Raw genomic sequence first — 57,671 nt, forward strand, 5'->3', positions numbered from 1 at the left:
TCAACCTGCGGGCGGGCGCCAGCTACACCTGGCACGATATCGAGACGCGGCGCGCCGTGACCTCGGCCTTCCTCGGCAGCATTCCGCGTGCGAGCTACGATGCCGCGACCGCCCAGGTCTTCGGCGAGGTCGGCTATCGCATCGAGCTTGGTCGCGCCGCGTTTGAACCGTTCGCCGGGCTGGCCTATGTCAACCTGCATAGCGACGGATTCAGCGAGGCCGGCGCCGCTACCGCGCTCACCGGCCGGGGCGACGATACCGGCGTCGGCTATTCCACGCTCGGCTTGCGGGCAGCGACCAGCCTCGATCTCCAGGGCATGGCCGTGACGCTGCGCGGCGGTCTGGCCTGGCGCCATGCCTTCGGTGACGTCGATCCGAAAGCGACGCTCGCCTTCGCCGGATCATCCAGCGCGTTCACCGTTGCGGGTCTGCCGATCGCGCGCGATGCAGCCATGGTCGAAGCCGGGCTCGATCTTGCCATCGGCCGTAACGCGACCCTCGGCGTGAGCTATACCGGCCAGCTCGCTGAGGATACCCAGGATCATTCCTTCAAAGGCGTGCTCGCCGTCAGGTTCTGAAGGCAATTCACACATTGTCTCGCGTCTGCACGGCAATGGAAACACACCGCCAGTCCGTCACAACGCCCGCACGGCGTTACCACGACACCGCTTGAAACGAAAAAGGCCGGCTCCGAGCGATTGGGCCGGGCAGAACGCGAGCGATGATGCGCAGCGACGGCGTGCCTGCCGCGTGACTGAGCTGGGCTGCGTCTTCTCCGGATCAGTCCCACCTTTTGGACGCGAGCCAGGCAAGCACCGCTACAGCTATCATACCGGCTGCGATCAAGAAGGGATTCTCCATGTCGTCCATCTAGCGCAGGGATCCTGCCGCGGTGTTAATTCTGGGCCACCGGGCTCGTGGCAACACCTCTCATGATGCTCTAGCAGCTTTGAAGCGAGATGCCGGCTCTCGGCCCATAGCGACGTCATTCGGCTCTTGGCTCATCATTCGAGAAACGAGCCATCTAGCTGGGAGTATCGAATTCACGCTCAGCGAGGAGGCGGTAATGTGCCATCTGGCCTGCCGCCCAGGTCTCGAATTCCGACAAAAAGTCTGCTGAGACGGTAACGCTGCGCCCCCCGCGGTCGACGCTGAAACAGCCGCGTCGTTCCGCATTGGCAAAGATATTGCCGACGTGCTGCCTTGAGACGCGAAATCGCTCGGCCAGCCCGCCATAGGAGAGAGGCGCCGGCGCAGCGACACCGGCCAGCGCGGCATAGTGTGCGGCAAGAACGGCAGACAGAACCGGATAACCGCAATCCTGCCCGGTGAACTCGACCACATTGCAAAAGGGAGCGAAGTAGAGATCCTCCTGCAGAAACATCTCGTAGGAGGCCCCAAGCCAATCCGCCAGCCCCGCAGAATCCAATCGAAGCCTCGCAGCTATCGGCGACGCAGCCGGATCGAGGTGCTCGGAGGCGCCGAGAAAGGCCAGGGGTGATCGGCCGATTTCCTGAAGCAGCGTCATCGAGGGGCTCAACCGCAAAGCCCGACGGTCTGTCGGGAGCCGGCTCGCGACTAGGTAACCGCCCAGCTTGAGCGTGCCGACCAGCTCCGCGATCTGCCGGGCACTGGCTGGCGCGATACGCTGGAGCGCCGCCAGCGTCGGCGCGTCGCCGTCTCCCCGGCGCCAGCGCGCGTCGAGACCGATCAGAACAAAGGAGACGAGATAGCGCAGCTTCTGGCCGAAGAATTTGTCCGCCGGCCAGGACGTTGCCAGCGGCTGGGTCATTGCGGCGCAGTACAAGCGCAAAGCATCGCGAAACCCGCTGCGGCCGATCAGGCTGGCGGCATAAGGCCAGGGACCTTTGTCGATATGGAGCGCGATTGAGCGATGGAGCATGCCGGCACGAGTGGCCGGTTCCGGAACCTCATGCATCGCGAATGCATGCAGAGTTTGGACTTTGCGGGCTGATGTCGTCATGGCCTTGTTCCGTCGCATGCAGCCGTTTGATTCAAGACACCAATATCTCTTCGCTCAGGCGGTCGCCACACAGCTCGTGAGCGTCCCCGGCGCGGCGTCAAGAGAGCCCGCGATCGGATCGGTCGAACGTCGGCCTTGTGATCGATCTCGGATCGTCCGGTTCGCAGCGCTTTTAGTCGCCTTCACCTATGCCGGCGTGCAAAGCGCCCAGGCGCAATCGAATGGCGATGTCGGCGGCCTTGGCGAGGTTTCGACCAGTAATCCATATCCTTACAGTTCACTGACTTTCATTGGCACCAACGGGCATATTCGTGCGCTGGCTGATCTAGATCTTGGAAGCCAGGTGCAGACCGAAGCCAACGCGGTCGCCCGGCTTTCAGCGACAGCTGGCCACACGATGAGCGTGACGCTCGACTGGCTCCGGCAGGGGACAACGCTCTATCTCGGCTCAGCGACCGACACCGGCACGATCGACGTCCTGAAATGGACCGCCCGGTGGAACAACCCGACCAACCTCGTGATTGACGGAGGCACCGTGTACGCCTCGCCGCTAAGCTTGTACGGGCTTCAGGATTTGGTAGGCGTGATCCGCTCGGTCACCATCAACAACGACGCCCGGCTTGAATTATCGAGCAAGGCGACGCGGATTAGCCGGCTCGAGGGCAACGGGTCTATCGGCATCTTCGCGCCGCTGACCATCGATGGCGGAACATTCTCGACCAGCATAACGGGCGCGTCGCGCCTCATATTCAATGGCGACAGCACTTGGACAGGCACCGGCGGCAGTATCGGCACTCTCGAGGTTGTCCCTGGAGTGACGTTGACGACCGGCAACTCCGCGGCAGTGGAAAGCTCCACCGATCTCCAGATCGACGGTACGCACCAACTGAACTCTTCGTTGGCGGTGAACGAGCTCAGAGGCAGCGGGCTGATTGTGCTCGGTAGCGGCGCAGGTCTGACCGTGGGTTCGCAGAATGCGAGCTCCGTTTTCAGCGGTGCGATATCCGGCAGCGATGGTGGGCTCATCAAGGATGGCAGCGGCAGGCAGACGCTGACCGGCGCGAACACCTATACGGGCGGCACCACGATCAATGCCGGCACGTTGGCGCTGGGCGACGCCGGCAGTCTCGCCGCGAGTGGCAGCCTCAATCTCGCCGGTACTGGCGCAAGGTTCGACATCGGCGCCGCCATTGGGAGCCGAACCATTGGCGGGCTGTCGGGCGTCACCGGCAGCACCATCTGGCTCGGCAGCAACACGCTGACCTTCGGGGGGGCCGGGAACACGAGCTTCGCCGGATCGATCGGCGGCGCCGGCGGCATCGTCAAGCAGGGCACGGGTACGCAGACGCTGACGGGGAGCAGCACCTACACCGGCGGCACCACGGTCACTGCCGGTACGCTGGCATTGGCCGGCCCGGGCAGCCTCGCCGCGAGCGGCAGCCTCGACCTTGCCGCCGCAGGCGCTGAGTTCGACCTCGGCTTTGCCGCTTCCAACCAGACGATCGGCGGGTTATCTGGCGTCGGCGGCAGCACCGTTACACTCGGCACGAACACGCTGACCTTCGGCAATGCGGCGAACCAGGTCTTCGCCGGTTCGATCGGCGGCACGGGCGGCATCGTCAAGCAGGGCACGGGCACGCAGACGCTGAGCGGGACCAGCAGCTATGGCGGCACAACGACGGTCTCTGCCGGCGAATTGCGCGTCGACGGCGCGCTGAGCGGGCTTGGGGCGGTGACGGTCGCAGCCGGCGCGACCTTGTCCGGGACCGGCAGCATCGCCGGGGCCGTGGCCGTGGACGGGACCTTATCGGCGGGGCACAGCCCCGGCACGCTGACGGTTGGATCGCTGACGCTCAACAGCGGTTCGACCTCGGTGTTCGAGCTGAATTCGCCGGGCGTGGTCGGCGGCAGCGATCCCGTCGCCGGCAACGACCTCGTCAAGGTCACCGGCAATCTCACGCTCGGCGGCGCCCTCGATGCGCGTGCGGCGGCAGCCGGCTATTATCGGCTGTTCGACTATGGCGGCACGCTCGCGGGCAGCTTCGCCAGCCAGAGCGTGACCTCGACCCGGAGCGGTTTCGCCATCGCCAGCGCGCAGGTCGAGACGGCGACGGCAGGGCAGGTCAACCTCGCCGTCTTCGGCACCGGCCAGACGATGCAGTTCTGGGACGGCACGAACGCAATCGGCAACGGCGTCGTCAACGGCGGTGCCGGCACCTGGTCCGGCTTCGGCAGCAATTGGACCAGCAGCACTGGCAGCGCCAATGCCGGTTGGGGCGGCTCGGTCGGCATCTTCGCCGGCCCGACCGGCGGGGCGGTGAGCGTTGTCGGGCCTGTGAGCTTTGACACGCTGCAGTTCTCGACAGACGGCTATGTGCTGAACGGCGGCACGCTCTCGATCGCGCCGGCGAGCGGAGGAGCCGGCACCTTCAATGTCGACAACGGGGTCGTCGCCAGCATCGGCTCGACCATCGTCGATGGCAGAGGCACGGCCATCGTCAAGGTGGGCGGTGGCAGGCTCATCCTCTCGGCTACCAACAGCTACTCAGGCGGGACGACAATTGCCGGCGGTGTTCTCCAGGTTTCGGCCGATGCCAATCTTGGCGCGGCCGCCGGCGGCCTAAGCCTCGATGGCGGCACGCTGAGGACGACGGCGAGCTTCACCTCGGCCCGCAATGCCGTGCTCGATGCCGCAGGCGGCATTTTCCAAACCGATGCGGACCTGTCCTGGTCGGGTGGCATCGGCGGCAACGGCGCGCTGACGAAGACCGGCAGCGGCACGCTGGTGCTGACCGGAACGAACAGCTATGCCGGCGGGACCATGATCGCCGACGGCGTCCTGCAGATCGGCGATGGCGGCACCTCGGGCTCGATCACCGGCCCTGTCGTCGACAATCGGACGCTCGCCTTCAATCGCTCGGACGACTTTGCCTTCGCCGGTGCGATCTCGGGCACGGGCGACGTGCACAAGCGCGGTGCCGGCTCGCTCACCTTGACCGGCGCCAACAGCTATTCCGGCGGCACATTGATCGCGCAGGGCACGCTGATCGGCTCGGCCAGCAGCCTCGGCGTCAGCCAGATCGTGAACAATGGCGCACTCGTCGTCGACCAGCCGGTGGACGCCAGTTTCGCCAACGCGATCAATGGCTCCGGTTCCTTCGCCAAGCGCGGCGCGGGCAATCTTGACCTAACCGGCACGAGCGCGCTGGCCGGCACAACCACGATCGAAGCCGGCAAGCTCTCGGTCAACGGTTCGCTCGGCTCCTCGGCGGTGACGGTGCTGAGCGGTGCGACGCTCGCTGGCTCCGGCGCGGTCGGCGGTGTCGCCGCCGATGCCGGCGGCACGGTGGCGCCGGGCAACTCGATCGGAACGTTGACCGTCTCGGGCAATGTCTCGTTCGCCTCGGGCTCGACCTATCAGGTCGAGGTCAACGCCTCCGGCAGCAGCGACAGGATCGCGGCCTCGGGCTCGGCGACGATCTCGGGCGGCACGGTGCAGGTACTGGCGCAGACCGGCAATTACGCGGCGGCGACCAACTACACCATCCTGACCGCCTCGGGCGGGGTCGGCGGTAGCTTCAGCGGCGTCAGCTCGAACCTCGCCTTCCTCACACCGTCGCTGGCCTATGACAGCCAGAACGTCACGCTGACCATGACCCGCAACGAAACCGGCTTCGGCCCCGATGGCGGCGGCAGCACGGGCGGTGGGTCCGGCGGGCAGCGCCCTTACATCGCTCAGACGCGCAACCAGAGCTTCATCGCGACCGCGGCGGAGCGTCTGGGAGGCGGCAATCCGGTCTACGACACACTGATCTCGGCGACGGCGGCCGAGGCCCGCGCCGGCTTCGACCTCATTTCGGGCGAGGCACATGCTCAGGGCGTCTCGGTGATGATCGACGAGAGCCGGCTAGTGCGCGACACCATCCTTGGCCATCTGCGCAGCCCACTGCTGACGCAGGCGCCAGGCCAGGTCGCAGGCGCCTTCAGCGCCGACCTACTGGGCAGGAAGGGTGTGATCACGATGCCGGCCCCGGTGCCGCCGCCGCGTTATGCGCTCTGGGGGACGGCCTTCGGCAGCACCGGCGACAGCGATGGCGACGGCAATGCCGCGAGCCTCAACCACCGCAGCGGCGGGGCGCTGCTCGGGGCGGATCTCATGCTCCATGACGCGCCGGGCTCTTCGCTGAAGATCGGCGTAGCCGGCGGCTACAGCCAGTCGCGCTTCGACCTCAATGCACGTCTCTCCAGCGGCAGGCTCGAGAGCGGCCATGCCGCGCTCTATGCCGGGGCCCGCTTCGGCAGCCTGCGCTTCGATGCCGGCGCGACCTATTCGTGGAGCGAGAGCGACATCCGCCGTCAGGTCTCAATCCGCGGCTTCGGCGACCTCCTGCGCCTGCAGCGTCCGGGCCAGGTCGCGCAAGGCTTCGCCGAGCTCGGCTATGGTCTCGCCTTCAGCGGCTTCGCGCTCGAACCCTTCGCGCAGCTGGCGCTGATCCGGGTCAGCACGGATGCCGGCAGCGAGCGCGGCGGGGCAGCGGCCCTGCGCCTGCTCTCCAGCGACCAGACGCTGGGCTTCACCACGCTGGGCCTGCGCGGCGAGGCGCAGCTTGGGGCGGTGCCGCTGTTCGCCCGCGCCATGCTCGGCTGGCGCCGCGGCTTTGGCGAGCTCATCCCGCAGGCACGCACCGCCTTCGTCGCCGGCACCACCCCGGCCACGGTCTTCGCCGCCAGGATCGACCGCGAGGCGCTCGTCGCCGAGGCCGGGCTCGACTGGCGGATATCGCAGGCCACCGTGCTGGGCTTGACCTACTCCGCCGCCATCGGTGAACGCTCCCGCGATCACGCCCTCAAGGGACGCGTCGAAATGCTGTTTTGAGGGCGGCCAAGCTCGACGTCCACTCTCGCTGACCCCTCAGATTTCATGCGGACTTGAACTCACCCGCCGAGCACGATTCTCTAAAGCTCCTCTATCGCACCGGATTGCGGGTCGATGGCGTATAGCGTCGCAGAATTCAACTTCTGGCTCGCCGCGATTAGAGAGCGCCCCCGCAGGCCGATATTTAAGCCTCGCGGCTGCGTTTCGGTGGTGAAAGTATCGGCCGGCGTCAGGAGGTCGGTCCGCGCACCCGACCGGAGTACCCGGCGCGCCCGCGCGTAGGGGTGGACAGGCCGGAACGGCAGTTGAGGACGGCGCGGCCTCGCCGGACCCGGCAGGACCGCCGTCCGGGACGGGCCGCGCCAGCGCGCCATTCCAGGCCGCGCTCCCATCGCCGCGGTCTGGAAATTCGCAGAGCCGCGTGCTATTTATCTGACTAGCTGACTAGGCATGGATCGATGGGCAAACAGGCAGAGCGTGCAAGGACAGGTAAAGCATCCGGCGGCCGAGCGGCGGCCGGACGCTGGAAGCTCGAGGATGCGAAGGCCCGCTTCAGCGAGGTGGTGCGCCATGCCCGGGAAGACGGCCCGCAGCACGTGACGGTGCGGGGCCAGGACGCCGTCGTCGTCATGAGCGTCGAGGAGTTCGAGCGTCTCGCGCCAGCGAAAGCTCGCCCGCCCTTCGTCGCGTTCATGGAGAGCCTGCATCTCGGCGGCCTCGACCTGGAACGCGAGGCGGATCGCGGGCGGGATGTCGAGCTTTGAAGGGCTGGCTGCTCGATACCAATGTCGTCGCCGCTCTGATCAATCCGAAAGGCGCGCCATCCGTGAAGTCTTGGGCCGCCCGGCAGGACGAGGACACTTTCCATATTAGTGTGCTGACCCTGGCCGAGTACGATAGGGGCATCCACAACTTACCCGCGGACCATACCGAGCGGCCGCGTTACGTCGCGGCGCGCGATGCGCTCGCCGAACGGTTCGGCCGGCGTGTGCTTTCGCTTGGTGACGACGTTGTGCGGCGCTGGGGGCGAATCTCCGGTGAGGTGAAACGGGCCAGCGGACATGCGCCGCCGGTGATCGACACGCTGCTCGCCGCATGCGCCATCGAGCATGATCTCTATCTGGTCACGCGCAATGTGAAGGACGCGAAGCCCTCCGGAGCAAGCGTGTTCGACCCGTGGAACGACGACGCAACGGATTTCCCATTGAGCCCGCGCACCAGCAAGACGCGATAGCGTCAAGAGAAAAGGCTTCAAGCGCTTCACCTGATCGCTCTTCAGGCCGCTGAACCCCTTGCGCCAACCATAATAGATGAAGGCCGTCACTCCGATCGTGCGGATCGCCTCGGCAACCGGCCGACCTTGCGACGACAACACGTCCGCCTTCGCAGCTTCGCGACGATCTCTTTCCGGCTTATGCTTCTTGCGCGCTATAGCGGCATCCCCCAAGGCTCAAAAGCCTACTTCACAGAGGACCCCTTTTCAGCGGGCGGGCCAATCAGCTTAGAAGCAATATAAACTATTGTTATTGCACGATAATTTGATTCATCGTACTGGCGTAGCGGAAACGGGCGGCCAACCGAGCCAGTCGAAGTTCTAGGACCTTCACCCTGGATGCAAACCCAAGCGCTCGATATCTCTGCCCTCTATCTCTCCCAGAGATTGCGGCTGCAGCGCATCATCAGACGGCTCGTCGGAAATGGCGAGGCGGCGGAAGACCTCATGCATCAGTCGTTCGAGAAGCTGCTGGCCGCGCTCGACGCGAAGGATATCGAGAACCGTCCTGCCTATCTCACCAGCACCGCACGAAATCTAGCGCTCAATCACCTTAGGGATATCGGCCGGCGCGGTGAGGTCGAGCTGGGGGACGAGCAGTTCCACGCCGTTCCCGACAGCCGGCCTTCGCCCGAACTCGTCGTGCTGCATCGTTCGGAGTTGCGGCGCGTCATGGAGGCTATCGCGGCTCTGCCGCCACGCCGGCGCGAGGTTTTCGTTCTCCATAAGTTCGAGGGCCTGAACTACGACGAGATCGCGGACCGGAAGGGCATTTCGCGCAATACGGTGATCTCCCACATCGTCCTCGCCTTGGCGGACCTCGACCGGCATTTCGTACGGTAGGGCGGAGCATCGTTCGTTCTTTCGAGCCCTCGGGTATTATAGACGTATGGGCTCAGGCTTTCTGAATCGCCGGGGGCTCGCGAGGGAATCTTGGAAGGCGCATGAAGGGAGAGGCGACAGACCCGATCGTGATGGAAGCGCTCGAATGGTTCGTGCGCCTGCGCGACGAGAAGTCGACGACTGGCGATCGGCGGGCGTTCGAAATCTGGCACGCCCAGAGCGCCGACCATGCTGAGGCCTGGACACGGGCGGCCGAGATCTGGAGGCGGCTGGACGTGGTGCAGCCCGAATTCGATCGTGTGCGGCAGTCGCCCACGGGCCTCTCTCGCCGGAATATCGTCGCTGGCTCGCTCGTCCTGGCAAGCGGCCTCGCTGCCGTTTATATCGCCCAGAAATCTGGGCTATTGGCCGAGTTCAAGACGGGAGCAGGCGAACGCAAGAGCCTCAGGCTGTCGGATGGAAGTACGGTCGAGCTCGGCACCTATTCCGCCCTGTCGACACGCTTCACCGGCAGCGAACGCCGGGTTGACCTCCACCAGGGCGAGGCCTTCTTCGACGTCGCAACCGACGGCAGTAGGCCCTTCGTGGTCGACGCCGGGCCCGGCTCGGCAAGAGCACTCGGCACGGCCTTCGACGTGAAGTTCGTGGAGGGCCAGGCCACCGTGACAGTGGCCCGGCACGCGGTCGCAGTCCGCAGCGGCGCGCCCGATGCGTTGCGCATAGAGGAGGGCTGGCAGGTCAGCTACGATCGGGCGGGACTGCAGCAGCCGCGCAAGGCGGACCTCGCGTCGGTGGCGGCGTGGCGCCGTGACCGCATCGTCTTCGAGGACACGCCGCTGCGCCGCGTGCTCGCCGAGCTGGAGCGCTACCGGCGCGGGCGCATCATCCTGACCAGCGACAGGATCGGTTCGATCCCCGTCACCGCGGTTTTCGATACACGCCAGACCGAGGCCGCCCTCCAGACCATCACGGAGACGCTGCCGATCCGGATCTTCCATGCCACCGGCTACGTCGCCTTCGTATATCCGGCTTCCTGAAGTCGAATTTTTTCGGGCCGAGGTTCATTGATTCGCTCCGGCCGGGTGTCTCCATCATCGAGGGCGCGTCCAAGCGCGCCTTATGAAACCGTCCCGGCAGGGGCGGCCAAGAGGCAGCCCAGTTCATGCGTCGCGATTACTCCATCGATCCTTCCCGCTCCGGCAATTCGCGGTCGCTCGCCTTCGCGCTCGCCTTCGGCGCTTCGCTTGCAACGCTGTCCGTGATGACGGCATCGGCACAGCAGTCCGCTTCGGCGCGGGCGAGCTTCAACATCCGCCCGCAGCCGCTTGCACAGGCGCTGATCTCGTTCTCGAGCACGACCGGTGTGCAGCTCTTCTTCGACGCTAATCTGGTCCGCGGCAAGCAATCACCCGGTGCCGAGGGCGCGATGAGCAGCGGCCAGGCGCTGGCGCGCATCCTTAGCGGGTCGGGTCTCAACTACCGCTTCACCAACGCCAGCACCGTCACGATCACGGGCCCCGTGGCCGGCGGGACGGCCGATGTCGGCGGCGCGATCGCGCTCGACACCATCGACGTCCAGGGCGAGGTCGCCGGCGGCCCCGTCAATGGCTATGTCGCTCAGCAGAGCGCCACCGCGACTAAGACCGGCACGCCGCTCCTCGAGACGCCGCAGACCATCTCGGTCATCACGCGCGAGCAGATGACCGCACAGCAGGCGCAGAGCGTCCGCGACACCGTCCGCTACGCGCCGGGCGTCTATTTCAGCGACGATGCCGACTTCCGGTTCGAGCCGGTGAATGCCCGCGGATTTGCGCTCGATCCCTATGTCGACGGCCTGCGCCTCATGCCCGGTACCTGGTCGACGCCACGCGTCGACCCGTATTTTCTGGAGCGGGCCGAGGTTCTGGAAGGCCCGTCCTCGACACTGTACGGCCAGGCATCGCCCGGCGGCCTCCTCAACATGATCAGCAAGCGGCCGACCGCGACTCCACTTCACGAGGTCCAGATCCAGACCGGCAGCTTTAACCGCATCCAGGGGGCCTTCGACTTCAGCGGGCCGATCGACCCGGAAGGCAAGCTGCTCTACCGCCTCACCGGCATCGCCCGCGACACAGGCACGCAGGTGGACCATCTCGACCAGCAGCGTGTCGCCATTGCGCCGGCGCTGACCTGGAGGCCGACGGCGGACACGTCCTTCACGCTTCTCGCCAGCTATCTCCATGATCCCAAGGCAGGCTTCTGGAACATCCTGCCGATGCGCGGCACGCTCTATCCCAATCGATATGGCTCGATCCCGCGCTCGTTCTTCGCTGGCGAGCCCAATTTCGAGAGTTTCGACTTTAACCAGGCGGCCGTCGGCTACGAACTCGAGCATCGGTTCAACGACACTCTCAAGTTCCGCCAGAACCTGCGCTTCAGCCATATCGACCTGAACTATCGGGAGGCTCAGGTTATCGGCGTAGCCGCCGACGACCGCACACTCCAGCGCCAAGCTTACATGGCCAAGGAAAACCTCAACACGGTCACGCTCGACAACCAACTGCAGGCCGATTTCGTGACCGGCCCGCTGCAACACACGGCCATTCTCGGCCTCGATTATCAGTACAAGAAATGGGACAACTTCACCCGCTTTGGTGCGGCACCGGCGCTCGATCTGCTGAACCCTGTCTATGGCCAGCTGATCCCGCGTCCGGGCGTCTTCCAAAATGCCGACCAAGTCCAGCGCCAGCTCGGCGTCTACGTACAGGATCAGATCAAATTCGGCGGCTTCGTCCTCTCGCTCGGCGGGCGGCAGGACTGGGTCAGCAGCAGTAACAGCAATCATGTCAGCGGTGTCGCGACGCAGCAGGCCAGCCACGCCTTCACTTGGCATACCGGGCTGCTCTACAAGTTCGACAACGGCTTGGCGCCCTATGTCAGCTATGCCACCTCATTCCAGCCGACGGCGGGCACGGCTGCAACCGGCACCCCCTTCGATCCGACGAAGGGAGAGCAGTACGAGGCGGGCATCAAGTACCAGCCGGTCGGGTGGAATGCCCTACTGACGGCATCGGTGTTCAATCTTCGCCAGAAGAATGTCCTGACTGCGGATCTCGATCCGACACACCCTATCGGCAGCCAAGTGCAGACGGGCGAGGTCCGCTCGCGCGGCGTCGAGTTCTCGGCTGTGGCCACCGTCGCCGAAAATTTGAGCGTCCGCGCTTCCTATACCTATCTCGACGCCGAGGTGGAGAAAGCCAATGACGGCACCGTCGGCAAGAGGCTGGCCGGCGCCCCACGCAATTTCGCCAGCCTGTGGGGCGACTACACCTTCCGCAGCGGGCCGCTCAACGGCTTCGGCTTGACGGCGGGCGCTCGCTATGTCGACTCGTTCTTCGCCACCAATGCCAACACGATCAAGATCCCGAACGTGACCTTGTTCGATGCCGGCGTGCACTACGATCTCGGCGCCGCGAGCCCGCTACTCAAGGGGACTAAGCTCTCGGTCAGCGCGACCAATCTGTTCGACCGGAAATATATCTCCAGCTGCGCCGCTGTCGGCTGCCGCTGGGGCGTCGGGCGCACCGTCTACGCGACCCTGTCCTACCGGTGGTGAGGGCTTGAGCGAGAGATCAGCTCCGCAGGGCCTGACGCGCCGCGACAGCTTTCGGGTGGTGGCGGCGGCGGCGGCCGCTCTGACGCCGCCAGCGGTGGCGTTTGCAGCGGAGACCAGAGAGCCTGGCGCCTGGGCGGCGCCGTCGCGCCTCGTCGTGCTCGATTGGGGGCTCGTCCAGACCGTGCTTGCGCTTGGCCGGGTTCCGGTCGGCGTGCCCGCGCCGGGCTGGTACGATCGCTACGCCGTCACGCCGCGGCTGCAAGCCGGTGTGACCGATGTCGGCCTATTGTTCGCCCCCAATTTTGAACTCATCCAGGAGCTGGCCCCGGACGCGATCCTGGCAACGCCGGCGCTGGCACCGGCCCTGCCATTGCTGAGCCGCATTGCGCCTACGGAGCCTTTCGCGGTGTTCCAGCCCAGCCGCGAGCTGCTTGCCCGCTCGCAGCGCGAGACGGCCCGTCTGGCGGATTTTCTGGGCGTCCCGGCTGCCGCGGCCCAGCTATCACTTGCCCATGATGAAGCCATGCTCCGGGCACGCGCCAGGCTCGCGTCGTATGACGGCAGGCCGATCTACCTCGCGAGCCCGATCGACGACCGCTATGTGACGGTCCATACCGGGAACGGCCTGTTCGACGCGATCCTGACAGCGCTCGGGCTCGTCAACGCCTGGAAGACGGCCTCACCCATTGGGTTCGCGCCGGTTCCACTAGCGCAGCTGACCGAAGCAGGGGCTCGTGTTCTCCTGCTTCGTACACCGCTCTTGGCAGATCCCGGCGCGCGACTGGCCAGAAGCGTCTTCTGGCAAGCACTGCGTTTCGTGCGGGAGGGGCGCATCCGCGTTGTCGAACAGGTGCTAAATAACGGCGGCCTGCCGTCCGCCACCCGCTTTGCAACCCTGCTCGCCGACGCGCTGACAGCGCCGGACGGTGCTTTATGACGGCGAGCCCCGCGCGTGCCCTGCCCCGCCGCGCCATCTTGCTCGTGCTGCTGGCAGCGCCAGCCCTGTTCCTGTTCTGGTTCGATCTCACGCGGCTGGCGCCGCCGGAAGCCTGGCTGCGGATCATTCGCGCACCGGATCGGAATGCGATGGCGGAGCTGTTGTTGCGAGACGCGCTGCTTCCGCGTGCCCTCATCGCCATGCTGTGCGGCGCGGCCCTGTCGCTGGCCGGCCTCCTCTTCCAGCAGATCCTGCGCAATCCCCTGGCGGAGCCGGCAACGCTGGGCGTTTCTAGTGGAGCCTATTTGGCGATCGCAAGCGCGACCTTCTATGCCCCGACCCTGCTTGCGACGTCGCGCGAGGCCGTTGCCTTCGCCGGCGCCGCTACAGCGGGGACGCTCGTCTTCCTGCTCGGCTGGAGCCGCACGCTCTCACCAGTTCGGCTTGTTCTGGCCGGGCTCGTCGTCAACATCACCTGCGGAGCGGTGGCTACGGCGCTCGCCCTGTTCAACGATCAATCCGTGGCGGGCCTTTATCTATGGGCCAGTGGGAACCTGTCCCAGAGCGGCTGGGACGGGACGGCCTATCTGCTGCCGCGTTTCTTTGCCGCGATTCTTGCCACGGCCCTGCTGCTGAGGCCACTGACGCTGCTGGGGCTCGATGAGGGTATTACAGCTGCTCTCGGCCTCTCTCCGGGGCTGGCCCGGTTGGCCGGGCTCGTCGTCGCCATCGCACTAACGGCCTTCGTCGTCAGCGCGGTCGGCAATATCGGCTTCGTCGGTCTCGCAGCGCCAGCCGTCACCAGGCTGGCCGGCGCACGGCGCCTGCGCGACCAGTTCGTCTGGGCACCGCCTGTCGGGGCGGCGCTGCTCTGGCTGGCGGACGAGCTCGCATCCCGAATCGGGATCGGCGCGCAGCAACTCCCGGCGGGCACGGCGACGGCCCTCATCGGCGTGCCGCTGCTCCTGCTACTTTTGCCGCGGCTGAGCCACTCTGGTGAGTTGCCCCGCGACGGCGCCGGGCGAAATGCGCGAGCCTCCCGTCCTCTGGTTATTCTCGCGACGCTCCTTTGCCTGTGCCTGCTTGTCTTCTGCGTCGCAATCAGCTTCGCGCCGGGAGTTCGGGGCTGGCAGTGGGCGAGCGGTGCGCAACTCCACGCGCTCCTGCCCTGGCGGTGGCCTCGCGTGGCGGGCGCGCTCTCGGCCGGCGCGATGCTGGCCGGCGCAGGTTGTCTAATCCAGCGCCTGACCGGCAACCCACTCGCCAGCCCCGAGGTCCTCGGCATCGGTGCCGGCGGCATGCTGGCAATGATCGGCGCGCTGCTGCTCGACCTCCCGCTGGATCCGCTCTTTCAGACGGGTGCCTTGTTCGCGGGCGCAGTGGCAACCTTCCTGTTACTCCTGCTGCTTTCCAACCGGTCCCCTATGTCCGCTGCCCGGATGCTGCTGACAGGGATTGCGATCAACACCGCCTTCGCGGTCGTCGTCGCTCTCTTCGTCGGCAGCGGCGACCCGCGCGGACTCGTGCTGCTCCGGCTCATCTCGGGCTCGATGTCGTTGGTACGCGAGACGATCGCTGCCGCAATGCTCGTCGCGACACCGGTCCTCTTCGTTTCGTTGCTGGCACTGGCTCGCTGGCTTGCGCTGCTGCCGCTCGGCATGCCTACGGCCAAAGCCGTGGGTGTATCGCCGGCAAGCCGCCTGCTGGTGCTGTGCGCGGCTGCCCTGCTGACGGCCTGCGGTACGCTGATCGCGGGCCCGATGAGCTTCGTCGGGCTGATGGCACCGCATATGGCGAGCATGCTCGGGCTGACGCGCCCCGTGCAGCATTTAGCAGGTGCGATGCTGATGGGCGCAGGGCTGCTGATGGCGGCGGACTGGCTGGGGCGTGTCGCACTTTTTCCCAACGAGCTGCCGGCCGGCATCGTGGTGACGCTGCTGGGAAGCCCCTATTTTCTCTGGCTCCTGCGCCGGCAAGGCGTTTGACAGGCGTATGCCATGATGGCGGGATCTTGGAGGCAGTCACAATCAAGGGGCGGAAAATTTCCGGCTAGTAAAGGCCGTCCTCAAGTGGTGGCTTGCCGGCATCGGCTTGAGTGCGGTCCCCGGCATCGGTCCGGTTGTCGCTGCGGGCGGCCGCGCCCTATCGCCCACCCGTGATCTGACAATGTCGGAGGGGCCGCGCAGCCGAACGGATCCTGCGTTCGACGAGACTTTTGATAGGAGCCACGGCAACGCAAACCAGATCGGCTTCGCTAGAGGGGAGCAACGCCGAAAGTGGATTTTCGGACGCGGCGCACCTCCGCATTTATGATTCGTGCAGACATCAAGCTTCCTACCGGAAAGAGGACACTCGCTTCTTAAAAGGCAATCGAGCACCCAATGCACGCTGCCCTACCTATTTTGGCGCAGGGCGCGCGGCGTTTCTCCGAATGACGCCTTGAAGTCCCGCGAGAGATGGGCGCTGTCGGCAAAGCCCGTGCCCATGGCGATGTCGGTGAGCGAGCGCTTGCTGTTCAGGATCAGCCATTTCGCATAGTCGAGCCTAAGCTTGCGCTGGAAGGCCGCCGGGCTCTGCCCCAATGAGGCACCGAACAGACGTTCGAGCTGGCGAGAGCTGACGCCGACATAGCGCGCGACGGCGGCGATCGGCGGGGGATTGTCGAGCCGCTGCTCAATAAACTGCGCCGCCTGCTGCACCCTGACGTCGAGATTGGGCGCCAGCTCGGCATAGAAATGCGCCTGCGGCATCTCGGCCGGGCGCATGTCCTGCAGCATCATGTGCCGCATCGCCTGCTGGGCCTTGTCGCGGCCGCAGTGGCGGGCAACGAGATAAAGGCCGAGATCGATTGCTGCGGTCGAGCCCGCGCAGGTAATCAGGTCGCCCTCGTCGATGAAGAGTCGCTCGACCCCGGCCGAGACCTTGGGAAAACGCTCCTTGAACGCGTCGAGCACGTTCCAGTGCACGCAGACCCGGCGCGGGCCGGCGAGGCCGGCCCGGGCGATGGCGAAGGTGCCAGTGCAGATGCCGAGCAGCCGGACACCCGATGTCGCTGCGCGGCGCAGATAGCCGAGCAAGCTGTCGGGCAGGGCGTCGTTGAGATAGTCGTTGCCGCCGCAGACGGCGATGTAGTCGAAACCGGCGGGCTCGAGCAGGCCCGCGTTCGGAGTGACCGAGACGCCGCAGCTCGAGCGGCGCGGCTCCCCATCGAGGCTCATCACTGTCCAGCTGGCATGAAGTTGGCGGCTGCGTCCGCCATGGTCTGCTGCCAGCCGCAAGACATCGATGAGCCCGGAGAAGGCGGCGAGCGTGAACTGGTCGAGCAGCAGGAAGCCGATCCGCAGCCGCGAGACGGGCGTAGCCCCGGGCTGCGACCGGTCGCTGACGGGGTGATGGAGCTGGACGCTGCTCATGTCGTGATTATTCAAATTTTGGGCCGGCGCATTCTAGTGCCTTTTGCTGCCTCCGCGCCAACATGTTCCTACAAAAGCGCAAAGACGCTCGGCAGAGGAGAACGACGATGACCCGACCCATCCGGCTGGCCGCGGCTATGCTCGCCACCACCCTGCTCACCGCTCCAGCGCTGGCACAGCAGCCCTCGTCGATCACCGTCGCCTGGTATGGCGGCAATTGGGGCGACGCCTTCAAGGCTTGTGTTGCCGAACCCTTCACCAAGGCGACCGGCATCGCCGTCAATGCCGAGATCGGCACCTCGACCGTCACCCTGGCGAAATTGCAGCAGCAGAAGTCCGCCCCCACGATCGACGTCGCCTGGATGGATGGCGGCATCAGCGAACTCGCGCTCGCCGCCGCGGTGACCGATAATCTCGATCCGGCGGCGATCCCCAATCTCGCGAACACCCTGCCGGAAGCGATCTACAAGAGCGGCGTGGCCACCTATGCGGTCGGCACCGGCTATTATTCTCTTGGGCTCACCTACAACACCCAAAAGGTCAAGGCCGCGCCGACCTCCTGGAACGATCTCTGGAAACCGGAGTTCGAGGACGCCGTTACCATCCCCTCCCCGGCGAATTCATCCGGCGTGCCCTTCGTGATGTTCCTCTCGAAGATCTGGGGCAATCCGTCCGGCGATCTGTCCCCGACCTTCAAGAAGATCAAGGACCTCAAGGCTGCGCTGTTCTTCGATTCCTCGGGCGCCGCGACCAACGCCTATCAGAGCGGCGAGGCGATCATCGGCGCGCATTTCAACGTCGGCGCCTGGGATCTCGCCGACAAGGGCCTGCCGATCGGCTTCGTCGTGCCCAAGGAAGGCGCCTGGGCTACCGATGCCCGCCTGCATCTGGTCAAGGGCACGCCGAAGAAGGAGGCCGCGGCCAAATTCATCAACCAAGCCCTGACGCCCGAAGCCTCCGGCTGTCTGGCCGAGAAGCTCTATCTCGGCCCGTCGGTGAAGAACGTCGTGGTGAAGCCCGAGACCGCCCGGAAGCTGCCCTGGGGCGAGACCGGCTCGGTCAAGAACCTGCAGCTCTTCGATTGGGCCGAGATCAACGGCCTGCGCGCGCGCGTCGTCGACGAATGGAACCGTCAGATCGCCCGCAAGTGAGCTGATGGCAACGAGCATCGCGAGCCGCAGCATGAGCTCCATCCTCGCCATAGACGGCCTGTCCAAGCATTTCGGCGGACAGCCGGCGCTGACGGCGATCGAACTCGCCGTCGAGCAGGGCGAATTCATCGCCCTGCTCGGGCCTTCGGGCTGCGGCAAGACCACACTGCTGCGTTGCATCGCCGGATTCCTGGCGCCGGAAGCCGGCACGATCCGGCTGGCGGGCGAGGATGTGACGCGGCTGCCGCCCTATCGGCGCCCGCTCAACACGGTGTTCCAGAATTACGCGCTCTTCCCGCATATGAGCGTCGCTGAGAACGTGGGCTATGGCCCGCGCCGGCAGGGCGTCGCCAAGGACGAGACGGTCAAGCGCACGGTGGAAGCACTGGAGCTTGTCGGCCTCGCCGGCTTCGGTGCGCGCCTGCCGGCGCAGCTTTCCGGCGGCCAGCAGCAGCGCGTCGCTCTGGCGCGCGCCATCGTCAACCGGCCGAAATTGCTGCTGCTCGACGAGCCCTTGAGCGCACTCGACCTGAAACTGCGCAAGAAGGTCCAGGGCGAGCTCAAACAGATCCAGCACCGGCTCGGCATCGCCTTTCTGTTCGTGACGCACGACCAGGAGGAGGCGCTGACCATGGCGGACCGGATCGTGTTGATGAATCGCGGGCGGATCGAGCAGATCGGCCGGGGGCAGGACATCTATGCGCAGCCGGCGACCCGCTTCGCCGCCGACTTCATCGGCGACGCCAACCTTCTGGTGGTCGAACGACGCGGCGACGGCAGCTTCGCGCTGCTCGATGGTGCGATCACGCTTCCCGTCGCCAATGCGCCGCAGGGCGAACTCACCGGCGTGCTGCGGCCGGAGGATATCCTTGTCACGGCCGAGCCCGTTCCCGGGCGCCTCGCTCTGCCGGCCGTCGTTTCCGAGATCGTCCATGTCGGCAGCCACGCCTCGGTCGCCCTTGCCATCAGCGGCACCACGCTGGCCGCCCGGCTCGCGCCGTCGGCACTGGCCGGCCTGAGCGTGGGCCGGCCCGTCCTCGCCAATATCCGCCTCGCCGACCTCCGCCTCGTGCCGGGGGATGCGTGATGAGCCGAACACTGCGCCCGGTCCTGCTGCTCTGCGCCCTGCCGGGGGCCTTCTTCGTCGCCTTCTTCCTGGCGCCGATGGTCGTCGTCCTGATCGCGAGCCTGACGACGCCCGCGGGCCAGCCGACCTTCGCGCATTATGTCCGCATCCTCGCCGATGCCTATCACTGGGACGTGCTCTGGGTGACGTTCCGGATCGGCGCGCTGACCACGCTGGTCTGCATCCTGATCGGCTATCCGCTCGCCTGGTATCTCGTCCGCATCGTGCAATGGCGGCCGTGGCGCCGGTTCTGCGTGATCCTGCTGGTCGTGCCGCTCTTCACCAGCAACATCGTGCGGTCCTTCGGCTGGATGGTGCTGCTCGGCCGCAACGGCCTCGTCAATGACGGGCTGATCGGGCTCGGCCTGATCGAGCGGCCGATGCGCTTCCTCGGCACCGAGCTCGGCATCCTGATCGGCCTCGTCTACATCCTGCTGCCCTTCATCGTGCTCGCGGTCGGCAATGCGCTCGCCAAGGTCGATCCGGCTCTGGAACATGCCTCTGCCGATCTCGGCGCGACGCCGGCCGCCACCTTCCGCACCATTATCTTCCCGCTCAGCCTGCCCGGCCTTATGTCCGGCGCCGTCATGGTCTTCATGCTGGCGGTCAGTGCCTATGTCACGCCGGCGCTGCTCAGCGGCGGACGGATCACCGTCTTTTCGATGCTGATCTTCCAGCAATACAGCTCGGTCTTCGACTTCAACTATGGCGGTGCGCTCAGCATCACCATGCTGGTGCTGACGCTGGCGCTCGTCGCCATCGCCGGACGGCTCAGTGAACCGAGGAGGGCCTGAGATGGTGTCGGCTCTCATCCGGATCGTCTCCTTCGCCGCGCTGGTCTATCTCGCGCTGCCGCTCGTCGTCCTCGTCGGGGCGTCGCTGACCACCACCAGCTTCCTCGCCTTCCCGCCGCAGGGCGTCACGCTCGCCTGGTACGGCAAGATGCTGGGGGACCCGTCCTATGTCTCGGCCTTCCTGGTCAGCACGCTGCTCGCCGTCGCCGCGACCATCGTTGCGGTACTGCTGGCGGTTCCGGCTGCGATCGCCATCGCCCGCTATCGCTTCACGGGCCGCGGCCTCCTCGCGGAAACGCTGATGTCGCCGCTGATCCTGCCGCATGTCGTGCTCGGTGCGGCGCTGCTGCAATATGGCAGCGCGATCGGGCTGGTGCGCAGCTTCCCGGCACTGCTCGTCGGGCATGTCGTGATCATCATGCCCTTCGTGCTGCGTGCCGTGCTGCCGCAATTGACCGACGAGCAAAAAAGCCTGGAGGAAGCCTCGGCCGATCTCGGCGCCCGGCCGCTGACCACCTTCTTCCTGGTGACCCTGCCGCAGATCCGCAGCGGGCTCGTCAGCGGCGCGATCTTCGCCTTCATCGCCTCCTGGATCAATGTCGAGCTCAGCATCTTCAACACCACGGCTGAGCTGACCACGATCCCGGTCAAGCTGTTCAATTACGTCCAGTACACGATCGACCCGACCATCGCCGCGGTCTCCGGCCTGACGATCATCGTCGCCGCCCTCGTGATCGTGCTGCTCGACCTCGCCATCGGCCTCGACGTGCTCTCGGAGCGACGCCGCTAACCCCTCGACCAGCTGTTTTCCCAAGGAGCCGCACATGCGCCAGCAGAATGTCTTCGACGTCGTCTACACGCATACCGAGGGTGAGCCCCTCTGCATCATCCATAGCGGGGTTCCCTATCCGGCCGGATCGAACATCCTGGAGAAGCGCCGCTTCCTGGAGGAGAATTATGACTGGCTGCGCTGCGCCCTGATGCGCGAGCCGCGCGGGCACAAGGACATGTTCGGCGTCTTCCTGACGCCGCCGTCGGGACCTGATTACGATGCCGGCCTGATCTATATAGACGGCACCCAGTATTCCCATATGTGCGGCCATGGCACGATCGCGGTTGGCATGGCGATGGTCGCACTCGGCCTCGTCCGGCGCGGCGAGAACGGCCGCACCACCATCCGCTTCGAGACCACCGCCGGGCTGGTGACGGCCGAGGTCGCCAATGACGGCCCGGAGGTGCTCTGGACCCGCTTCGAGAACGTGCCGGCCTATGTCGCGGCGCAGGACGTACCGTTCGACCTGCCGGGCATCGGCTCGCTCAAGGCCGACATCGTCTGGGGCGGCAATTATTTCGGGATCATCGACCTGCGCGGCACCTCGCTCCGGATCTCGCCGGAGAACGGTTCCGAGCTTTCGCGCCTCGGCATCATCGCCCGCGAGCAACTCCGCCAGAAGGTTGCGATCCAGCACCCGGCCTCGGCCCATATCAACAACTTCAACTTCGTCACCTTCTGGCACGAGCCGACGATCGAGGGCGCCTTCTACAAGAACGTCCACGTCTTCTCGGCCGGCCAGCTCGACCGTTCGCCCGGCGGTACGGGCACCAGCGCGATGATGGCGATGTTCGAGGCGCGCGGCCTGATGAAGCTGCAGCAGCCGATCCGCTCAGAAGGCCTGCTCGGCTCCGGCACCTTCGAGGGTTGCCTGGTTGGCGAAGCCAGTCTGAACGGCACGCGCGCCGTGCGCCCCACTGTGAAGGGCACAGCTGGCCTACTTGGCACGGCACGCTGGACCATTAACCGCGACGATCCAGTTGATGCCGGCTTCTTAGTCGCATGAGCGATCTACAGCGCCGGGACAGCCAGCTTGGCTGGCCCGGCGCGTTCGCGAGAGTATGCTGGATATGCGCCATAAACTGAGCTTGGCGCTTTGCCCTAACCGGACATTTGGATGCTGGGCAACGGAAAGTCTGTCGCACACGGCGCTTCACGAGCAATTCCACGACCATCTTGGTGTGGTCTGGCTGGCGAAGTAAAGTGCCACAAGCTGACGGAGGACCGCCCGGCAGCAGACTCGACTTCAAGTCACCGGCGATATTTTCCGAATATGATCGATAAACGCACATAGCGAGCCCGGCACCCGCCCGCGACCGGGATAATAGAGAAACGGGCCGTGACGTGCCGCGAACACTCATTTCCAAAAGCGGTGGGGGACAACGGCAAGACCGTTAGCTGCGCGCTGAGCCCAAACACGTCAGGTTCAATTACGGTTCGGCAGCCCGTGATGACCGGGAAACGAAAATGGCCCGGCTTCCTTTCGGAGTGCCGGGCCTGATGACCGTCGTCGCGCGCAGGCGAACGGTCGCTACTGAAATCGGTGATCTACCTGCCGATCGGTCCCGTGGGTAGATTCGCGGCTCGCGTCCGGAACGACGGTATAGGAGGGAGCCAACGCTTGGACCGCCGGCTCCCTCCTAGCGCTCGCGGCCTGGGGGGTAAGCGGAGCGCGCCGGGACAACCGCGCACGTTTGTGTTGGTTCCACGCCGCCCCCTTGACATCGTTACTTCTTCTTTGCCTCACCGCGCGTCATGAAGGAGCCCTAGCGCTTTCAGGCCAAGGCATCCTGTCGAATGTGGAGCAGGATATTTTGCTTGAGGTCATCCTCGTCGAGCGCCATCGGCGCAAATCCGGCGACGAGATAAGCAATCTTCCGCCGCTGCTCATCGTGCTCCTGCTCCGGAATAGTCAGCTTCACCTCGTTCCTTACAGCTTCCAACGCAGCATAGGCCCGGGCCAGATCAGCCGGGTCCGTCAACGATGAAAAAGGCATGGCTCCTTCCCCAAAAAATGGATCTGCGATGAAAAATCTAGGTCCGGCGTCACCGCTCGCAAGTGGGTGCTAGATAAAAAATGGCCCCGCCGGCCGAAGCTAGCAGGGCCATTCATCGAAAGCCGTCGTTAGGGGTCAACGTGCTCCGGCATTGCCTTCAACTCGTCCTTGGTCCAGTTCGTCACCGCGTGCACATTTCCGTCTTCATCACGCATGAATTCGAGCTGGTTGACCGGCACGGCGACCGGCTTGGCTCCGATCCCGAGGAAGCCGCCAACATCGATAATGGCCTGCGCCATCGGGCCGGAGCCATGGAGATGCGAGACCGAGCCGATTTTCTCGTCGCCCGGCCCATAGATGGTAGCGCCATCGAGAATGTCCGGCGTCAGATCGGTCGTTGAAAGGCGGATATGCTGAGAATGATCCATTGTTTCCTCCGAGGGTTGTTACAGACCAAACGGACGGAAAGCGATCGCGTTCCTCGCAGCACCGGCTCAAAACAAATACGGCCGCCGCTGCAGAAGGAGCGACCGCCGAAGTTTTGGAAGGAACGTCCAAGGAGGGCCGCCCTTATGAGGCGTGGCGACGGCCGAGGATTAGCTCGGCGATGGCGGGACGCCCATCACGGAAAACTCGAGCCAGATTGTCCTGAGCCCCTGTGCACCCGGAAACTGATCGGGCCCCGAATGGTCACGCCATTGATCCGCAGAGCGGGATCCTGGCCGGAACAACCGGCTCTGACGAAAGCATCGCGGCCTCCTATACTATCCAAAGGGAAAAAGACCCCACCGGATGTCCGGCGGGGCTGTGGGCTCAAGCAGCCGTGCGATAGATGCCGTCGGTAGCCAGCTTCATGAGCTGCTCGTCGGTCGCCGCTTCCTCTTCGAGGTTCTGCTTGAGGAGCGATGCGCAGTCATTGCGATCGCTGCTTTGCCCAGGCGACCAATGTGCCGTAACGCATGATCTCGTAACGCTCGACCGCCAGGCGGCGCGGATTGTTCCACAGAAAACGCTCTTACTTGTTTTCGGCCCGCCGCTAACCTGACGAATCAAAAGCTCTTCTATCCCGTATATCCCGGCGCGAGGGCAGGCCGACCCAAGGCGCGATTGACCCCGCGCCGACAGCGCGGGGTCGAAGGGGCTTATTCGATGACCTGGATGATCTTGCGTGTCTTCGGCTCGACGATCACCGTTCGATCATTGACAACGGTGTAGCGATAGCCCTTGGCGCCGAACTCGGCCGGGACTTCACGATAGGTCACGCCCGTCTCCGGGAGCACCGCGCCGACACGCACGTCCTCTTGATAAGTGTATGACGGAACTTCGTGAGCCCTGACATAGGTCTTGAAGCGTGGCGTGGCGTCGCCCGCAATACCACCGACAACGGCGCCGCCGACGCCGCCCACGACCGCCCCGACAGGCCCGCCGACGATCGCGCCACCGACGGCGCCGGTCGCCGCACCAGCGGCAGCGCCACCACGCGCGCCTTCGGGGTTCTGAGCGAACGCCAGCACCGGAGTCATCGCGACCGCGGCAGCGAGAATGATCTTCTTCATCAGTCCACCTCCTCGTTACCCCCAGATGGAGGCCTCAACTTAGAAGTCTTATAAACGGTTCCCTGGAAGCGTCCGTGTGACGACCTCGTTTCTCGGCGCATTTCAGACCCGAGCAATCCAAACGTATCGCAAGGCCTGCGCGCCAACAGCCATGATGAAACCATCTCGTCAAACGGCCAGTGACGGCTGCGCGATCCTGCAAAAGTAGACGATGCGCTGTTTCGCCCCGAGTTTCGGCGGGCCTTGCGGGTGATCGTCGCGCAAGGCTGGACGGACGCGCTGCGCAACATGCGCCCCCGAGGAGCGCATCTACACGTTCTGGGATTGTTCAGGAACGCATGCAGGCGCGATGGCGGCCTGCGCCTCGACCAAGCTGATGGCGGCCGAGGTTGACCGCCCTGTCCGCGGCTGGAACGAGGCTAGCGCCCATGCACCCACCTGCATACGCCTCGCGGCAACCATGCCGAAGTAGAAGGCCCGCACTCTATCGGCGTCGCGATCTCGTTTCGGCGTCTATCCCGCCTGCCACGGACCGCTCCCAGCCAAAAACGCTTCGCCCGCTATAAGCAGGCGAACGGCTTCGTTCTTCGGCGACATATTCGCCGAGCGTCGGGCCTGTCGCGCTCCGCTCCAACCGGCGGCTCTCGCTGTCCAGCCGCGCGATCGCGGCAAGACGGTCATCCTGACCGAGCTTCGCTAGATTGACGGCCGAGCGCAGGACGGCGATCGTCTGATCATAGACTTTGATCGGCACAGCGAAAGGCTGCCGGTCCTTGCCGCCATGGGCAAGCGAAAAACGCGCCGGATCGCTGAATCGGCAGGGCGCACCGTGTAGCACTTCGGCGACCATCGCCAAGGAACGTACCGTGCGGGCGCCGATCCCGGGCACGAGCAGGAGCTCGGAAAAATCGGCCGGGCCGCGGTCGGCCGCAGCGGCCAAAGCGCCATGGAGGCGCCGCACCATCACGTCTTGGGGCCTGACATCGTGATGCGCCGGCATCACGAGATGCGGGAGGGTCAATTGCGGAGCGCTATAATCAGTGCTGGGGCGAGCCGGCTGCAACGCCGCCAATTCCCGAACGATCCCGTCGGGCCCGTGCTCGCGCAGCAGCGCGATCTGGGCCTCGCGCGCGTGATCTGCGCATGCATCGGTGAGGTTGATGATATTGCCTGCACTTCGCCCTTCGATCGCAGCGTGGGGCGCCTCGACAAAGCTGCCGAGCTCCTCGGAATGCCAGTGATAGCGCCGCGCCAGGCCGTTATCCCCGTTCATGCCCTGCTGCACGACCGTCCAGTGGCCATCATCGGTTACGAAGAAGCCGTGCAGATAAAGGTCGAAGCCATCCTGCACTGCCGCGCTGTCGACCTTGGCGACGAGCCGGCTTGCCTGCGCCAGGGCCGTTCCGTCGAAGCCGATCTTGGCGCCGATCTGTTCGAGCTCCGCAGGTGTGCGGCGGGATTGGTTGCCCCGTCCGCCGCAGACATGAAGCCCCAGCTCGCCGGCAAGAGGCGTCAGGCCGCGTTTCAACGCCCCGATGACGCTGGTCGTGATTCCGGAAGAATGCCAGTCCATACCCATGATCGCGCCGAAGGATTGGAACCAGAAAGGGTGTGCTAGGCGCCGTAGCAGCTCGTCCCTGCCATAGTGCTGGATGATCGCTTCGCAAATGACGCTGCCCAACCTAGCCATGCGTTCGCCGAGCCAGAGCGGAACCCGTCCGTAATGCAAAGGGAGATCGGCGCTGCCTGATCGACGTGTCATGAGACCCGGGAACGAAAAAGGAACAAGCGTTATAATCTCGCCCGAGATCTTGTGCCAGCCCAGGCGTCCATCGACCGACCAAACATCTCAAGTCGGGATTTGAAGCAGCATTGCAAGGCGACCTCCGGCTCTCGTGCAAATCTCCGTTGCCGACGGAACAGCAGAGCCTCTGGAGCGTCCTGATTCTGGGATCCTAGAGGTCTGACAGCATTCCAACCGGAGACGTCGAGCATGGCCAATGGCAATCGTGATGGACTCAACGACCAGATCGCTCTCCTGCGCCGGCAAGTCTCGGATCTGACCGAGTTGGCGGCAGCCGCCTCAGGCTCGGCTCAGGAAGAAAATTTGCAGGAGCAGATCAACGCGAAACAGGAACGCTTGAACGAACTTCTGAAGGAGCGTGGCGACGCGACCTAGACGTCAAACCAGTTGGGCGCCACGATCGATATCGTGTGGCGCGATCCGCAGTTTCATCCAGACCGGCGCACCTAGACTGTCGTGCCGGGTCGAGCGGTGTGTATCGGTGTGGCCCGTTTTCCAGGACTGAGACACCGCCGCACGATCCTGCGCTATGGCATTCTTCGAGCCGGTCCTGGCCATCATTTGAGAGCCGTCTTGTTGTCGGCGGGTTCGCGACTCGCGACGCATCGGAGTCCTCTAACCCGTCGTACTCGCGATGGCGGGCCACTCCCGGATCAGGTTCGGCGGCTCGACTTGGTTTGGGCCGACACGCGATCTCCAGCCGCTCGCTCGGCGCGCCCGGGCCGATGCAGCATCGGGGACAGCGGTTAGCTGAAGCTCCTTCCGCTATATTTGCGAGCGCGTTAGAGTTGCAAGCCAGTCAGAGAACTTTTCATTCGCAGTTCGACGTTGCCAGTCGGCCAGGGTGTAGGGTCTGGAGGCTGCGAGATCCTTGTTGAAGATTTCGACCTGGGATGCGGCGACCCCTCTGTCAAAGAAATTGATGTTGGCTTCGTCGTTGAGGCGAAGCGCGCGATCATCGATGTTCGTCGATCCGATCGACGTCCAGATATCGTCCACGATCACGAGCTTGCAGTGATAGAAGGTCGGTTGATATTCGCTGATTTTAACTCCCGCTTCCAAAAGCTCTCCCCAAAAGTGCCGTGACGCCTTCCTGACGATCCGAGCGTCGGTCTGATTGCCCGGAATCAGGATTTCGACCTGCACTCCGCGGTGGCGAGCTTCCAGAAGCTGGGCCCTCGTCATCTCGTCGGGCACGAAATAAGGGGTGGCTATACGTATACTGCGCTCTGCAGATGCCAGCGCCGTCATCAACATTAGGTGCATCACGTTGCGCTGATGTGGTGAACTTACGACAATCTGCGCTGCGTTTCCGCCCTGTTGTGGAATCTCCGGAAAGTAGCGCCCTCCCAACAGCAACTCGCCTGTGGCTTCGATCCAATGTTCGGCAAACGCCGCCTGCAACTCGGCCGCAGCGGGCCCTTCGATCCGATAGTGATTGTCTCGCCACTCGCTTGGCGAGCGAGCATCCCCGTTCCATTCGTCCCCGATTCCGACCCCTCCGGTGAAACCAAGCCGGCCATCCGTGATCAGAAGTTTGCGATGAGTGCGGTTGTTGAGACGATCGAGCGAGTACCAACTGACGGGCCGGAAGCGGACGACTTGCACGCCTGCTTCATGCATCCGCGTGATGAGCGCCTGATCCATGGGAATGCTTCCGACCCAATCGAGGAGGACCTTCACGCTCAACCCCTCGCGAGCCTTGGCCGACAGAGCATCGGCAAACTCATTTGCAATGTTGCCGCGCCAATAAATGTACGTTTCAAAGCTGATCGTTTCCCGCGCCTCGCGGATGGCCCGCAGCATCGACGGAAAAATCTGATTGCCGTTGACGAGCGTGTCCACGGAATTTCCGGGAATATAGTTCGATCCGAAAAGTGCTCCCATGGAGGTCTTGAGCTGGCGATCCTCTGAAGCGAAGCTGTGTGGCAGCGGCTGACGCAGTTCCTGCGGGGCGGGCAACAGGTTCCCGATAAGAACGCTCCCCGCCACGCCAAGTGCGGCAGATGCGATGCCAATGACCATCTGACGGAGTCGGGAGTTCATTTGACCCGCGAGTTAGAAGAATTGCCGCTGGAACGAGCGCAGGCTCGCGCTCACGTGGACGCAACGCGCGAATTCGGCCGCAAGTTTCATCGCTAGCGGCCCTGCCGGCCCGACACTCACCGACCGTCTGCCATTCCCAAGCCTGAGGTGAAGTCGCGCGCAAGAGCGATAAATTCTCTGAACGCAGCAGAAGGGTTCTTTCGGCCAGGGTAATAGAGACAAAGTGGCGCCACGGGCTTCATCCAGTCCTCTAAGACCTGGACAAGACGACCGTCTTGGATGTCTCCGCGGACATCCGACTCCATAAAAAAGCCCAGGCCGATGCCGGTGAGGACAGTAATCCGCGAAAGGCTAGCCTCGTCTAGTGTGATGGGCCCCTTGACGTCGATTTGAACAGGCTGGTCGTCCTTCTCAAAATGCCATCGATAGATCTCGCCGTCGGGCAACCTGATACGGATACAGGCATGGTTGAGCAGGTCGACGGGCACGCGGGGTTTGCCGTGTTTCTCAATGTATGTCGGCGAGGCGACCACGACATGTGACCTGGACGGCCCGATCGGGATGGCGATCATGTCGCTTGGGACAAAATCCGCGCTTCTCACACCAAGATCGAAGCCGCCTGCGACCACATCGACCAAGCGCCCCTCAGTGACCAGGTCGATATGGACCTGCGGGTAGCGTCGCAGATACTCCAGAATGACAGGTGCGAGGATCTCGCGCGCGGCGGTGGGAAAGGCGTTTATCCGGATCGTACCCGAAGGGGTTTCCTGCTGCGACTTGGCGCTATCCATGGCGCTGTGAATGTCGACAAGGGCAGGACCGACCTGCTCGACGAAATTCCGCCCTGCATCTGTGAGCGAAACGCTGCGGGTTGTTCGGTTGAACAGCCTAACCCCGAGCTGCCGCTCGAACTTCGCAATGATGTTGCTCAGCGCAGTGGTGGAAACCTGCAGTTCGACCGCTGCCGCGCGGAACGACTTCCGGCGCGCGATGGCCATGACGGCGTCCAGCTCAATGACGGTGCGGCCGATCATTATCCCGATTTTCGTGATGCTTCATCCCAATTTATCCCGATTATCAATCTCCGTGTCCAGCGCTAAATTGCTGTCAGTAGAAGTTATCAAAGGCACAGCGTCCGGGATAGATCAAACCAAGATCATTATAATATGAATTCACCTAGCAGGAGATTACAAATGTCGATTGAACTTCCGCTCGCAATCTCTCGATATTTTGAAGCCGACAGAGACCGAGATACTAAATTAGTAATGCTGTGCTTTTCACCCGACGCAACTGTTCACGACGAAGGCCGTGTCTACAGCGGCCCGGATGAAATCCGTCAGTGGAAAAATGAATCATCGAAGAAATACAGCTACACGGCCACGCCATTTTTGATTGTGCAGGAGCGTGGCCGCACTGTTGTCACCAGTCATGTCGCGGGCGACTTCCCAGGCAGTCCAGTCGATCTGCGTTACTTTTTCCGGTTGGAGAACGACAAGATCGTCGAGCTGGAGATCACCCTATGAGCCCATTCATCAGCCTCAAGGGCAAGCGGGCGCTCGTGACGTCCGGTACACGTGGCGCAGGCGCCACGACGGTCAAGCTCTTTCGAGAGCTGGGAGCCCAGGTCCTGACCAGCGCCCGGTCGAAGCCAGAGGACCTGCCGGCCGAGATGTTCGTGTCGGCCGACCTTACAACGCCGGAAGGCTGTGTAGAGCTGGCAAATACCGTCCGCGAGCGTTTGGGCGGAGTCGACATCATCGTGCACATGCTGGGCGGTTCCTCAGCCCCGGCCGGAGGATATGAGGCCCTTACCGACAAGGAATGGCAGAAAGAGCTCAACCTCAACCTCATGCCGGCAATTCGTCTCGATCGCGAGTTGGTTCCGGCGATGACGGCGCAAGGCAGCGGTGTCGTCATCCATGTCACATCCATTCAGCGAGTCATGCCGCTGCCGGAAGCGACCATCGGTTATGCCGCAGCGAAGGCCGCGCTCTCTTCCTACAGCAAGAGCCTTTCGAAGCTGGTTTCGCCAAAAGGGGTGCGGGTGGTCCGTGTCTCGCCCGGCTGGATCGCCACGGAGGCGTCCCTGGCTCTGGCGGAGCGCCTCGCCGCACATCACAGCGTCGACGTTGAGGCTGGCAAGAAGATGATCATGGATTCGCTCGGTGGAATACCGATCGGTCGTCCGGCCGAACCCGACGAAGTCGCAAGCTTGATCGCCTTTCTCGCGTCAGAGCGAGCAGGAAGCATCACCGGCAGCGAATATGTGATCGACGGCGGGACGGTGCCGACAGTTTAAGCGGCCTCAGCCGTCGCGTTAGCTCTTGGAGGCAGGACCCATCCCTGGCTCTGCTGCTCCTAAGGCTGCGGTATGCCTGTAGATCGCGTCGCGAAGTTGCCTGATGAGAGAGCCTCCCAAGGTCGCCGACCGTCTGCCCGGATGCCTCGACCGACTGTCGTTCAGGCAAAGCGTAGAGCCAAATGTGAAAGACAGCCTGAGAAATCGGTTTCTCAACGCGTAAATTTCTGTTATATCCTCTGAGAAACCGATTTCTCAGATCGGAAGACAGGTGACGAACACGGGGCCCAGCGAGCGGGTAACGATTTACGACGTGGCGCACGCCGCGCGCGTCAGCACCGCCACGGCTTCAAAAGCTCTCAACGACACGGGGCGCGTCTCGCTCGAAACGCGCGATCGCATCAAGCGTGTTGCACGGGAGCTTGGCTTTCGGCCGAACGCGTTGGCCCGCAGCCTGACACGCAAGCGCAGCTTCAGCGTTGGCTTGCTGACCAACGATACCTATGGCCGCTTCACGCTGCCGTTGATGGCCGGGATCTCGGAAGGGCTGATTGACCACGGTGTTTCGGTGTTTCTCTGCGCTATCGGGGATAATCCGGACCTGGCGAGGATTCATGTCAATGCGATGCTCGACAAGCAGGTCGACGGCATCATCGCGACCGGCAAGCGCATCGACAAACCGTTGCCAGTGGACCTCACTCGTCTTTCGGTGCCGGTCGTCTATGCCCTGACCGCCGGCCCGAGCAATGCTGTCACCTTGGTGTCGGATGACCGCCAAGGTGCGACGGCAGCCGTGAACCATCTTTTGGCGCAAGGGCGCCGACGTATCGCTCACGTTACCGGCCCATCGGATTTTCAGGTGGTGCACGAACGGGCCTCGGCCTTCGCACAGGCGCTTGACGAAGTCGGCGCGACGACCCATGCGAGGGTCCTTTTCGGCTCCTGGTCGGAGCATTGGGGTCACCAGGCCATCGAGGCTCTTTGGTCCGGCGCCGATAAGCCGGACGGCATTTTCTGCGGCAACGACCAGATTGCGCGGGGCGTGGTGGACGCGCTGCGCGAACGCGGCGTGAGTGTGCCCGATGACGTGTCCGTGGTCGGCTTCGACAACTGGGAGATCGTCGCCAAGGAAACGCGCCCGCCGCTGACGACAGTCGACATGAATCTGAAGGAACTCGGCCGGCAGGCCGGGCTGGCGCTTTTGCGCCTGGTCAATGGCGAGGCGGTCGAAACGGGAGTCTGGAAGCTGCCTTGCAGCCTGATCGTACGCTCGTCTTAGCGAGAGCATGAGCAACCAAAAACGGCCGCCAAAAACCAAGGCCGCAATCGGAGGAGATGCAGATGAAGGGATTCAAGGCAGCCTTGCTCGGCCTCGTTGCCATACAGGCATCGGCCGGCGCAGCCCTGGCGCAGCAGAAGCTGACGATGTGGTCGCGCTCCAGCAGCGAAGCCTTCATGCCGTCATTGGTGAAGGCGTTCAACGCCGCGCACAAGACACAGATCGAACTGCAGATCGTGCCGAATACCGAGATGGTCCAGAAATACGCGATTTCTGCCGCTGGCGGCTCGGCACCCGACCTGCTCTCTCTCGATCTGGTCTATACGCCGGCGTTCGCCGCGTCAGGGCAGCTCGAGGATCTGACCGACCTGATCAAGGGCTTCCCTTTCTTGGACCAGCTCTCCAAGGCCCATCTCGGCGCCGGGACGTATGAAGGACGCATCTATGGCGTCCCGATGTCGGCCGACGCCTCGGTGATGCTCTGGAACAAGCGGCTGTTCAAACAGGCCGGGCTCGACCCCGAAAAGGGACCGACCAACTGGGCCGAGATCGAGGACTATGCCGGCAAGGTCAACGCTATCGGAGGCGACGTCCGCGGCTTCTATTTCTCCGGTGCGTGCGGCGGCTGCAACGCCTTTACCTTCATGCCGCTGGTCTGGGCCTCGGGCGGCGAGATCCTGACTGACGGCGCCAAGAAGGCGACGCTGAATACGCCGCAGATGCGTGATGCGGTGGGGCTCTATCGCAGCCTCGTCGCGAAGGGCTATGTGCCGGAGAGTGCCAAGACCGATACCGGCGCAAACTTCTTCGGCGGCTTCGCGACCGATCGGATCGGGATGTCGCCGATCGGCGCCTTCGCGATCGGCAATCTCGTCAAGAACTACCCCAAGGTCGAGTTCGGCGTGACCTTCCTTCCCGGCAAGACCGGCGGCAAGTCCTCCTTCGCCGGCGGCGACAATTTCGTCGTCACGGCTGGGCGCAAGAACCTGCCGGCGGTCAAGGAATTCCTGACCTTCGTCTACTCGCTGGAAGGCCAGACCCTGCTCGCCAAACTTGGTAGCCTGCCGACGCGGGCCGATGTCGCAGCCGAGGCGGTGAAGGATCTCGACGAGCGCTATCTGACCGCGACGGAAGCCATGAAGATCGGCAGAACGCCGTCTTCCCCGGTCTACAACGACATCGTCAACAGCAGCACAGGCCCGTGGAAGCAGATGCTGAACGAGGTCTTCTTCGGCAACGACGTCGAAGGCTCGCTGATTAAGGCCGAGAAGACGATGCAGTCGATCATCGACCAGTCCGGGAAGTGAGCGCGCGATAGCTCGCTGTCCTCCTCGCTCCGGGCGCTACGCAGCAGCGAGCCGGAGCCCAGAACCGATGCGCCCGATCGGAAGGCTACGGATGACGCTCGACTTCAATTCCGATGATAACCGCTCGGGGTTCCGGGCCGGCCCTGCGGGTCGTCCTGGCATGACGCAGCGCCTGCCGGGGCCCGCCCACCAGACCTCGCCGGATCATTCGAGATGACCCAGCCTGTTCCTACCCTGCAGCGATCCGCCACGCGACGTGGTGCCCGCCTCCGCCGTCGGCAGATGGCAGGGCTGCTGTTCGTGGCCCCCGCAGTGCTGCTCGTAATCGTGTTCTTTCTCGTCCCGCTCGGGATGGCCTTCTGGATGTCGCTGCACAACTGGCCGCTGCTCGGCCGACCGCGTTTCATCGGCCTCGCCAACTACGTCAACTTGATGGGCGACCAGCGTTTCTGGAACGCGATGCGTTTCACCGGCTACTACACGGTGGTCGTCACCATCGCGATCTTCGCCGTCGCCTTCCCGCTCGCGCTCTTCGCCGAGAAGGCGCGGCCCATGATCAAGGTCTATCGCACGGCGATCTTCCTGCCCGTTGTGGTCGGGTTCGGTTCGGCGAGCCTGCTCTGGGCCTGGCTGATGAACGTCGATGTCGGGCTGTTCTCGCCTCTTGCGCTTAAGCTCGGGCTGACGGACAGGCCCGTGAACCTCCTGGCCTCCTTCGACAGCACCTTCTGGTCGATCATCGTCATGGTCGTCTGGAAGACGGCCGGCTTCAACATGATCATCCTGCTGACCGGCCTGCAGGGTATTTCCGCGGAAGTGCAGGAGGCCGCGCGCATGGACGGAGCCTCGTCCTGGCAGCGCTTCCGCCGCATCACCCTGCCGCTGATGCGGCGGACCATCGCGCTGGCCTTGATCCTCTCGGTGGCGGGCTCGGTGCTGGCCTTCGACCAGTTCTACATCATCGCCGATGGCGGGCCGCAGAACAGCACGGTCACGGCCGTCTACTGGATTTTCAGCCAGTCCTTCGTCTCCTTCCGCCTGGGCTACGGCGCGGCGATGTCGATGGTGCTGCTGGTGATCCTGGTCACGATCAGCGTCGTGCAATTGCGCCTGCTGCGCACGCCGGAGGCAGCGTGATGTCAAATCGCAAGGCAGCCACCGCACGCCGCCGCCTCTTCGCCGTGACGCGCTACCACGCGATCGGGCTCTTCATCTCGCTGCTCTTCATCGCACCGATCGCCTGGAGCGCGCTGGTCTCGTTCAAGCCCTCCTCGGAAGCCGCGCGTCCGCCGCTTCCGCCCTGGCCGGTCGAAGGCTTCAGCACGCAAAGCTACGAGAACCTGGCGAAATACGGCGTCGGCATCTGGACCTATGCCGGCAACAGCCTGACCGTTGCCGCGGCGACCGTTGTCGTCACGGTCATCATCAGCCTGCTCGCGGGCTACGGCTTTTCGCGCTTCAACTTCCCGCTGAAGAACCTCCTGTTCGTGCTGATCATCTCGACGGTGATGATCCCGTTTCAGTCGATCCTGACGCCGCTCTTCCTGATCCTGACCAAGCTCGGCCTGCAAAACACGCTGCCCGGCATCGTCCTGATCTATGTGACGCTGCATCTGCCCTTCTCGATTTTCATGATGCGCAACGCCTTCGACGCCGTGCCGAAGGAGATCGAGGACGCCGCCCGCGTCGATGGCGCCTCGGTCCTGCTGATGCTGCGCCGGGTGATGCTCCCGTTAGTGCTGCCGGGCGTGGCGACGGTCGCGATCTTCGCCTTCCTCGCCTCGTGGAACGAGTTCCTGGCGGCGCTGATCCTGCTGACCGATCAGAAGAAATACACCCTGCCGGTGATGATGGCGGCGGTCCGTTCCGGGCAGTTCGGTAGCATTGACTGGGGCGCGGTGCAGTCCGGCGTGATGCTGATGATGGCGCCCTGCCTCGCCCTCTTCCTGCTGCTGCAGGGCTATTATATCCGCGGGCTCACCGCGGGCGCCGTCAAGTGAACGCCACGACATCAACAGAAGCGGTGACGCCATGACTTCTCACGACCAGCCCAAGGCCAGCGGCTTCAGGCCCCCTGCCGTTCCCGATGTCGACGTGCACGGCTTCTGGGGAGCACGCATCGATGCGGTCGTCGATCGCACGGCGATGATCCTCTACGACCGCTGCGTCGCCGCCGGCATGTTCGACCAGATCGACCCGACGCGGCCGGTGCCGGAGGTGAAGATGCCCTGGCACCTTCGCTCGGACGGCACGCCTGACACGGTCAACGTCCAGATGTTCTGGGACTCCGATGTCGCCAAGGTGATCGAGACCGCAGCCTATGCGCTCTATCGCAAGCCCAATGCCGATCTCGAGGCGAAGATGGATGCAATCATCGAGATGTTCGCGGGCCTCCAGCAGCCCGACGGCTACATGAACTCCTGGTTCGTCCGGATGCAGCCGGGCCAGCGCTGGACGAATCTGCGCGATTGTCACGAACTCTATTGCGCCGGCCATCTGATGGAGGCGGCGGTGGCCTATTTCCATGCCACCGGCAAGCGCAGGCTGCTAGACGTGATGTGCCGCTATGCCGATCATATCGACGCGACCTTCGGGGCCACCCCCGATAAGAGGCCCGGCTATTGCGGACATGAGGAGATCGAGCTTGCGCTGGTCCGGCTCGGCCGCGCCACCGGCGAGCAGCGCTATCTCGACTTGGCCCGCTATTTCGTCGAGCAGCGTGGCCAGCAGCCGCACTATTTCGATGCCGAGGCAGCGGCACGCGGCGTAGATCCGGCGCAATGGCGCCACAAGACCTATCTTTACAACCAGTCACATCTGCCGGTGCGCGAGCAGGGCAAGGTCGTCGGCCATGCGGTCCGGGCTATGTATCTCTATTCGGGTATGGCCGATGTCGCGACCGAGTTCGGTGACGATAGCCTGACGGATGCACTCAACCGGCTCTGGGAGGATCTGACGTCGAAGCAGATGTATGTCACGGGCGGCATCGGCCCGGCGGCCAGCAACGAAGGCTTTACCGACTATTACGACCTGCCCAACGAGAGCGCCTATGCCGAGACTTGCGCGGCGGTGGCGCTGGTGATGTGGGCGAGCCGTATGCTCGGACGCGGACCCGACCGGCGCTATGCCGACATCATGGAACAGGCGCTCTATAACGGCGCCCTTTCGGGTCTCTCCATCGACGGCTCGCGCTTCTTCTACGATAATCCGCTGGAGAGCCGCGGCGGCCACCACCGCTGGACCTGGCATCGCTGCCCCTGCTGCCCGCCCAACATCGCCCGCACGGTTACGGCCATAGGCAGTTACATGTATGGCGTTTCGGCGGACGGCATCGCCGTACATCTCTACGGTGCCAGCACGGCGCGCCTCAGCGTCGGCGCGACGCGCGTGATACTCACGCAGGTCACGAACTATCCGGCTGACGGAAAAGTGGCGGTCACCATCGGGCTGGAGCGGCCCGCGCAGTTTACCTTGTTCCTGAGAGTGCCCAGTTGGTGTGACCAGGCCGCCGTCACGCTGAACGGCGAGGCCCTCGCGATAACGGGAACGGATGACGGCTATGTGCATCTGTCGCGCGAATGGAAGGATGGCGATCGGCTCGCGCTCGACCTGCCGATGCCGGTGCGCGCGCTCTATGCCCACCCGGCGGTCAAGGCCGATCTGGGCCGGGTCGCAATCGCGCGCGGCCCGCTGATCTATTGCGCCGAGGAGGTCGACAATGTCGCCGACCTCAACGCTCTCGTCGTGCCGGCAGACCTTTCGGCTGCAAAGACGGTTCCGGTTCCCGATCTCGGCGGGGCGATGGCCATCGATCTGCAGGTGTTGCGCGAGCAGTGGCCGCGACGGGAAGGACGGCTCTACGATGCGCATCCGCCGGATTATGCCGCCACGACGGCGCGCCTCGTGCCCTATCACCTCTGGGACAATCGCGATCCCGGGGAGATGCTGGTCTGGATCAGGAGCGGCCGGTGAGCGCGCAACACAGCCAGGCACCAGACAAGGCCACCATCGAGCTCAAGGGCGTTCGCAAGAGCTTCGGCTCGGTCGACGTCATTCATGACCTCGACTTAAAGATCGCAGGCGGCGAGTTTATCGTTTTCGTCGGCCCGTCCGGCTGCGGCAAGTCGACCCTGCTGCGCATGATCGCAGGGCTTGAAGAGGTCACGGACGGCGACATCCTAATCGCAGGCCGCGACGTCACCGATCTCGACCCGGCCAAGCGCGGCATCGCCATGGTCTTCCAATCCTATGCGCTCTACCCGCATATGAGCGTCCGCGAGAACCTTGCCTTTGGACTTGAGATCGCCCGAACGTCGGCCGCGGAAATCAAGCGGCAAGTCGAGGCGGCGGCCGAGATCCTCAAGATCGGGCCATTGCTGGACCGCCGGCCGGGCCAGCTCTCGGGTGGTCAAAGGCAGCGCGTCGCGATCGGGCGCGCGATCGTGCGAAAGCCGCTGGTCTTCCTGTTCGACGAGCCGCTGAGCAATCTCGACGCCGAGCTGCGCGTCAGCATGCGCGTCGAGATTGCGCGGCTGCATCGCGAGCTCGGCAATACGATGATCTATGTCACACACGATCAGACCGAAGCGATGACGCTCGCCGATCGCATCGTGGTGCTCCGTGACGGCAGGATCGAGCAAGTCGGTTCGCCGCGGGAAGTTTACGAGAACCCTGCCAACCTCTTCGTCGCCGGCTTCATCGGATCGCCGCGCATGAACATTATTGACGGAATCTGCCTGGCGGCGAACCGCCTCAGCATTGCGGGAACGGAGATCGAACTTGATCGACCCCTGCCTGCCGCTCCGCAGGAAGCGATCAAGCTCGGCATCCGCCCCGAGCACTGGCTGATTACGGACAAGCAAGCTGACGCGCTGCCGGCACAGGTCGAGTTCGCGGAATATCTCGGCAGCACGCAATACGTACATTGCAGGCTTGCTAACGGCGAGCTTGTGACGATCGAGCAGCGCGGCGGGACGGATGCCAAGCCTGGCGAACGTCTATGGTTGAACTGCCACCAGGCTGCCCTGAAGATTTTTTCGATGTCCGGAGAGGCAAGGAGACGTGTTCCAGCACCAATTGAATGAGCTGCCATATTACCGGGCATGTGCCGGATAACGTCCGAATTCTCGGTTCGCCAAGGGCATGCCTAAGAAGTCCGCTCTCTGTCTGAGCCACAATCCGCAGCCTCCGGTACCCGCCGCTCTAAGAACAGTCGGCTTGGGGCGGTTCCCGTAAACGAAGAGTTGGACGGCGAAGGCCCGCTTTCGGGCAATGAGCCAGTGTCTGCTTCTAGCGGATACCGTTAAAAAGTCGGTCTGGCGAGTGCCGACGGCCGGTTTCAGGTTTGACGGGTCGAAGCCCGAGCCCTCAGGCGGCCCTGTTCGTCGGTCCGCTGTTCGTGGCGGTCGAGCCATCGAAGGCCAGTGCCCCGCATTCATGTTCCCGATGTCGTATGTCTTGTAGCCCCATGATGATGTCTCGAAGTTTCTGGGCGCCGGCCCCGATATGAATACGGGATAGATCGGCGTCTGGACCGTACTCGCTTTCATACTGCCCCGTAGCGGTAATCCCGACAGCGGCTCCAACCGATCGCCTGCCCCCTCGTACGGGACGCTGCACGAGTGTTTCCTTCCTGAACTTTACGATTCTTTGGCGTCAGCGCACCAATCCTTGTGTCCTGGGAACGAAAGAACGGCCGGCTGGTTGGCGCCGCTTTGAATTGCGGCACACGCAATCCACCTATGAAGCTTGGCAATAAGTCAGAGCATAAAAAACAAGCGATATCAAATGGTTAATTGTCTTTTTTCGCGCAGCGTCAGGGGTCTTCTTTGCCAAGGAACAGTCGGCCATCGGCATCGTTGGTCGGGAAGTGGATGCGACGCATCCGCTACCACCAGAAACCAATGGAGTGAGCAAATGGCTAATCAGTCAGAACGTGGCTTCGCGTCCATGGATGACGACAAGCAGCGGGATATCGCCTCTAAGGGTGGCCAGAGTGTGCCGGCCGAAAAGCGCAGCTTCTCTCAGGATCACGAACTGGCCTCCGAGGCCGGCCGCAAGGGCGGCGAGCATAGCGGAGGAGGCAATCGCCAGCAGCAGGCTCGCGATGACGACCGAAACCAGCAGGGCAGTGGTGGTCAGCGCGGGGGCTCAGGGAACTTCGCCAACGACCGCGAGCGCGCCTCTGAAGCCGGGCGGAAGGGCGGCCAGCATTAACTCAGCTGCACATGCTGATCTGCTTTGGCGAGGTCGGGCTTGGCCCCAAGCACTAAAGCCAATTCAGTTCAGCAGGTGAAACCAACTTGGCCCCGTCAGCTCCCGATGGCGGGGTCATTTTTGTGTCTGGTTGCGTTTGATCGCTTTTTCATCGTCACCAGCGGTCCGGCCTGGCACGATCGCTCCCGGCATGACTTCGCCAATGTCGGCCTGGGACGACTTCTCCGGCAAGGAACGGTCGTCGATTATTTCGTCGCCTATGCGCAGAAGATCGCGGCGCGGATCAGATGGCACCGCGGCGAGATAGGTCTGCGGGGCTCTTAGTGATCAGCGCCCCATCGGGTCGGCCGCGAAGGCGAGGCGATGATTGCGGAAATGGCGCTCGTCGCGGGATGCGGAATGGAGCGATGGACGTCAGGGGATGGCCCGGATGTTGTGGTCGGCGCCATCGGATATGGGATCATCAGCGCGCCGGCGCGAAGGCGGCGAAACCACAGGCTTGAGAAACGGGTGCGCTCGAAACAACTCAGCAGTCCCGATGCCGGGAAAACTGGCATCCTGATATTGGTGACCGATCAAGCCTGATGAAAAGCTGCCAGCGATCGCCGTATGCTGGAAAGGCGGGCACCCGCCTACAAGGGGCCCTCGATGGCTGGTGTGGGCGTCCCCCTCCAAGTCATGCGGTATACGGCTCCCTGCCTCACTGACTGCACAGCTGCCGGCCGGAGGGCAACGAGGCATGTGCCGCCAGTGTGCCGCACTGAAGGATAGATAATCCCGTTGAGGCCCGCCGCGCGAGCGCTGTCGGCGAGCGCGTTTCCGATCGGATAGGCCTTGGCCTTTTCGGGGTTGAGTGAGGGATGGTCAGGCACCTGCCGAAGATCGAGGAACTCGCCGGCAAGGCTACAAAACATCTCCGCATAATCGACGGTGGCATTGTAGTCACCCGCGTCAGCGAGCGCATTCGTCAGGTGATACCCGACTTCCCGGAGGCATGTGGTCACGTCGAGGGCTGCATACCAAGCGCCGCGCTCGGCTCCATTGAAACGGTTGGGCTCCTGCGGCTTGGCATAGGCGAAGGATGCGTTGATGAAGTGAGCGTGGGGAACGTCATAGACAAGCTCGTTGGCGGCCAATCCAGAAATGCCGCGATCCTGTGCGGTCAGTCGGGAACTCGTCGCTCCTTCGATCTCCGCGAGAGCTTGGAGTTCGTCCTCATTGTCGACCAGTGGGATGAGTACCGCTGCTCGCAAACGAGCCGTTGTCACCAGTCGGATGGTCTTGGAGAACGCCTCGGTAACGATCGGCACGTCGTCGATCGACAATCACAAGCCTCCGCGAACCGCATCGACATATCGGCGCACTTCCAGCATCTGCGGAATTCCGCCTTTCAGCATCGACTCGATTGGACTCAATCGACCAAAAAGAGGTCCTTTGTTTTCGAGCTTGGGCCAGAGATCGGCCATGTCGTCGGCAAACAGGAGGTGAAGCCCCTTATAGATGCCGACCATCGCAGAAATGCGCGTGAGTTGGTCCTGGCTGAGGGACTTGTCCTTTCCCTCCTGCTTCAGACGTTCCCAAGTGCTCGTCGATACGTCGAGCAGCGCTGCCGCCTGCTGACCCGTGAGCCCCCAGTGCTCGACGAGACGCTTGTAGGCCTTGAGCGCTACCTTCGAGAGCCTGGTACGATCGGACGCAACAGAGAAGTCCTGTCGCTCCGGCAGGGCGGGAATGGGGATCGCAGCTGCTAGCATGGCTTTCTCCATCATTTAATGGTATTTCTATACATCAAATGATGGAGACTTGTCGAGATTGCAAGTGAGATCCCGCGGCCGGTGCCACGCGGGCTTTCTCCGCCGAGGTGCTACGTCCTTGATTTCACGTTTCTCATATGGCGACTATCTCGCTATGACAGCGGGGAGCGGGCCAAGCTATCCGCAACCGTGCAGTAGCGCCCTGACATTGGCATCGCCAACAAGCGGACCCTTTCGGACTGAGCTGCCGATAATCATTCAGACAAACACTTCGCTTGCCACCCATCAATATATCCGGCATCTTGGATATATGGATAACTCTCAAGCCATATCTGCTATGGCCGCCCTGGCGCAGCCGACCCGGCTGGACACGTTCAAGCTGCTGGTCAACCGCGAACCCGAAGGAGTACCCGCGGGCGAACTCGCACGGCTGATCGACGTCCCCCAGAATACGATGTCAGCACATCTTGCCATCCTGGCGCGAGCGGGCCTGATCGTGGGAAAGCGGCAAAGCCGCTCGATCATTTACCGCGCCGACCTGGAAGGCTTCCGGGGCGTGATCGCCTTCCTGCTGAAGGATTGCTGCGGCGGCCGCGCGGATCTCTGCCAGCCGCTCATCGACGAACTTGTTCCCCCCTGCCCCTGAAAGCGCGGATCCTGGACGTCACCATCTATCACAACCCGCCTGCGGTACGTCTCGCAAGGCGCTCGCGATGCTCCAGAGGACGGCGGCTTCATGCTCGAGCGGTGGGGTTGCCCTGAGGGGCGGCCCTAGTCCGCGACCACCTTGAGAGGGAAGGCCCCCACCGCATGACCGATCTTCCGAACGTCGACCTCGATAGCCTCGCCGCGCCCGATCTCGCCCGGCTGGAGCCGGCGGAAAGGGCGTCGCATCCCCCTCGCATCCTACTGCTCTACGGGTCGCTTCGGACGCGCTCCTACAGCCGCCTGCAAATCTTGGAGGCCGAGCGCATCCTCCGCCGCCTCGGCGCCGAGACACGAGTGTTCGATCCCGCCGGCCTGCCGATGCCGGACAGCGTGCCGGCGGACCATCCCAAGGTGAAGGAGCTGCGCGAGCTGGCGTTATGGTCGGAAGGCCAGGTCTGGTGCAGCCCTGAGCGGCACGGCACGATATCGGGCGTATTCAAGAGCCAAATCGACTGGATACCGCTGGAGCTCGGCTCCGTCCGTCCGACGCAGGGGCGAACGCTGGCAGTGATGCAGGTCTCGGGCGGCTCGCAGTCGTTCAATGCGGTCAACGCGCTGCGCGTCCTTGGGCGCTGGATGCGGATGCTGACCATCCCCAACCAATCCTCGGTCGCCAAGGCTTATCAGGAGTTCGAGGAGACGGGCCGGATGAAGCCGTCCGCCTACTACGATCGAGTCGTCGACGTGATGGAGGAGCTCGTCCGCTTCACGCTGCTGACCCGCGACCGTTCGGATTACCTGACGACCCGCTACAGCGAGCGGAAGCATGTCGCCGAGGCGTCAGTAGCCTCTTTATAGCGACCGGAGCCAGGACGCCGAGAACGCAACAGCTGCGCCAGTTCCAGACATTGGGCCATCGCCGCGAAGCGGACGCTCCGGATCAGTTCGGCCGTGTCAGATGAGGACCCATCTCGGCCCACGCGATTGATCCGTACCGAACATGCGACGATGCTCGTACCTACGCGTTCCATTACATTCTACAATGCCGTTCATTCCGGGTCTCGCGTGGGCGGCTTCGCGTCGGTGAAGGTGCCCTCCTACGCCCAAAGCGGGACCAGATCGCTTGCATCGGTCGTTTGCGCCATCCTAGGATCGCGGCATTGGAATTGCAGCGGCGCTGCCTGTGCAGCTTTTCGATCGCCTCGAACGAGGAATCACGGCATGAAGCGTCGGACGTTTCTGGGTGTTGCTGCCGGCGCCGCGGTCTCCGCGATGGCCAGGCCGGCACTCGCGCAGCGCGCCAGAGTGCTGAAATTCATTCCGGAATCCGATGTCGCGATCGTCGACCCGGTCTGGACGACGGCGACGGTCACGCGCAATCACGGCTATCTCGTTTTCGACACGCTCTACGGCCAGAACGCCAATTACGATTTCGAGCCCCAGATGGTCGCCGGCCATGCCGTTGAGGACGACGGCAAGACCTGGCGATTGACGCTGCGGGAAGGCCTGCGCTTCCATGACGGCGAACCGGTCCGGGCGCAGGATGTGGTGCCGAGCGTGCGCCGCTTCGCCGCCCGCGATGCTTTCGGCCGCGCCCTGATGGACGCGACGGACGAACTCTCGGTCCAATCCGACCGCGTCGTGAAGTTCCGGCTGAAACGCCCCTTCCCGCTGCTGCCGGCGGCGCTCGGCAAGACCGGCACCTCGATGCCCTGCATCATGCCCGAGCGCTTCGCCGTCACCGACCCGAACAAGCAGGTCACGGAGATGATCGGCAGTGGGCCGTTCCGCTTCAAGGCCAACGAACGCATCCCGGGCGCACTGACCGTCTATGAACGGTTTGCCGACTATGTTCCGCGTGCGGATGGCTCGGCCACCTTCACCGCGGGCCCGAAGCAGGTTCATTTCGACCGCATCGAATGGCGCATCATTCCCGACCCGCAGACGGCGGCCAATGCGCTCTCCAATGGCGAGGTCGACTGGTGGCAGAACCCGACGCCGGATCTGCAAGGCACCCTCAAAGGCCGCTCAGGCCTCAAGCTGGAGGGGCTGGACCCGGCCGGCGGCATCGGCTGCCTGCGCTTCAATGCGTTGCATCCGCCCTTCGACAATCCGGCGATCCGGCGGGCGCTGCTCGGCGCCATCGACCAGGCCGAGTGCATGACGGCGGTCGCCGGCGACGAGCGCTCGCTCTGGAAGGATCATGTCGGCGTTTTCAGCCCGGACACGCCGATGGCGACGACGGCGGGGACGGAGATCCTTGTCGGCAAGCGCGATTTCGCCGCCGTCAAGCGCGCACTGGAAGCGGCCGGCTACAAGGGCGAGCGCGTCGTGCTGCTCGACCCGACCGACTATCCCTCGACCCATGCGCTCGCCGCGGTGGCGGCCGATGCCCTGCAGAAATCCGGCGTGAATGTCGAGCTGGTCTCGACCGACTGGGGCACGGTCGTCCAGCGCCGTGCCAGCCGCCAACCGGTCGACAAGGGTGGCTGGAGTATCTTCTTCACCTATCTGAACGGCACCAATAATTTCGACCCGGCGAGCCAGCTCGGCATCCGCGGCAATGGCGACCAGGCCTGGTTCGGCTGGCCGAAATCACCGCGCCTCGAAGAACTCAGGCTCGACTGGTTCGCCTCCAAGGATCTCGCGACCCAGAAGGCGATCTGCGCCGAGATTCAGAAGCAGTTCTTCATCGACGTGCCCTATATCCCGCTCGGCGCCTACTATGAGAAGACGGCCTATCGCGGGATCGCGGGCATGCGGATCGGTTTCGCTCAATTCTACGACGTCAGGCCGCTGTGACTCAGTCCAAGATCCGGATCGCCGTTCTCCAGTTCGCGCATGAGACGGTGACGTTCCTCCCCAACGACACGATGCTGGAGGATTTCATCTATCCAGGCTCCCCGGCCTCCGGCGAAGCGCTGCTCGCCACCGACCCCAAGGGCTACATGGGCGGCTTCGTGCAGGTCGCCCGTGAGTTTGCGGATGTCGAGCTCGTCGGCATCACCTCGCCGCTCTGGCCCCGCACCGGAACCGGCTCGGGCTGGGTGACCGAGGACGCCTATGAGCATTTCATGGGCATCATGATCGCGGAGCTGAAGGCGCAGCCGCAGTTCGACGGCGTCTATCTCGCGCTCCATGGCGCGCTCGCGGTGCGCGGCGTGCCACGGCCGGAGGCCGACATCGCCCGGCGTGTCCGCGAGGTCGTCGGCAACAAGGCCTTTATCACCGCGACTTTCGATCCGCATGGCAACGAGGACGAAGCCTTCCTCGAACAGGCCGACATGGCGTTCTGCGTGAAGTATTTCCCGCATTACGACATGCATCTGCAGGGCGAGCGCGCGGCGCGCATGCTGGTCCGGGCGATCCGCGGCAGCTTCAAGCCGGTGCATCGCGCCCTGCGCATCCCGATCATCGCGCCGACCGTGGTGATGTGGACTGGCGCCTCCCCCTGGTCCGACCTGATCCAGCGCGCGCTGATCTGGGAGGCGCGCGAGCCCGACGTCTTCGTCAACGTCTTCTTCGGCTTTCCCTGGTCCGACGTTCCCGATGCCGGCATGTCGCTCCAGGTGCTGACCAACGACGATCCCGATCTCGCCGAGCGCATCATCCGCGACATGGCGGAATGGACCTGGCGCCGCCGCCACGCGCTGCTGGACACCGTCAGGATCTACAAGGCGAAAGAGGCGGTCGCGCTCGCCCGCGCGGCGGTTGCCGAAGACAAGGGCCCCGTCCTGCTCGCCGATTACAGCGACCGCTCCGGCTATGCGACATGGCTTCTCCAGGAGATCGTCGCACAGAAGCTCGAACGCACGCTGATCGCGACGATCGCCTCCCCCGGGACGATCCGATCGGTGATCGGGTCCGGCGCGAAGCCGGGCGATGCGTTCGATGCGGAGATCGGCGGCCTCTTCGATGAATCGGCCGGGGCACCGGTCCGCATCTCCGGCACGCTGCGCTCGGTCGGGCCGGCGACGACCACGCGCGGCCATGGCAGGGAGTGGGTCTGTGTCGAATTCGGCAAGGGCAACCTGCTGGTGCTCAGCCCCTATCTCGTCCAGATCATCGAGCCTTCGGAGCTTTGGCAGCTCGGGCTCGCGCCGAATGAGTTCGACGTGATCGCGATCAAGTCGCGCGTCCATTTCCGTCGCGGCTTCGACGATAGCGGTTTCACGCCGACCATCATCCTCGTCGAGCCGCCCGAGCCCTTCGTGGGCACCGTTCATCTCGATGCTCTGCCCTACGAGAATCTCACGCTGAAGGACTATTATCCCTATGGCAGCCCGAGCTTCTCACCGGAAGGCTGAGGAAAAGGTGGCGGAGAGGCCCCAGTTGCTAACATTCGCACTCCGCTCGCAAGCAGTTCGAAAAAATGATCGGATTAGCCTAGCCGACGAGCCACGGAAAGGGCAGCAGGCCAGGAGGCGCGGCCGTCGATCGATGTTGGGCGGCTCGTCGAAGCGCAGCTCGAACTTCTTCGCCGCGGCGGGAAATACGCCGGAGATCAGGCCGCGGATGGCAAGCGCGTCAGGTTGCTGCAGCCTTGGCGCTCAGCTTCTCGACGATCGGACGCACGAAGGACGGGATCACGCCCTTCTCGATCAGGCTCTGCGCGATGAAGCGTGCAACCAACGGCTTGTTCCGGCGCGGAGCCATCCCAAGAGCCGCTCAGGCCTCGGCTTCTAGCTTCGCATAGAACCGGCTTCCATCGCATCGAGCTGCGCACCGTCGTTCGATCGTTACGCCAACTCGGGCTATGGGCACGGACGTTCTCGCATTTCAGATGCCGGAAATCCGATATGAATACAGTTCAAACGACCATCTGCGCCCTGAAGGCAGCAGCCCACACGCTACGATCCTGTAAATAGATGCGGTATCGGGAGAGAAGACCGTCGTGGTCTACCCTTCCCATCAGCTTATCCGTTTTGACCGAAGCAAGCTCGGGTGTGAGACAGCGGCCCCATCTCCCGCCAGTTGGTTCGCCAAGCGACGCTCTACCTCGATCTTTATCGTTGCGCCGATCAATCGCTTCAGGGGCCGATCGGGAGACGTCCGAAGCCAGACACGGCCCGCCCACTGCAGAAAGCCGTCACGAGCGACCCATCGTTTGGCAAATGGCACGACGGCACGGAGATTGTGGCTGCCGTATGCGTGACGGCATCGAGATCGATTTCGCACCAGGTGGGGCGCAGGAGCAAACAGGTCATCGTCCAGATGCTCCATCGCTCAGAGACGAAGAAGGCCGACGCCGTTCCCGATATCGATCCGCGTCCCGAATTTCGCGGAATAATCCCTGAAGCGACTAAGAATCCGGTCCGCATCGGCTTCGGAAGCGAGTTCCGGTGCCAGGCGTTGTTCCAGGATATCATTCGTGGCGGACTCGCTGCCGCCGATGACGACTGGATGGAAGGAGATGCCGGAGAGCTCGCCGCTTTCGCCGAAGGAGCAGAGGCCGATCACGCTCTCCCATACTTCCCGGGCCAGCCATGGCGATTTCTCGGATCTGACGTGGAAGATGAAATTGCCGAGGCTGTAGAAGATCGGCCGACCGCGATAGATCTCAACGGGCTGAAGAACGGGCGCGCCGTGGCTGACGAACATGGCCGCACCGGCATCGATGCAGGTCTTCGCAACGGCCCCGACCCAATCGGGAACCTGGTACCAGTCCGGCGCCCAGTGATGATGATGCAGATAGGCGATGACGAGGTGGCCTTGCTCGGCCGCCGCCGCGATGGTGGCGGTGTGCTGGGCGATGTCGCCGGCATCGATCTTCACATGCCGGCCGAACCTGTCGGAACGCCTGAAGATCGCGCGGGCGATGCTGATCTCGGTTTCGGGATCGAGGTCTGGCGCATCGTCGGGCTGGCTGTCGTTGCGGAGATCCATGATCGTGTAGCCGACCTTGTCGCGGACCCTGCGCAACTGGTCGAACGCATCGGCATCGACATCGACGACCTTGCTGAGTTTCAGGCGGTTGACGCCCGGACGCTCGGGACGCCCGTTGACGGAATCGCTCGCATACATGAAATCGGGCCCCGGACCGCCATCCATGGCCACGAGCGCCACCTTGCGGCCGGCGAATGCTCCCTTGGCTGCCCGGCCCGCCGCCGTGTGATTGCGCCCGATGCCGGCATGCAGGAAGCCGCGCCTGTCGACCTCCTCCAGAGTCGACAGAATACCGGACGGCCCCAGATCGAAGGCATGATTGTTCGACAGAGACAGCGCCTGGAAGCCGAGCTCCTGCAGCGTGTCGAGCACGACCGGCTGGCTGCAACCGAAAACTCCTCCCTTCAGCGGCCATCCGCCATGGCTCCCGAGGATCGTGCTTTCGAAATTGGTGAACGGCAGGTCGGCGCGGCCGAGCACCTCCCGGACGCCCCGGAAGCCCGGCTTATCCACGCCGCGGATATCGTGCTTGATGAGCGACTGCCCGGTGACGGCGATCGTGAACATGTTCGTCATGACAAAGCTTCTCCTGCGCCGCGAAATGCCGCAGCGTGAAACGAGGTTGGTGGGATGCTAGGAACCGTTGCGAGCGGCGCTTCGGACTTGTTGCCGCGTCAGTGCGTGAAACGCCGGGGACGCGCGTCGATCAGAGTTCGGGTGTAAGGGTTTCGTGAATGGGCGAAGATGAAGTCCGCTGGGCCTTTGTCTTCGATCTTGCCGTCCTTGAAGATGTAGATCGCGCTGCAGAGCTGCTGCACAAGCGCGAGATCATGTGAGATGAAGAGCATCGCGATGCCCCGCTCGGTAACATTCTCCCGCAGGAGGGCGACGATCTCCGCCTGAACGGAGACGTCCAGCGCCGAGGTCGGCTCGTCGGCGACGATGATCCGTGGGCTGGCGAGGAGCGCGCGCGCGATGCAGATGCGCTGCTTCTGCCCGCCCGACAACTGATGCGGATATCGGGCGAGCAGGCTGCGCGCGAGCCCGAGCCTGTCCATCATCGTGGCTACGTCCGGCCGTTCGCTCCCTGGCCTGACGGTGCCGAAGCGGACGCTTTCCTGCAGTGTCGCGCCCACCGACATGCGCGGGTTCAGCGATACCGCTGGATCCTGGAAGATCATCTGGACCTTGCCCAGCAATCCGTTGCGCGCCCCGGAGCGCGCGATATCGAAGGCGGTGCCGTCGATTTCGAGCGTGCCGTCGCCGGCGGTTTCCAGGCCTGCGATGATCCGGCCCATCGTGCTCTTGCCGCTGCCGCTCTCCCCGACGATTCCGGTGATCCCGCCGTGCTCCAGCGCGACGGTGACATCCTGCAGCGCAGGTTTCCCGTGTCCCTTGGGGAACCAGGCTAGCGAGCGCCTGTGAAAGGTTTTCTTGATGCCGCTTGCGAGAAGGATCGGCGGCGTCCCCGCAAGCTCATGCCGCGCCTGCGGCTGCGGGCTTTTCGGGTTCTCGCCGGCTTCCTGCCGCGTTTCGGGATCGGACAGCCGTAACCGCGGTACGGCCGCAAGCAGGCTGCGTGTGTACGGCTCCCGGGGCGCATCCAGGAGTGAGGACGTCACCCCGTGCTCCACGACCCGCCCGTGCCGCATCACGACGACCCGGTCAGTGATGTCGGAGACGACCCCCATGTCATGTGTCACGAGAACAATCGACACCCGGGTTTCATCGACGAGCTCGCGCAGGAGGTTGAGGATCTGCTTCTGCACCGTCGCGTCGAGGGCGGAGGTCGGCTCGTCCGCTATGATGATGTCGGGAGATCCGGCCAACGCGATTGCGATCACGACGCGCTGGCGTTGTCCGCCGGAGAACTGGTGAGGATAGCTGTGATAGCGCTCGCCAGCGTCGGGGATGCCGACACGGATCAAAAGGTCGATGGCGCGGATGCGCGCGTCCTGGCGCGAGATGCCGTCGTTCGTGGCGCGGATCGTCTCTTCGAGCTGAGGGCCGACTGCCATCAGCGGATCGAGCGATGCGGTATGGTCCTGGAAGATCGCGGATATCCTGCGTCCTCTGATCCGTCCCCACGACCGGCTGTCCGCGGCGTCGAGCGCCTCGCCGTCGAACAGGATCGTGCCGCCCATCCTATCGAACTCGGCCGGGAGCAGGCCGAGGATGGCGTTGCCGAGCGTCGACTTGCCGGCTCCGGACTCGCCGATCAGGCCAAGAACCTCGCCACGATGAAGATCCAGGCTGACATCCTGCAGGATCGTCGCCGCACCGGACTCTCCCCGATGCTTCAGGGTGAGGTTTCTGACGGCCAGCAGAGGCGCCAGCGCACTGTCATGCGTCATGGGAACGGCTCCTCGGATCGAGGCTGCGCCGGACGTCCTCGCCGACGAAGTTGATGCTTGCGATGAGGCCGAACAGCGCCAGGCCGGGAAACAGGCTGATCCAGTATTGGCCGGTCAGCAGATACTGAAAGCCGTTCGCCACGGTGGAGCCGAGCGAGGGCTTGTCGATCGGCACCCCCAGGCCGAGGAAGGAGAGGGTCGCTTCGAGGGCAACCGCATGCCCGAGTTCAATCGGGAGCAGCGTGATCGCCGGCGCGATGCTGTTGGGCAAGATATGCCGGAAGATGATCCGCCCTGTGGGTAGCCGCAGCAGCCGTGCCGCATCGAGGTAGGGCTTGCCGATCTCGCTGAGGGCGACGCCGCGCGCGATCCGCGCATAGGTCGCCCATTGCACGATGATGATCGCGAGGATGATCCGGTCGATGCCCGGCCCGAGTGTGACGATAGCGATCAAGGCCACGAGGATAGTGGGGAGGCTGAGCTGGAGATCGACGATACGCATCAGGACGGCATCGACCCATCTGCCGAAATAGGCCGCGCTGACGCCGATGGTGACGCCGATTAGCGCCGCGATCGCGGTGCTGGTGACGGCGACGACGAGGCTGATGCGCAGGCCGTAGAGGATGGTGCTAATGATGTCCCGCCCGAGCCCATCTGTTCCCAGAAGATAGACATAGCCGCCGCCGCTGCTGGTTCCGGGAGGCGATGACGCTTCCCATCCGAAGATCTGCAGGGGATCGTAGGGGTTCTGGGGGGCGATGGCCGGCGCGGCGAGCGCCAGCAGGACATAGGCGGCGAGCACGAGCCTCGCGAAGCCGGCGCGCCCTCGTTCCGGGCGCTTCCAAAAAGCGCGCATGATTGCAGCTTTCATCGGATCGCTTTCATCACGACAGGCGCACGCGCGGGTCGAGCACGGCGTAGAAGAGATCGACCAGGGCGTTTAGCCCGATGAAGGCGACGGAGACGAAGGTCAGGGTCGCCATCACGACCGGGCGATCGAGAAGCTGGATGGAGTCGATCAGCAGCTTACCGATGCCCGGCCAGGCGAAAATCGTTTCAACGACCACCGCGAAGGCGAGCATCCCGCCGAACTGCATGCCGATCATCGTGACGATCGGGATGCTGATATTTGGCAAGGTGTGCCTGAACAGGATGCGCCGGGATGAGAGGCCCTTCGCCCGGCAGAACCGCACGAAATCCTGGTTCTCGACCTCGGCCGTTCCCGCCCGCGCCAGTCGCGCGATCAGCGCGACATTGGGGATCGCGAGCGTCAGGGCAGGGAGCGCCAAGTGGCGCAAGCCGTCGAGCGTCGTGAAGCTCCATTCCTGGCCCATCAGTAGGACAGTCGGACCGCGCCCGCTCGACGGAAACCAGCCCATCGCGACCGCGCCGAGAAGGATCAGCACCATGCTCAGCCAAAAGGACGGGATGCTCAGTGCGAACACGCTCGCCTTGAGGACGGCACGGTCGATCCATCCGCCTTGCCGGCGGCCCGCCAGCAGGCCGAGCAGCGTGCCGCAGGGCGCGGCGATCAGCATCGCCGTCGTCGCCAGTTCGAGCGTGGCGGGCACCTTGCTCATGACCAGTGCAAAAGCCGGCAGGTGATAGATGTAGGACGTCCCGAAATTGCCGGCGAGGACGTTGCTCATGAAGCGGCAGTATTGCCACCAGAGCGGCTGATCCAGGCCGAGCGCGATCGTCGCGTTGCGGATGTCCTCGGCGGTGGCCGTTTCGATATTGACGACGTTGTAGACGGGGTTGCCGACGCTGTGGATGCCGGTGAAACCGATCACCGACAGGGCAAGGAGGACGAGGAGAGCTTGTGAAAGCCTTCCGACGATGGCGCTCGTCATGGCCGTGCCCTCACTGTCCCGCCGGGACGGCCTGCATGGCAGTCGTCAATCCACGTGGATGAACGGCATAAGAAGCTACCTTCTGCCCGTACCCGGTGATCAGGTGGAAATGATAGAGCGGCAGCATCGGATAGTCGGCCATGACGAACTCCGTCGCAGCCGCGAGCGCGGCGCTGCGCACCGGACCCTCCTCGATTGTCTTGGCCTTCGCCAGCATCGCGTCGAATTGCGGGTTGGAATACCTGCCGTAGTTCAGCGAGCCCGTGCCCAGCTCGACATTCGGGGATGCGAGAAGCGCATCCAGGCAGAACGTCACGGCATCACCCGAACAGCCACCGTACCAGGCGGGATAGTCGCCCTTGGCCCGCTGCGTGGCGAAAACCGAAAACGGAGAGACGACCGGCTGGGCGCGCACGCCGATCCGCGCCCAGTTCTGCGTGACGGCCTGAAGGGATTCGCTGTCGCCGGGATAGCGCCCGGCAGGCCCCGCCAGCACGACGTTGAAGCCGTCCGGAAAGCCGGCCTCAGCCAGGAGCGCTTTGGCGGCGCCGTAATCCGGCGCGGTGACTTTGAGATTGGGCGAGGTTCCGGACAGGCCGCTCGGAAAGATCTGAGAGGCTGCGGTGCCGTATCCAAGGAGAATCTTCTCCGCGATGAAGGAGCGGTCGGTGGCCATGGAGAGAGCCTGACGCACGCGCTTGTCACGGAAGGGGTTCTTGATCGGTTTGCCGGATTTGTCGGTCACGCCGGGAGCGGTTTCCCGCTCGATGTCGAATTGGAGAAAGTTGGAGCGAGCGGCGCTGGCGCTTTCGACCTTCAGGCCGCGTTGCTTGAGGCCGGGAACGTCCCGCGCCGGGATGGAGTCGGCGACATCGACATCGGCTGTCGTCAGCGCGGCAACGCGCGCGGCGGGACTCTCGATCACCCTGAAGGTTACCTCGGTCCAGGCGGGTACCCCACCCCAGTAGCTGTCATTTCGCGTCAAACGGAAGATTTCGCCGGATTGCCAGCTCTGGAATTTGTAGGGGCCAGTTCCGATCGGGCGAGCTGCGGTATTCAGTTCATCGGTCGAAGCAAACCCGTCCGCCTTGTGCGGCATGATGAAGATCGCGGCGAGCGACAGCGGCAGCGTCGGGGAATCGGTGTTCGTTTCAATAACGACGGTCAGTGGGTCCGGTGCCGTGACGGATTTGATCACCTTCGCATAGGACCGATAGCCGCCGCTTGGCGGCGTCAGGAAATCGCGGATTCGCGTGAGCGAATAGATCACGTCCCGGGCAGTGAAGGGCGACCCGTCATGGAAGCGGACCCCTTCGCGCAGCTTGAACTCCCATCGCGTGTCGGAGAGCCGCTTCCACGAGGTCGCCAGGCCCGGCTGAGGATCGAGATGCTCGTCCTGGCTCACCAGGCGCTCGTAAATATGTGACAGGAGGGAGTTGTTCTCGTTCAGGTCCGCATAATGGGGATCGAGCGTCATCAGCTTATATGAGGTCGCAACCCGCAACGCCTGGGCCGCTACGGGTCGTGCCATTGTCGCGATGCCGGCAAGGACGCTCGCCATCAGGGCGAGCCGAAGGCAATAATAAGACAAGTGTTTCAAGATGATGCCCCTCACTCTTTTTCGCCCCATCGCCGCTGCCGATGCCGCGCCAGCCGGCAGAGATCCTGGGGAGCGCTCTGTGAGGAACAATCGGAGACGCGTCCGAACGGGTCAATTTATTAAGTTTCTGCAAAGCTGATTAGCTCTGCTAATATCTCTCGGCGGTCTTGGCAGATTTCGGGAGAACCAAATGAACGACGTCGCCCGCTTGGCCGGCTCGATTGGATTGAGACCTGCGCAGATCTTTCGCGAGATCATCAGGGCGGGCTCGACAAGACGCGCCGCGCAAGTGCTGGGCGTGACCCAATCAGCCGTCAGCCAGCATCTCAAGCAGTTCGAGGACGCGGTGGGCGAGAAGCTGTTCGTGCGCGATGGCCGCGGCCTGATCCCGACGACGAATGCGATCGAGATCTACAACCGCATTGATCGCTATTTCGAGACATTGAGGCATATCGAAGACGAGCTCCTCGATTCATTCTCGGCGACGCGCAATACGCTGACGATCAGCGCGCCGCATATCACCTGCCTGACTTTTATCCCGAAGCTCGCACTGGAGCTGGACCGAGCCGACAGGACCCTGGAGCTCCATGTCAAGGCGCAACGGTATGACCAGATCGCCCATAGCCTGCTGACCGGCGAGGCGGATCTCGGCATCTCGCGGCTGCCCTTGGACGAGCGGTTTTTCCAGTGGCTGGAGATCGCTGAAGTTCAGAATGTCTGTGTCATGCGTGCAGATCATCCGCTGTCGCAGAAAGAATTCATCACCGAGGGCGATCTTGTTTCCGAGAAATTGCTCTCGATCGAGCGTCAATATGCGGCAAATCCGCTGGGATCGAGAGTTTCGGGTCCGCGGCGAGACGCTTCTGTGGCTAATATCTATGTCGATTCCGTCGGGTTGGGTGCCTTGTATATCGCAAATGGGCTCTGCGTATCGGTTGATAACGAATTCAACGCGAAGCAGTATGAAACACTGGGAAACGATCTCGCGATTATCCCGTTCCGCCCAACCGCAACTTACCGCTATGTGGTCTTTTGGCGTCATGGAAATGAGAAAGGATCGAACTATGCGGAATTGGTACGATATTTGTTTATGAAAGAATATTGTCAGAGCCGATAGCTTAATATCGCTGACTTTATACTTTTGGCGTCAATTCGGAGCCGCAAGAAATCATGGGCTCTATATCATTTTGCGGTGCCTCTGCTAAATTGAGCTAGTGCCCAAGCATGCTGGCAATGTCCGTTTTGCGCCTTCACGCCAACTTCCGCTTCTGGCGCGCCAAGCTGCAGGCGGCTCGCATTCCGGTGGTATCATGCCGAACGCCGCCGCTGTGATGATCTCGTCTGCGGTTTTGAAGTTTACGCATTCGGCTGAAGTGAAGTCGACGGTGGGTCCGATCGCGTCCCATAGGGCGTCGATCGAACGTTCGGCCCTTGCTGGAAGCAGGGCCTTGAGCTCGGCGAAGTTGTTCGGATTGCACTCCGGCGAATAGGGCGGCAGGAACAGGAGTCTCGCGCGGCACTCTCGATCGCCTCACGGCCGCCGGCCGCTCGTGGGCCGGCAGGTTATCTCTGACGACGAAATCGCCCGGCATCAGCGTCGGGACCAAAATCTGATCGAAAACGGAACCATTCATCGCTCCGTCATAGACGAATGGAGCCGTCATGCCCTCTGACGAGGCAATTTAAGTTCATTGCGGGGTTCTCGCCCGCCCGCGGGACGACCACCGAGGGGAATAGCTAGTGCTGGCTTGCAAGGCAGCCTGCAGTCGCATCTCTCTGTTGAGGTATCCGTTGAGCAAACCGCTTCAATAGGCCCGTCGCTATCTCGTGTGGCACGGCTTGCGCGAATAAGTAGCCTTGGCCGAGCTCGCAGCCGACGCTCGTCAAAAGGGCTGCTTGGTCTTCGTTCTCGATGCCTTCGGCGATAACCCGGATGTCGAGCTTGCGGGCGATATCGATGAGACCTTCGACGATCGCCAGGCTCGGATCCCCTTGGGCAAGACGGTCAATGAAGGATTTGTCGATCTTGATGATGTCGATCGGGGCCGTGAGCAGATGAGTGAGCGACGCGAACCCGGTGCCAAAATCATCAAGGGCCACGCGTAGCCCATATCCGCGCAATGCCTTGATCTCGCGAGCGACCACCGGATCGTGCTGGCCGAGATAGACGGACTCCGTCACCTCGAGAACAATGTACTTTAACGGGACGTTGTGCCGGCCGAATGCAGCTTGGAGGCGGGAAAAGAGTGTTCCGCTGTGAAAATCGGCCGACGCGATGTTGATGCCTACGTGCTGCAGTGGGATACCCTGATCCAGCCAGCAGCGCACATCCGATGCGACGGCTGCCATCATGCGTTCAGTCAAACTCGAAGCGACGCTAACATCCAAAGTGGCCTGATGAAATGCCGCCGCCGAGACAATTTCTCCGGTCGGCTTCCGCAGGCGACACAGCGCCTCCAGCCCGACGATCGCGCGCGTGTCGAGCCGCAAGATGGGCTGATAGAACGCGTCGATCCTGCCTTCGCGCAGGGCCGCGTCCACGTCGCGGATCACCTCGATGCGGGTCGTGATCGCGCTGCCCATTCCCGGCCAGTACAGCACGAAACCGCCACGCCCGGTTTCCTTGGCATGGTACAGTGCTAGGTCTGCGTGCTCGCGCACGATTGTTGGATCACCGTCGCCTACTGACAGCACCGCGCCGCCGATCGTTGCTCGTGGCAAAATCATGTGCCCACCGCACTCGGCGGGCACCGCCAGGGCCTGAAAAATCCGAACCGTCGTGCCCTCGATGTCAGCAAGCGCATCGGCTGCCTGAAGGATCACGGCAAACTCGTCACCTCCCATGCGGAACACGTGATCCGGCAAGACGCACTCGCTGACCCGACTTGCCACGGTCTGCAACAGCGCATCGCCGGCGGCATGACCAAAAGTATCGTTGATCGTCTTTAAATTATCGAGATCGATCAGCAGCAAGGCCCAGGCGCCCGGCTCCGCACAGGAGAGGCGCTCAAGTGACACGTCGAAACTCGCTCGGTTCGGCAGATCAGTCAGCGCATCGACAAAGGCCCGACGCTCCCGCTCGGTGACGCGCTGATCGCGTTCGAGGGCGATGGCGCATAAGGAGGTACAGGATGCAACGATCTCTTTCTCTCGTGGAGAAGGACCGCGTTTCTCCTTGAAGTAGAAGGCGAAGGTGCCTAGCACAGCTCCGCTCGCGTCGAAGATGGGGGTCGACCAACACGCTTGGAGTCCTAAGGCCAAGGCCGGTTGCCTGAAGTCCGTCCAACGTGGATCGGTTGCGATATCCGCCACAATCGCAGTGCGGAGATAGGCCGCAGTGCCGCACGAGCCGACCTGCGGCCCGATCATCAACCCTTCGAGCCCGGCTGAATACTCATCAGGAAAGTTGGGTCCTGCTAGGGGATGCAACAATCCCCCGCTATCCACGCGCAAAACCGAACACCAGACGTCCGGCAAAAGCAGCTCAATCTCACGACAGAGGCGGTCGGTCGTCGCTTCCAGCGTCGCGCCTCTCGCAATCATTTCCAGGATATTATTTTGCAACTGAAGCACGACTGGCAATGATCTCAGAAAAATGACCCCCGGCGTCCGTTATACCCCTTTGATGTAAACCGGCGGTGATGAGGCATGCGTTACGCTAGCTTAACAACGATACCGGCATTTTAGGCACCGGTCGCCTGGGACCGCATCAACACGATTGCGCAGGATCCAGCACCTCAGCGAGTTGAGACCGAATTTCATGGTACGGCAATCTCACGGATCACCGGGAGATCGCCCGCTTCTATCGCCGGTTCGTGACCGCGATTGCCGCGGCCAAAATCTGAAGAAGCCAACCGATGGGCTCGGACCGCACCGAAGCCACACCGTCTCAAGCGCGGCGAGTTTGTTCTGAAGAATATTTGCACAGACCTGTGGCTGACGAAAGCGCCGAGGTTTTGCTTTGGCAAACTCTGTTCACATCGAAACACTTTCTTCTGCTCCGGTGCTGTTATTTCGGGGCGAGCATCCGGCGGCGGCCGGTCCCGCCTCTTTGGCTGTAGAACGTAGGACGATCTCGGGAACTCGCCTGGAAGCAATTTTGGCACAAGCGATTGGGACCCGGTCTGCCGAGTCTGCCGTCCTCTCCCCGTTGTCAATTGGGAGGCTGCACGATCTGAGGCGGGAAACTGATCGAAGCACCCACGGAAATGAGAATAATGCCGGCGACTGCCAGCCAGACCCAAAATT

45 protein-coding genes and 4 pseudogenes are annotated in these 57,671 nt (G+C 63.4%); 30 read left to right on the top strand and 19 right to left on the bottom strand.

Annotated elements, in window-relative coordinates:
• The coding region (locus GY40_RS01095) for an autotransporter outer membrane beta-barrel domain-containing protein (protein ID WP_038357986.1) at nucleotides 1-578 on the top strand (578 nt) is incomplete at its 5' end.
• Between the two features lie 446 nt (nucleotides 579-1,024).
• Here the strand turns inward: GY40_RS01095 and GY40_RS01100 are convergent.
• Nucleotides 1,025-1,984: a MarR family transcriptional regulator gene (locus GY40_RS01100; RefSeq protein ID WP_156115832.1), complete on the bottom strand. Its 960-nt coding sequence runs from the start codon at nucleotides 1,982-1,984 to the stop codon at nucleotides 1,025-1,027.
• Nucleotides 1,985-2,327: 343 nt separating this feature from the next.
• On the opposite strand from GY40_RS01100, the gene GY40_RS01105 reads away from it, so the two are divergent.
• The 3 genes from GY40_RS01105 (at nucleotide 2,328) to GY40_RS01115 (ending at nucleotide 8,094) form a co-directional block, all read left to right on the top strand.
• Complete coding sequence (locus tag GY40_RS01105) at nucleotides 2,328-6,860, top strand: autotransporter-associated beta strand repeat-containing protein (protein ID WP_038357987.1); 4,533 nt, start codon at nucleotides 2,328-2,330, stop codon at nucleotides 6,858-6,860.
• A 458-nt stretch (nucleotides 6,861-7,318) separates the two neighbouring features.
• Nucleotides 7,319-7,624, top strand: a complete 306-nt coding sequence (locus GY40_RS01110) for a type II toxin-antitoxin system Phd/YefM family antitoxin (RefSeq protein WP_038357988.1) — start codon at nucleotides 7,319-7,321, stop codon at nucleotides 7,622-7,624.
• On the top strand, nucleotides 7,621-8,094 hold the full coding sequence (locus GY40_RS01115; RefSeq protein WP_038357989.1) for a type II toxin-antitoxin system VapC family toxin: 474 nt from the start codon (nucleotides 7,621-7,623) through the stop codon (nucleotides 8,092-8,094). Before GY40_RS01110 ends, GY40_RS01115 begins: the two co-directional genes overlap by 4 nt.
• A gap of 15 nt (nucleotides 8,095-8,109) precedes the next feature.
• Here GY40_RS01115 and GY40_RS28140 read toward each other — a convergent pair.
• Nucleotides 8,110-8,292 (bottom strand): annotated as a pseudogene (locus tag GY40_RS28140) (IS3 family transposase); the annotation flags it as partial.
• A 180-nt stretch (nucleotides 8,293-8,472) separates the two neighbouring features.
• On the opposite strand from GY40_RS28140, the gene GY40_RS01120 reads away from it, so the two are divergent.
• From GY40_RS01120 to fhuB, 5 genes are all read left to right on the top strand, one after another.
• Complete coding sequence (locus GY40_RS01120; RefSeq protein WP_038357990.1) at nucleotides 8,473-8,976, top strand: RNA polymerase sigma factor; 504 nt, start codon at nucleotides 8,473-8,475, stop codon at nucleotides 8,974-8,976.
• Nucleotides 8,977-9,077: 101 nt separating this feature from the next.
• Nucleotides 9,078-10,013, top strand: a complete 936-nt coding sequence (locus GY40_RS01125) for a FecR family protein (RefSeq protein ID WP_038357991.1) — start codon at nucleotides 9,078-9,080, stop codon at nucleotides 10,011-10,013.
• Nucleotides 10,014-10,138: 125 nt separating this feature from the next.
• Nucleotides 10,139-12,571 (top strand): TonB-dependent siderophore receptor, encoded by a 2,433-nt coding sequence (locus tag GY40_RS01130; protein ID WP_038357992.1) that lies wholly within the window; start codon nucleotides 10,139-10,141, stop codon nucleotides 12,569-12,571.
• A 4-nt stretch (nucleotides 12,572-12,575) separates the two neighbouring features.
• Entirely contained in the window at nucleotides 12,576-13,508 is a 933-nt protein-coding gene (locus GY40_RS01135; RefSeq protein ID WP_051987406.1) for an ABC transporter substrate-binding protein, read from the top strand.
• Nucleotides 13,505-15,493: a Fe(3+)-hydroxamate ABC transporter permease FhuB gene (gene fhuB, locus GY40_RS01140; protein WP_038357993.1), complete on the top strand. Its 1,989-nt coding sequence runs from the start codon at nucleotides 13,505-13,507 to the stop codon at nucleotides 15,491-15,493. The genes GY40_RS01135 and fhuB overlap by 4 nt, the downstream gene beginning before the upstream one ends.
• Nucleotides 15,494-15,901: 408 nt before the next feature.
• On the opposite strand, the gene GY40_RS01145 is transcribed toward fhuB, so the two are convergent.
• On the bottom strand, nucleotides 15,902-16,921 hold the full coding sequence (locus tag GY40_RS01145) for a GlxA family transcriptional regulator (RefSeq protein ID WP_038357994.1): 1,020 nt from the start codon (nucleotides 16,919-16,921) through the stop codon (nucleotides 15,902-15,904).
• Nucleotides 16,922-17,028: 107 nt separating this feature from the next.
• On the opposite strand from GY40_RS01145, the gene GY40_RS01150 reads away from it, so the two are divergent.
• The 5 genes from GY40_RS01150 to GY40_RS01170 are packed head-to-tail and all read left to right on the top strand — an operon-like array spanning nucleotide 17,029 to nucleotide 21,830.
• Nucleotides 17,029-18,072 carry an ABC transporter substrate-binding protein gene (locus GY40_RS01150; RefSeq protein ID WP_038357996.1) on the top strand — a complete coding sequence of 348 codons (1,044 nt, stop codon included), beginning with the start codon at nucleotides 17,029-17,031 and terminating at the stop codon, nucleotides 18,070-18,072.
• Between the two features lie 31 nt (nucleotides 18,073-18,103).
• Nucleotides 18,104-19,159, top strand: coding sequence for an ABC transporter ATP-binding protein (locus GY40_RS01155; RefSeq protein ID WP_038358071.1), 1,056 nt, complete (start codon nucleotides 18,104-18,106; stop codon nucleotides 19,157-19,159).
• Nucleotides 19,159-19,992, top strand: coding sequence for an ABC transporter permease (locus tag GY40_RS01160; RefSeq protein WP_038357998.1), 834 nt, complete (start codon nucleotides 19,159-19,161; stop codon nucleotides 19,990-19,992). Before GY40_RS01155 ends, GY40_RS01160 begins: the two co-directional genes overlap by 1 nt.
• Nucleotide 19,993: 1 nt before the next feature.
• The gene (locus tag GY40_RS01165; RefSeq protein ID WP_038358000.1) at nucleotides 19,994-20,782 is read left to right on the top strand and encodes an ABC transporter permease; all 789 of its coding nucleotides are present in this window, start codon (nucleotides 19,994-19,996) and stop codon (nucleotides 20,780-20,782) included.
• Between the two features lie 34 nt (nucleotides 20,783-20,816).
• Nucleotides 20,817-21,830, top strand: a complete 1,014-nt coding sequence (locus GY40_RS01170; protein ID WP_038358002.1) for a proline racemase family protein — start codon at nucleotides 20,817-20,819, stop codon at nucleotides 21,828-21,830.
• 769 nt (nucleotides 21,831-22,599) lie between these two features.
• Here the strand turns inward: GY40_RS01170 and GY40_RS01175 are convergent.
• The 5 genes and pseudogenes from GY40_RS01175 to GY40_RS01190 form a co-directional block, all read right to left on the bottom strand.
• A complete protein-coding gene (locus GY40_RS01175; RefSeq protein ID WP_038358004.1) occupies nucleotides 22,600-22,821 on the bottom strand; it encodes a hypothetical protein in 222 nt (73 codons plus the stop codon).
• Nucleotides 22,822-22,949: 128 nt separating this feature from the next.
• Nucleotides 22,950-23,249, bottom strand: coding sequence for a PRC-barrel domain-containing protein (locus GY40_RS01180; RefSeq protein ID WP_038358005.1), 300 nt, complete (start codon nucleotides 23,247-23,249; stop codon nucleotides 22,950-22,952).
• 385 nt (nucleotides 23,250-23,634) lie between these two features.
• Nucleotides 23,635-23,803 (bottom strand): annotated as a pseudogene (locus tag GY40_RS28145) (DUF892 family protein); the annotation flags it as partial.
• A gap of 160 nt (nucleotides 23,804-23,963) precedes the next feature.
• The gene (locus GY40_RS01185) at nucleotides 23,964-24,380 is read right to left on the bottom strand and encodes a DUF1236 domain-containing protein (protein WP_248311070.1); all 417 of its coding nucleotides are present in this window, start codon (nucleotides 24,378-24,380) and stop codon (nucleotides 23,964-23,966) included.
• Nucleotides 24,381-24,861: 481 nt separating this feature from the next.
• On the bottom strand, nucleotides 24,862-26,139 hold the full coding sequence (locus tag GY40_RS01190; protein ID WP_038358009.1) for a DUF763 domain-containing protein: 1,278 nt from the start codon (nucleotides 26,137-26,139) through the stop codon (nucleotides 24,862-24,864).
• Nucleotides 26,140-26,370: 231 nt separating this feature from the next.
• Here GY40_RS01190 and GY40_RS01195 point away from each other — a divergent pair, with 231 nt between their 5' ends.
• Nucleotides 26,371-26,556, top strand: a complete 186-nt coding sequence (locus tag GY40_RS01195; RefSeq protein WP_038358011.1) for a hypothetical protein — start codon at nucleotides 26,371-26,373, stop codon at nucleotides 26,554-26,556.
• A gap of 390 nt (nucleotides 26,557-26,946) precedes the next feature.
• Here the strand turns inward: GY40_RS01195 and GY40_RS01200 are convergent, their stop codons facing one another.
• Nucleotides 26,947-28,206 carry a phospholipase D-like domain-containing protein gene (locus GY40_RS01200; protein ID WP_112764258.1) on the bottom strand — a complete coding sequence of 420 codons (1,260 nt, stop codon included), beginning with the start codon at nucleotides 28,204-28,206 and terminating at the stop codon, nucleotides 26,947-26,949.
• A 137-nt stretch (nucleotides 28,207-28,343) separates the two neighbouring features.
• A complete protein-coding gene (locus GY40_RS01205) occupies nucleotides 28,344-29,261 on the bottom strand; it encodes a LysR family transcriptional regulator (RefSeq protein ID WP_038358013.1) in 918 nt (305 codons plus the stop codon).
• Between the two features lie 159 nt (nucleotides 29,262-29,420).
• Between GY40_RS01205 and GY40_RS01210 the strand changes: the two genes are divergently transcribed.
• The 10 genes from GY40_RS01210 to GY40_RS01255 all read left to right on the top strand — a co-directional run bounded on the left by GY40_RS01210 (nucleotide 29,421) and on the right by GY40_RS01255 (nucleotide 39,652).
• The gene (locus GY40_RS01210; protein WP_038358015.1) at nucleotides 29,421-29,750 is read left to right on the top strand and encodes a nuclear transport factor 2 family protein; all 330 of its coding nucleotides are present in this window, start codon (nucleotides 29,421-29,423) and stop codon (nucleotides 29,748-29,750) included.
• Nucleotides 29,747-30,526, top strand: coding sequence for an SDR family oxidoreductase (locus tag GY40_RS01215; protein ID WP_038358017.1), 780 nt, complete (start codon nucleotides 29,747-29,749; stop codon nucleotides 30,524-30,526). Before GY40_RS01210 ends, GY40_RS01215 begins: the two co-directional genes overlap by 4 nt.
• Nucleotides 30,527-30,797: 271 nt before the next feature.
• Nucleotides 30,798-31,805 carry a LacI family DNA-binding transcriptional regulator gene (locus GY40_RS01220; RefSeq protein WP_113254999.1) on the top strand — a complete coding sequence of 336 codons (1,008 nt, stop codon included), beginning with the start codon at nucleotides 30,798-30,800 and terminating at the stop codon, nucleotides 31,803-31,805.
• Between the two features lie 62 nt (nucleotides 31,806-31,867).
• Complete coding sequence (locus GY40_RS01225) at nucleotides 31,868-33,112, top strand: ABC transporter substrate-binding protein (protein ID WP_081925049.1); 1,245 nt, start codon at nucleotides 31,868-31,870, stop codon at nucleotides 33,110-33,112.
• A 282-nt stretch (nucleotides 33,113-33,394) separates the two neighbouring features.
• The gene (locus GY40_RS01230; protein WP_248311065.1) at nucleotides 33,395-34,249 is read left to right on the top strand and encodes a carbohydrate ABC transporter permease; all 855 of its coding nucleotides are present in this window, start codon (nucleotides 33,395-33,397) and stop codon (nucleotides 34,247-34,249) included.
• A complete protein-coding gene (locus tag GY40_RS01235) occupies nucleotides 34,249-35,112 on the top strand; it encodes a carbohydrate ABC transporter permease (protein ID WP_038358024.1) in 864 nt (287 codons plus the stop codon). Before GY40_RS01230 ends, GY40_RS01235 begins: the two co-directional genes overlap by 1 nt.
• Nucleotides 35,113-35,143: 31 nt before the next feature.
• The gene (locus GY40_RS01240) at nucleotides 35,144-37,084 is read left to right on the top strand and encodes a glycoside hydrolase family 127 protein (protein ID WP_038358026.1); all 1,941 of its coding nucleotides are present in this window, start codon (nucleotides 35,144-35,146) and stop codon (nucleotides 37,082-37,084) included.
• The gene (gene ugpC, locus GY40_RS01245) at nucleotides 37,081-38,196 is read left to right on the top strand and encodes an ABC transporter ATP-binding protein (RefSeq protein ID WP_051987407.1); all 1,116 of its coding nucleotides are present in this window, start codon (nucleotides 37,081-37,083) and stop codon (nucleotides 38,194-38,196) included. The genes GY40_RS01240 and ugpC overlap by 4 nt, the downstream gene beginning before the upstream one ends.
• Nucleotides 38,197-39,028: 832 nt before the next feature.
• On the top strand, nucleotides 39,029-39,328 hold the full coding sequence (locus GY40_RS01250) for a con-10 family general stress protein (protein WP_038358028.1): 300 nt from the start codon (nucleotides 39,029-39,031) through the stop codon (nucleotides 39,326-39,328).
• A 105-nt stretch (nucleotides 39,329-39,433) separates the two neighbouring features.
• Nucleotides 39,434-39,652 (top strand): hypothetical protein, encoded by a 219-nt coding sequence (locus GY40_RS01255; protein WP_156115835.1) that lies wholly within the window; start codon nucleotides 39,434-39,436, stop codon nucleotides 39,650-39,652.
• 308 nt (nucleotides 39,653-39,960) lie between these two features.
• On the opposite strand, the gene GY40_RS01260 is transcribed toward GY40_RS01255, so the two are convergent.
• Together GY40_RS01260 and GY40_RS01265 are read right to left on the bottom strand one after the other, a co-directional pair.
• Complete coding sequence (locus tag GY40_RS01260; protein WP_038358031.1) at nucleotides 39,961-40,653, bottom strand: RES family NAD+ phosphorylase; 693 nt, start codon at nucleotides 40,651-40,653, stop codon at nucleotides 39,961-39,963.
• Nucleotides 40,654-41,097 carry an antitoxin Xre-like helix-turn-helix domain-containing protein gene (locus GY40_RS01265; RefSeq protein WP_051987408.1) on the bottom strand — a complete coding sequence of 148 codons (444 nt, stop codon included), beginning with the start codon at nucleotides 41,095-41,097 and terminating at the stop codon, nucleotides 40,654-40,656.
• Between the two features lie 295 nt (nucleotides 41,098-41,392).
• On the opposite strand from GY40_RS01265, the gene GY40_RS01270 reads away from it, so the two are divergent.
• The 4 genes from GY40_RS01270 (at nucleotide 41,393) to GY40_RS01285 (ending at nucleotide 46,037) form a co-directional block, all read left to right on the top strand.
• Nucleotides 41,393-41,728 (top strand): ArsR/SmtB family transcription factor, encoded by a 336-nt coding sequence (locus GY40_RS01270; RefSeq protein WP_038358032.1) that lies wholly within the window; start codon nucleotides 41,393-41,395, stop codon nucleotides 41,726-41,728.
• 164 nt (nucleotides 41,729-41,892) lie between these two features.
• A complete protein-coding gene (arsH, locus tag GY40_RS01275; protein WP_038358033.1) occupies nucleotides 41,893-42,588 on the top strand; it encodes an arsenical resistance protein ArsH in 696 nt (231 codons plus the stop codon).
• Between the two features lie 363 nt (nucleotides 42,589-42,951).
• The gene (locus GY40_RS01280; protein ID WP_038358034.1) at nucleotides 42,952-44,532 is read left to right on the top strand and encodes an ABC transporter substrate-binding protein; all 1,581 of its coding nucleotides are present in this window, start codon (nucleotides 42,952-42,954) and stop codon (nucleotides 44,530-44,532) included.
• The gene (locus GY40_RS01285) at nucleotides 44,529-46,037 is read left to right on the top strand and encodes a M81 family metallopeptidase (RefSeq protein ID WP_248311066.1); all 1,509 of its coding nucleotides are present in this window, start codon (nucleotides 44,529-44,531) and stop codon (nucleotides 46,035-46,037) included. The genes GY40_RS01280 and GY40_RS01285 overlap by 4 nt, the downstream gene beginning before the upstream one ends.
• Before the next feature lie 919 nt (nucleotides 46,038-46,956).
• Here GY40_RS01285 and GY40_RS01290 read toward each other — a convergent pair.
• The 5 genes and pseudogenes from GY40_RS01290 to GY40_RS01310 form a co-directional block, all read right to left on the bottom strand.
• Entirely contained in the window at nucleotides 46,957-48,192 is a 1,236-nt protein-coding gene (locus GY40_RS01290) for a CapA family protein (RefSeq protein ID WP_038358035.1), read from the bottom strand.
• Between the two features lie 98 nt (nucleotides 48,193-48,290).
• Nucleotides 48,291-49,970, bottom strand: coding sequence for a dipeptide ABC transporter ATP-binding protein (locus GY40_RS01295; protein WP_038358037.1), 1,680 nt, complete (start codon nucleotides 49,968-49,970; stop codon nucleotides 48,291-48,293).
• Complete coding sequence (locus GY40_RS01300; protein ID WP_038358039.1) at nucleotides 49,960-50,841, bottom strand: ABC transporter permease; 882 nt, start codon at nucleotides 50,839-50,841, stop codon at nucleotides 49,960-49,962. The genes GY40_RS01295 and GY40_RS01300 overlap by 11 nt, the downstream gene beginning before the upstream one ends.
• Nucleotides 50,842-50,854: 13 nt before the next feature.
• A complete protein-coding gene (locus GY40_RS01305) occupies nucleotides 50,855-51,823 on the bottom strand; it encodes an ABC transporter permease (protein ID WP_038358041.1) in 969 nt (322 codons plus the stop codon).
• A 10-nt stretch (nucleotides 51,824-51,833) separates the two neighbouring features.
• Nucleotides 51,834-53,327: pseudogene (locus GY40_RS01310) on the bottom strand (ABC transporter substrate-binding protein); the annotation flags it as partial.
• A gap of 286 nt (nucleotides 53,328-53,613) precedes the next feature.
• On the opposite strand from GY40_RS01310, the gene GY40_RS01315 reads away from it, so the two are divergent.
• Complete coding sequence (locus tag GY40_RS01315; protein ID WP_051987409.1) at nucleotides 53,614-54,540, top strand: LysR family transcriptional regulator; 927 nt, start codon at nucleotides 53,614-53,616, stop codon at nucleotides 54,538-54,540.
• Between the two features lie 234 nt (nucleotides 54,541-54,774).
• On the opposite strand, the pseudogene GY40_RS27870 reads toward GY40_RS01315, so the two are convergent.
• Nucleotides 54,775-55,090 (bottom strand): annotated as a pseudogene (locus tag GY40_RS27870) (transposase); the annotation flags it as partial.
• 70 nt (nucleotides 55,091-55,160) lie between these two features.
• Nucleotides 55,161-56,996: a putative bifunctional diguanylate cyclase/phosphodiesterase gene (locus tag GY40_RS01320; protein WP_248311067.1), complete on the bottom strand. Its 1,836-nt coding sequence runs from the start codon at nucleotides 56,994-56,996 to the stop codon at nucleotides 55,161-55,163.
• Between the last annotated feature and the right edge of the window lie 675 nt (nucleotides 56,997-57,671).

This window comes from Allobosea sp. UNC402CLCol (assembly GCF_000745475.1).
In the GTDB taxonomy this organism is placed as follows: domain Bacteria; phylum Pseudomonadota; class Alphaproteobacteria; order Rhizobiales; family Beijerinckiaceae; genus Allobosea; species Allobosea spartocytisi.

What these genes read in the sequence shown, in the direction of transcription:
- GY40_RS01100 (WP_156115832.1), bottom strand. Translation starts at nt 1,984, where the DNA reads ATGACGACATCAGCCCGCAAAGTCCAAACTCTGCATGCATTCGCGATG.
- GY40_RS01110 (WP_038357988.1), top strand. Translation starts at nt 7,319, where the DNA reads ATGGGCAAACAGGCAGAGCGTGCAAGGACAGGTAAAGCATCCGGCGGC.
- GY40_RS01120 (WP_038357990.1), top strand. Translation starts at nt 8,473, where the DNA reads ATGCAAACCCAAGCGCTCGATATCTCTGCCCTCTATCTCTCCCAGAGA.
- GY40_RS01125 (WP_038357991.1), top strand. Translation starts at nt 9,078, where the DNA reads ATGAAGGGAGAGGCGACAGACCCGATCGTGATGGAAGCGCTCGAATGG.
- GY40_RS01130 (WP_038357992.1), top strand. Translation starts at nt 10,139, where the DNA reads ATGCGTCGCGATTACTCCATCGATCCTTCCCGCTCCGGCAATTCGCGG.
- fhuB (WP_038357993.1), top strand. Translation starts at nt 13,505, where the DNA reads ATGACGGCGAGCCCCGCGCGTGCCCTGCCCCGCCGCGCCATCTTGCTC.
- GY40_RS01145 (WP_038357994.1), bottom strand. Translation starts at nt 16,921, where the DNA reads ATGAGCAGCGTCCAGCTCCATCACCCCGTCAGCGACCGGTCGCAGCCC.
- GY40_RS01150 (WP_038357996.1), top strand. Translation starts at nt 17,029, where the DNA reads ATGACCCGACCCATCCGGCTGGCCGCGGCTATGCTCGCCACCACCCTG.
- GY40_RS01155 (WP_038358071.1), top strand. Translation starts at nt 18,104, where the DNA reads ATGAGCTCCATCCTCGCCATAGACGGCCTGTCCAAGCATTTCGGCGGA.
- GY40_RS01160 (WP_038357998.1), top strand. Translation starts at nt 19,159, where the DNA reads ATGAGCCGAACACTGCGCCCGGTCCTGCTGCTCTGCGCCCTGCCGGGG.
- GY40_RS01165 (WP_038358000.1), top strand. Translation starts at nt 19,994, where the DNA reads ATGGTGTCGGCTCTCATCCGGATCGTCTCCTTCGCCGCGCTGGTCTAT.
- GY40_RS01170 (WP_038358002.1), top strand. Translation starts at nt 20,817, where the DNA reads ATGCGCCAGCAGAATGTCTTCGACGTCGTCTACACGCATACCGAGGGT.
- GY40_RS01175 (WP_038358004.1), bottom strand. Translation starts at nt 22,821, where the DNA reads ATGCCTTTTTCATCGTTGACGGACCCGGCTGATCTGGCCCGGGCCTAT.
- GY40_RS01180 (WP_038358005.1), bottom strand. Translation starts at nt 23,249, where the DNA reads ATGGATCATTCTCAGCATATCCGCCTTTCAACGACCGATCTGACGCCG.
- GY40_RS01190 (WP_038358009.1), bottom strand. Translation starts at nt 26,139, where the DNA reads ATGACACGTCGATCAGGCAGCGCCGATCTCCCTTTGCATTACGGACGG.
- GY40_RS01195 (WP_038358011.1), top strand. Translation starts at nt 26,371, where the DNA reads ATGGCCAATGGCAATCGTGATGGACTCAACGACCAGATCGCTCTCCTG.
- GY40_RS01200 (WP_112764258.1), bottom strand. Translation starts at nt 28,206, where the DNA reads ATGGTCATTGGCATCGCATCTGCCGCACTTGGCGTGGCGGGGAGCGTT.
- GY40_RS01205 (WP_038358013.1), bottom strand. Translation starts at nt 29,261, where the DNA reads ATGATCGGCCGCACCGTCATTGAGCTGGACGCCGTCATGGCCATCGCG.
- GY40_RS01210 (WP_038358015.1), top strand. Translation starts at nt 29,421, where the DNA reads ATGTCGATTGAACTTCCGCTCGCAATCTCTCGATATTTTGAAGCCGAC.
- GY40_RS01215 (WP_038358017.1), top strand. Translation starts at nt 29,747, where the DNA reads ATGAGCCCATTCATCAGCCTCAAGGGCAAGCGGGCGCTCGTGACGTCC.
- GY40_RS01225 (WP_081925049.1), top strand. Translation starts at nt 31,868, where the DNA reads ATGAAGGGATTCAAGGCAGCCTTGCTCGGCCTCGTTGCCATACAGGCA.
- GY40_RS01230 (WP_248311065.1), top strand. Translation starts at nt 33,395, where the DNA reads ATGGCAGGGCTGCTGTTCGTGGCCCCCGCAGTGCTGCTCGTAATCGTG.
- GY40_RS01235 (WP_038358024.1), top strand. Translation starts at nt 34,249, where the DNA reads ATGTCAAATCGCAAGGCAGCCACCGCACGCCGCCGCCTCTTCGCCGTG.
- GY40_RS01240 (WP_038358026.1), top strand. Translation starts at nt 35,144, where the DNA reads ATGACTTCTCACGACCAGCCCAAGGCCAGCGGCTTCAGGCCCCCTGCC.
- GY40_RS01250 (WP_038358028.1), top strand. Translation starts at nt 39,029, where the DNA reads ATGGCTAATCAGTCAGAACGTGGCTTCGCGTCCATGGATGACGACAAG.
- GY40_RS01255 (WP_156115835.1), top strand. Translation starts at nt 39,434, where the DNA reads ATGGCGGGGTCATTTTTGTGTCTGGTTGCGTTTGATCGCTTTTTCATC.
- GY40_RS01265 (WP_051987408.1), bottom strand. Translation starts at nt 41,097, where the DNA reads ATGATGGAGAAAGCCATGCTAGCAGCTGCGATCCCCATTCCCGCCCTG.
- GY40_RS01270 (WP_038358032.1), top strand. Translation starts at nt 41,393, where the DNA reads ATGGATAACTCTCAAGCCATATCTGCTATGGCCGCCCTGGCGCAGCCG.
- arsH (WP_038358033.1), top strand. Translation starts at nt 41,893, where the DNA reads ATGACCGATCTTCCGAACGTCGACCTCGATAGCCTCGCCGCGCCCGAT.
- GY40_RS01280 (WP_038358034.1), top strand. Translation starts at nt 42,952, where the DNA reads ATGAAGCGTCGGACGTTTCTGGGTGTTGCTGCCGGCGCCGCGGTCTCC.
- GY40_RS01290 (WP_038358035.1), bottom strand. Translation starts at nt 48,192, where the DNA reads ATGACGAACATGTTCACGATCGCCGTCACCGGGCAGTCGCTCATCAAG.
- GY40_RS01295 (WP_038358037.1), bottom strand. Translation starts at nt 49,970, where the DNA reads ATGACGCATGACAGTGCGCTGGCGCCTCTGCTGGCCGTCAGAAACCTC.
- GY40_RS01300 (WP_038358039.1), bottom strand. Translation starts at nt 50,841, where the DNA reads ATGAAAGCTGCAATCATGCGCGCTTTTTGGAAGCGCCCGGAACGAGGG.
- GY40_RS01305 (WP_038358041.1), bottom strand. Translation starts at nt 51,823, where the DNA reads ATGACGAGCGCCATCGTCGGAAGGCTTTCACAAGCTCTCCTCGTCCTC.
- GY40_RS01315 (WP_051987409.1), top strand. Translation starts at nt 53,614, where the DNA reads ATGAACGACGTCGCCCGCTTGGCCGGCTCGATTGGATTGAGACCTGCG.